We start from the raw sequence: 57671 nt of genomic DNA on the forward strand, positions 1-57671 counted from the left end.
TGCGGGCCATGAGCGCCGGGCGCGCAAGTATCTCATCCCCTTCTTTGGCAAGAAGGGCCTCTCAGAGATCACTGGCGGTCTCGTGAACGAGTACCGCATGCATCGGATTGCGGACGCCAAGGAGCGGTGGGGAAAGCCACCTGCCCGTACGACGATGCACCAGGAGATCGTTTGCCTACGGCAAATCCTCAAGACCGCCCTACGCCCTCAATGGCTCTCGGCACTCCCTGATCTTTCAGAGCCTTACCGGAAGAACGGCAAAATCTCACATCGCGCCTGGTTCTCTCGTGAAGAGTGTCGGCAACTTTATCAGGCGACCGGGCGGAGGGCCCGAAAGCCTAAGAACAGATACAAGTGGTGGGGCGAGCAGCTGCACGACCTCATTCTCTTCATGAGCAATACCGGCATGCGGCCGGAAGAGATCCTTCGGCTTGAGTATCGCGACGCCACGGTGGCCTTCGATGAAGGTACACAGGAGACAATCCTAGAAATCGAAGTGCGCGGAAAGCGCGGCTACGGCCCCTGCAAGAGCACGCAGAATGCCGTGCCCGTGTGTGAGCGCTTGAAGAAGCGCAACAAACCGCAGCCCGCCGATAGGATCTTCCCCAAAATCGCACCATGCGATGTTCAACAAGGTCCTGGTCGAACTTGGATTGAAGTTCGACCGGGAGGGACGCCCCCGCACGTTATACAGCCTACGGCACACCTACATCTGCTTCTGCTCGATGGAAGGCGCAGACATCTACATGCTGGCGAAGAACTGCCGGACCAGCGTTGAAATGATCGAGAAGTTCTATGCCGCCCACCTCAAGGACGTGCTGGACGCTAGCGCCATCAATGTTCGGAGGAAGAAACCCAAAAGAGACGTCGAGGAAATCCGCAAAGGTGAGCTTGCACCTTGCGCTAAAGGCTAAACCGGAATAGCGCCCCACCCGAGCAGCTTCGCGCTGTATTCCAGCGCCTGCTCTTTGGACATCCGCCGATTATTCTTGAGAAGACTTACACGGCTGACAATCTTCGCGAGATATTCCGGCGTGAAGAAAGCCCCGAAATCAACTGCGATTGCCTCATTCCATGTAACATTTGCAGCCGAGAAGGCCTCGAGGATCTGGTCCTGATGCTTGTGCGCGTCCAAGCCCATGCTTTTGCCGACGTCGTTCAGCACACGCTGCAGAGAGAGGATCGTATTCCACTGCCGGACGAGCAATCTCGGTTGCTCCGCCTTCATACGCGCTTGAATTCCGGAGATATCCAGCCCTTCAATCCTTGAGAAACCCTCAGTGCATCGGCACACGTCCAAAAGTGCCAGTACTCCCATGTTGAGATTTGCCTCGAGGTTTCCGAGCATCTGGCTCGCAAGCACGCACATGCCCAAAGCGTCTTTCCAGTCGATAAGTCGGCCATCGCCATTCGAATCTTCGAGGCAGGTGAGATAGAATGCCTGGTAATCGCAGGCCAACTCATTGATGTAACCGCGCTTCTGATTGACTGGAGAACTTGGATCAAGTTCGCGGCTGCTGCGGAGTGCGACTGGTGCTGCCTTGTTATAGATCTCGTCGCGCTTTTGCATTTCGCCGACGCGGTCGAGCAGCACCTCCATCGTGTCGACGCAACGCGCGTGAAATTCCGGCTTACAGTCGAAAAATACGTGCGAGAACTCATGGAAGAACATCATCATTTTCTGAAGTTCATTTATCCTGCTCACAAACTTCAGAGCCGGCTCATTCAATAAGTCAGCACCCTTGGTCTCTTCGCACGCAAGCATTGCAAAGGCAGCTGAGACGTAAGGATGGCCAACAAGCCTATTGGCGAAGTAGGCTGCGAACGCCCTCCGGCAAACGCTGCTTGCGAATTGGTTGGCGTTTGATGCGTCGGTAGCGCTCGCTAGCTGATGGGCGAGATGGCGGCTGCCGAACCCGTACAGTAGGTCGGAACACGTTCGAGCAAGAACATTGTCCCAGACAATGAACCATCCCGAGGCGGCCTTGATAGCCTGGTGGCTTGCAGTTGATGAACTTATCTGGCGAAAACCAACCTTCTCATTGAGATAGACTTCCGTGGATGCGAAAAGGCGATCCACGAACCATACCGGCTCTGTGGCCGACGAGGTCTTATGGATCAGTCTTGATAATTCAAGATACTCGTCGATCTCCATCATCGACCTTAACCTTTGGACGGCGATTTCCTGCGAAATTTTGTCTTGTCCAGAAGAATGGCGACCTCCTCGGCCTTGTAGCCGTGGATCGCGATTTTTCCCGTCGGCTCGACGATCACGCGCGGTGTTCGGATCGTGAAGTATTTCAGCAGGAACGGTGCCGTTGCAGCGACGATCGGTATGGCAATCTGGACAGCGCCGACGACGCCAGCGTCAAAATTACTGACTTCTATCTTCTGCGCAGCCACGCCGAATTCTTGTTCGACGGCCCTTAGGAGTTCTTCGTCGTCTTTCGAGACCTCTACGATAATCTTTTGAACATCCGTGCTCATGTTCGCTCCGCACGCCGTTTAGAGCATCGCAATTCACTAGTGAAATATGCAAGACACTACATGTTCAACCAAGGATCGAAAAGAAAAATCGACCTAACCGTTCGCAGTGCGGTCGGCTGCTGGCAATCGCGAGTGAAAGAAGGCCTCACAAGGGGATGGCTCAAATCCGCTATGATGAACTGAACTACCACGGTAACCTTCTCAAATCGTGTGCGGAATCGGCTGTATTCTCTTTGCGGAAGAGGGTTTGCGCCGTATAGATGAATTGATGCGGGCGTGGCGGAACTGGTAGACGCATCGGACTTAAGCCATTGAGTGCCCAAGGGGAAACCCCAGGAGCAGAACTGCTCAAAGTCGGGGAAACCTTCACTGGCAATCCCGAGCCAAGCCCCCTCCCGGGGGAAGGTGTAGAGACTAGACGGGCAGCCAACTCCCCGGCTGAGTCCGTCGGCAAAAACTAAAATCAGAGACGAGCGCGATATCGCCCACGAGGGTCCCGGAAAGACATTCTCCCAGCGGAAGGCCGAAGCTCTTCCAGGTAGAGGCCAGCGGTCTCGAAGCGGTGACCGGACACCGAGCGCCTCGCACGATAATGGTTCGCGGGGACAACCGGATAGAACTTCGCCCTCGCACGACCGGCCGCCTTCGGTCAGCCAGCGACTACCCCGGGGGGACCGCCTCCATTCAAAACCGCCCCCCCAAAGAACGCGACCGAAATCAGGAACCCGACCGAGAGCGATAGCCAAGCTCAAGTTTTGCCAGGGGGCAACTTTGGTAATGACACAACCTCCCATTGAGTTCATACTTGCTCACTAGCTCGTACAGCTATTTTTGACGAAGTTCATATTTCTCCAAGATCGGCTTCCGCCATGATGCAGGAAAACGAACTCCTCGTTCGGTCATTGGAAAACTTGGGCGCGGACGGTGATGCTCTGCTCGACATGCTTTCGTCTGAGGACGAGCAAAAGCTACGCGATGCGCTCGCCGGCTTCCTTGTGGACACGGCCAATAGCGGCGGAGCTGTAGAGACGGCAACGGCCGACCTACCCGCCGGCCAAAACTTCAAGAGCATCCTTTACAGAACGCCTGGTGCGCAGACCAATCGAATACTTACATTCAAATTCAAGGATGCAGCACTCGACACGATATTTCCGATCCTAGGCATCGTCCTGACAATCTACACCACAGGCAAGTTTGCCCTGCCTGCAATCCCCCAAATCGCCGGGGTTTTGAAGACTTTGTCTTCAAAACTTGTCGTCCTGAAGAGGCCAGACGATGCCAACGCGATTGACGCCTTGAACTCAATCTGTCGCGTGCGCGCAAAACACATTCGGAGCGGCGCAAACGAACACCCGACGACTGCGGAGCTTGAGCGAGACAGTGGACTTCCCATGGACGCCCTCATTGCAGCGCTAAAGTCCTTGCGTTCCCGGGGGCTCATCGAGGCAACAGCTTGGGGTGCGCAGACCGATGACATGAGCGATATGGGTAACCGCTGGAGCGTCGCGCTATGACCGTACCGATGTTCTCCAAAACCCAGGGCGCTCAATTTGGCTCGTTCCATTACCCGCTGGGCATGATCGAATTCACAATGTCGGACCAGGCCCAGCAGGCAGTCAAACAGATCAGCGCGGGAAAACTCCTCACCGCCGAGAACGGAGATAACGAGGCCCTCACCCAGGTCGCCTACGAAGTCGCGAGCCTATTTCACGAGATGCGGCATCTTGTCGACATGTTTGGCACCATGGCCGGTTGCACCCTGTTTTCTTACTACATCGAACAATTGAAGACGTTTGCCGAGATCTCCGATGCCATGCGCCAGGCCGGAATGCACTGGAAGTTTCCTTTGGGAAAATGGCGATCTGAAAAGGACTGCCCACAGGTCCTGCGGGACTTCCTTAGGGAGACTAGCGGGCTCCACCAGGCCGTTGACGTTTTCATCAGCCCGTTTAAGCCCGTCGAAGTCGAGGATCATCACGAGGATATTCTGATTGAACTGGGCTATGAAGGTGGAGGGCTGGTGGACGCCTTTCCGCTCAGGATTGGCAGGTTCTCCGCTGAAAAAAAAACGGCGCGCTCAATTCTTTTTCCGATAGGGCTTGAAGCGTTGACGGAAGCCAGCGCCCATGCCATCAGCAGAAATATTGTAGGGCATTACTTTCCCGAATCCGTTGCACAACGGCTGGAAGGCCGCGTGTTTGCACTCTGGACAACAGGCGATCCAGCCAAGGACCAGCAACTCGCCGCTGAGGCTGCCACGCCATATATGGCAATCGACCTCCTCATTACTCGATTTCTTCAACAATACCAGATTTATGAGTTTCCGCGAGATCTCGTGTTGGCTCTTGTCGACCGCGTTCTTTCCGAGAGCGCGATCAAGCTGACGCGCGTTGGCCCGGGTGTAACCGGAATAGAAGTCGACCGGCTTGGCACGAAACTCGTGAACGTCCTCAAGTCGGAGAACTTTGAAACACTCAGGACCGGCGTTCTCTCTGAGCGGCCAGAAATCGACATTGTCTACCAAGGCCTGGTTACCGCCTTCGAGAACGAAGGCAAGTGGGAAACGGTTGCGGATGACAGGTCCCTGCTGAGTTCAGTGAAAATCTGGGAATCCTATGTGGCGCATAAACTGATACTTCCCCTGCTGCGCCAGCGTGTTGCAACCAAGGGCAGAGCGTTCCGGCGTCAGCACGACTTCTTTTCGCTGCTCCAGCGTATTGGAGTCGCGCCAGCGCGAGTAGTTCATGGAAAGCTGATTTTGAGCGACATGCCAGAGAGAGTACAGCAGGCCTGGATACACCAGATGATGTTGGGACAAATCCTTCATCAGTTTATTTCCGATAAGCCTATCTACTGTCCGCGCGCATTCTCCACATTGCCCGGCATTGCGAGTTTGAATCTGGCCCTGGAGGGAAACTGCGAGCGATTCATTCGGAGAGGATGCGGAACGTTCAGGATGGGGCAGGAGAAGGTGACCACTCCGAACTGTCTATTTGAGCAGCTGCTCGGCGTCACTGCCCTTCGGCGTCACTGACCGCGCCAACTCTCTAGAGGTTGCCATTTTAAGCGCGATATTGTCGCCGCGCTGACCCCAAAAATGTTTGGGCGATGTCGTCCAACCGTTCCCCGGCGTCGCGTCTCGCGAGCGCCTGCCTTTGCTGCTCGGACGACAGTTTCGGCTTTCGCCCGAACTTCACTCCGCGTAGCCGGGCTCTCTCGCGTCCAGCGGTCGTGTCCCCAGTGATGGTGTAGCTCGGTAGAGCGAAGCCGTCCGCACGCGCGCCCTCAGATAGCGCCGTAGCGGGCGGACGGCTTTGCGGTGGTCACCGGCAGTTCGCCGGTAGGGTCGGGTTGCTGACACCAACATGATTCGAGGAACCACCGATGACCGACGAGATGATGAACCTTCGCGCGCTCGTGAAGAAGGCCCCTGACGCCGATCTGCTTCGCGAGATGATTGGCTTTGCCGCCCAGCGATTGATGGAGCTGGAGGTCGCCGGGCTGACCGGAGCGGCCTACGGCGAGAAGAATGCCGAGCGCCTTGCCCAGCGTAACGGCTACCGTGACCGGACCTGGGAGACGCGCGCCGGCGCGGTCGAGCTGCGCATTCCCAAGCTTCGCAAAGGAAGCTACTTCCCGGGCTTCCTGGAGCCGCGTCGGATGGCCGAAAAGGCGCTCACCGCGGTGGTGCAGGAAGCCTATGTGCAGGGCGTCTCGACCCGATCCGTCGATGATCTGGTCCAGGCCATGGGCATGACTGGCATCTCCAAGAGCCAGGTGAGCCGACTGTGTGCCGAGATCGACGACAAGGTGAGGGCCTTCCTCGCCCGCCCGATCGAGGGTGACTGGCTGTATCTGTGGATCGACGCCACCTACGTGAAGGTGCGCCAGAAGGGCCGGATCGTCTCGGTCGCGGTGATCATCGCGGTCGGCGTCAATAGCGACGGCCGGCGTGAAGTTCTCGGCATGGACATCGGTCCCTCGGAGGCCGAGACGTTCTGGACCGCGTTCTTGCGCAAGCTCGCTCGGCGCGGGCTTCGTGGCGTCAAGCTCGTGATCTCCGATGCGCATGAGGGCATCAAGGCCGCCGTCAGCGAGGTGCTCAACACCGCCTGGCAGCGCTGCCGCGTCCACCTCATGCGCAACGTCCTGGCCCATGCCGGCAAGAGCGGAAGACGCGTCGTCTCCGCCTTCATCGCCACCGCCTTTGCCCAGGACGATGCCGAAGCGGCCAGGGCTCAGTGGCGCAAGGTCGCCGACCAGCTCCGTCCCAAACTGCCAAAGCTCGCCGCCTTCATGGATGAGGCCGAGCCAGGCGTGCTCGCCTATATGAGCTTCCCGCCTCAGCACCGTGCCAAGCTGCATTCGACCAACCCGATCGAGCGCCTCAACGGCGAGATCAAGCGGCGGACCGAGGTGGTTGGCATCTTCCCAAATGAAGACGCCATCGTTCGCCTGGTCGGCGCGATCCTGCTCGAGCAGAACGACGAGTGGGCGGTTCAGCGGGCCCGCCACATGACGCTGGAAACCATCGCGCCGTTGAGCGATGATCCCATCGTCGGCTTGCCCGCCGTGGCAGGCTGATGCCTTCCGACCCGCCGTAAAACGGCGGTGACCTGCCGTCAACTACACCACGCCATGGGACACGATCCGTCCAGCGGTAGTCCGCCTAGGAATGTCTTCTCGGGTCTTCCGAGCGATGTAGCCGACCAGAGCAGCTAACACCTCGCCAAGTTCATGCGTTGTATCTGCCCACGGCTCAGCTAACGATTTGTACGAAGCCCCCCCGTGAGATGATATCTGCGAGAACGCTCAGCATTTGAAACGGACCGACACGCGTAAGACGATCAAGCGCAGACACAATCACCAAGTCGCCGGGTCGTAGCCGGCGAAGAAGCTGGGCTAGAGCGAGGCGACCATCCTTTAAGCCGCTTTCCTTTTCGCAAAACACCCGTTCACACCCAGCGGCATCGAGTTGGGCGAGCTGAATGTCCAAACCCTGTCCGCTAGTGCTCACACGAGCGTACCCGTAGACGCGCATAGGATTCAATTGTCCGCTTGCAACACTCCTGATTTTTGCAAGCCCCCTTCCCTCCCGGACGCGACAAATCCGACGATCGGTGTTTGTTGAATCTTTTCTGGAGCTTGCTCGTTTCATGAAACTATCCGGCGCATTTCTGGTTTTTCCCGAAGCGTGCGCTTTTCCAGCTCATGCGTAAATCAGGATTTTCGCTATCACTACTGCGGATCGCACGCCTCGCGATCACGAGAATTTCTGTGCGTCGGCGACGCAATGATTGCTGAGCATCCTTTATCGCCTTCGGAGTATTTCGATGATCAAGACCGGGTCCTTTGTTGCCCTGATGTCGGCTTGTCATCGCACTCCCAGGTATTGCGGTTGCGGGTACGGCCGGGCCCTACAAGGGCAGCTATGACGGCGGGCTCACAGGTAAGTCGTGTCGGAAGGTCGCCGGGTTCACACAGAAGCAGTACAACGCTAGGCAGACGACACCTGATCAGCGTCGGGCCTGGGAAGCCTGCACGGCAAAGCAGAACTGAAATCCGAACGGGCGCTATCGCAACGGGTGGACACTTCGCGATGATCAAAATCCAGCTTCCTTGTCTTCTTGTTTCGATCGCTTCGACAACAGCTTCGGCGGGCCAGAAGGTCGAAAAGGGAGCCAATACCCGCCGCCCATCCTTCCGTCGTTTTGCCTTTGGAAATCGCGAACCTGCGTGGCGTTGACTGGCGCGCCCGTGTTTATGCACTGACAAGCAGCATTGCCTTTCCCGAGGGAGAGGTTCTCGACAGTGAAGACCTCCTGCATGGCTCGTCGTGTCAGGCTGCGAACGATCTCCTGCAGGCGATGCGCCTGCGTGCTGCCGAACGGTTGCTAGCAATCCGCATTATACCGCGGCACATCATCAACAGCATCAAGCGCCTGGAGAGGCCGAGCGAGCTCCTTGCTTTGCTCTCCAAGCACAAAGCACTCAACACACATGGCCGTCCCGATATTGAGCTGTACCGGATGGCGGAGCGTACCCTCCGCACAGCGCCGGATCTAAACGACCCTTCCCACAAGACAGCAACAGACGTGAAGAAGCTTATTTTCGCAGGTGTCGCTTCGGGCCAAGTGTAGCAAGGACGCGTTAGCCTTTGGCACGTACCGAACGATGCATCGGCACATCCATATCTTCGCCCAACCCTACATAACCCGGAGTTTTTCGATGAAACGGAGAGTCGGCTTTACGAGCATGCTCAAGTTAAGTCTTTCCGCCGCTTTTGTCCTTGCCGCCCAGGCGGCACCGGCACAGATGGTCCTCGATTCAGATCCTGCGCCGGGCACCCTCAGGTATCGTCAGATCGTTTACGTAAGGTGCGGTCCCGGTAAGGCCCGCATCGTCACCGGGGCAACAACATGATAGGCAAAGGTCCGGCACGCCAACGCGGACCATGCGTACCATTCAAACGGTAGGACGTTGAGAGTTTCAACGAGCCGCACCTGCGAACCATTGGGACGCCTCGACAGTCGTAGCTGGCGTTGTGCGTTCCGCCCCACCTATCAATTTCTCAGGAGCTTGAACGTGAGAAAGCGAGCTCTCGCAGTTGCAATTGCGATAGCTGCCACCGCTTCACCGCCGGCATCCGCCCAGAACGTCACATTCTGCCAGGGAGTCGCCGGCGGAGGCCCCGGCTATGCCATGCGCGCGCCGTCCGCCGCGACCACGGAAGTGTGAAGTGTACCGGAAGTACGATGAGTGCATGAAGGCACAGAAGTTCGCCTCACCGGCTTCGGCTCCGGCCGCCAAGAAGTCTCGCCGCAACGAGCAAAGCATTCCCTACGAAGACCGCCGCCTCAAGCGCTCAACCCAACGGTGAACAATGAAGAACCTCAAAACACTGGCTCCGCTTTGCGTATTGGCGATCCTCACGGCATGCGGTGGCCCGAGCGAACAAGAGGTGGTTGCGGCGGTCGGTAACCGCGACATCACTGACGTATCCTGTGCTCAGGCGACCGGAGCGCCCGGCTACACGTGCAGTTTCCGGCTGGGTCGTGACGTGCTCACGCGGCGGGTCGTGAAACGAGAATCGGCGGCTGGCAGCTTGCCTGTTAGGTAGGTGCCTAAGGGCAACTCGCCAGGCATCGCCCGTATGTTATGCTTGGCGGCATGTCATTCGGATTTGATCTCCCCACCGATCCCCTCAAGCCGGCGGCCATGCTGGAAAGCCTGCTGGTTGCGCGCGCGACTGGAGATATGAGCGCAAGTACCCAGGACTATGAGCAGCTACGACGGGATTTTGTCTCCGATCCCGATCTCAAGCCGCTCTTGCCTTCGTTCGTGCAGACCTGCCGCACGCTGGATGTGTTCTGGCGGTTCATCAAGGAGCGGGCAGGAACATATGCTGAGCGACGCAGGATCATCGGAGAGGCTTTCACGCCGCTCGTCGAGCATCTTGAGGGTCGCAACCGGGCGCCGGGCGACCTCTTGGTCTCGGACGCACTCCAGACTTTTGATGCGGAAGGCGTGCACTCGGTATGGAGCGAGGCGCTTAGTCGTCGAGCCCAGGACCCGGAGGGCGCAATCACAGTCGCCCGCACGTTGTTGGAGACCGTATGCAAGCGCATTCTAGATGACCTGGGCGCAACGTATTCCGAGAAAGACGATCTGCCTAAGCTCTACACGCTGGCAGCAAAGGGTCTGAAACTCGCCCCCGACCAGCACACGCTGGAGTATCAAGGCCATCCTTGGCGGCGCCATGAATCTGGTGAACGGGATCGGCACTTTGCGCAACCGCCTCAGCGACTCCCATGGCCGCGGGGGCAAACCCGTGAAGCCTTCATCGAGGCATGCAAGCCTGGCGGCCAATACAGCCGGCGCAATCGCCACCTTCCTCGTTGAAACCCACCTCGACAGGAAGCCTAAGGCCTAGCGCGCTTCACGCGAGCTTTGCCGAGTCTTCTTCTGCGTTCCTTACGATCTCTCCTTAGCGTCCATCCGCCATGCTTATCGGCTGACCTGACGCGGATTTGCGTCCACCGCAAGGGTCAAGCCCTCGCGCAGGCGCGCACCTCTCGGTGTGCAGCGCCCGTCTCTCCGCGTCCTTCCGGTCGCTGGCAAGGCCGGTGGCCGCAAACAAGGAGAGACGACATGAGCAAGGAACGCTTCGACATTCATCAGCATCTGATCGACCGTATCGTCGCGGCGATCGAGGCCGGCGCAGGCCAGTGGCAAATGCCTTGGCATCGCGGCAGCGGCGGGCGGGCTCCCGTCAGCATCGCTTCCGGCAACACCTAGCGCAATCATAGGTCACATACGTACTCACTGGTCGTCTTAAGCTTTCCGCCAACAATTCGCTGCGCGGCCAACCTCGCGGTCATTTGTGACGTCTTCCTGTTGATGCTTATGATATTGACTGAAGCGTAGATCTCACCGGTGTTCGTGGCCACTTTCCCTACCGAACTGCCACAACCCACGACCGCGATTCCCCTGGGATCGCTCGTCGCGATGTTGCCGAGTCTCGGGATATGCTCGTGCCCGTGAAGAACCGCTGCAAATTCTCTATCCCGTACGAATCCCTTGAATGTTTCTGCATCCCTCAATTCGACAGTCTTAGCCATCCACTTGCCAAACATTCGTTCTGAGAGGGGTAGCGGATACCAATCTGGTCGAGGAACCGGTATTGGATGATGGTGCAGCAAGGCGATCATCAAGAACTCTTCCGCTGACTTTTTCTGATCGATCTTGCTCCCGATGAATTGAAATTGACGCTCCCCGATTTTGCCCGTTGCCAAATCGAAATTTGATTGCGCCTCCATGTTGGAGTTGAAGCAAGCAAGTCCGATACGGGCATCATCTATCCAACGGATCGGTTCGTTGGGAAAACGTAATGCGCTACTCAAGTCGGGGAGGAGAAAGCCGTCTCCTCTGATGTCATGGTTTCCCAGAACGATGACCGGCTCCTCAATCCCTAAATTATGCAGAAAATCTATGAACCTTTCCGCCTCATCAAAATAACGCGGATTGGGATCATCAAGTATGTCGCCCGTAATGATCGGCACGACCGTGCCACCTTCAGGAAGCTCGGCGAGAACGTTACGGATAAGTTGTTGAAGACGACCCAGCCTCGTGCTCGCTTCTTCACTACCAATGTGAAGGTCACTGAGGTGTAAAAGCGTGACGATGGATGACTCGTTGGCTCTCACTTCGTTAAAGGCCTCTCGATATCGCTTCTGCAACTCCTTGAGAGTCATCCCCTCAGAGGTATTGAGATGCGAGAGCATCCAGCCGGCACGCGAGCGAATTGCGGAAAGGTCATTCGACCCGAATGGCAGGAAAGCCGCTTCATCGGAGCTCGTCCAAAAAAGCATCCCCGGCCAGCTCGTCGTCTCCGCGAGGGCGTAGCGAAATGCCGGAAAGACATCGATGAGTACGTCCGAGCGCTGCAGGATGTTGTATTGGGGCTGCAACACGATGCCCGCATCTGGCCACTTCTCTTCTCGCACCAGCGACGCCAGGAATTCGCGGGAACACACGTAGTCATTTACACGTTGGTCGGTGCGCGAAGGTACAATGAGGGCAGCCCAAGGCCCAGTCTCCAAGTGCTTTCGTAGCTCTTCCAGAAATTCAGGCTGGATTGGCGAGCCAAAAGGACGGTGATGCAGGCGTTCCAATGCCGACTTGGCCACTTTCTGCAGACGCCGCTCAGTACTTGCAGACGCCACAAAATCGCTTCCCAACTTTGAGAGGAAAGCTTCCAGAAGTTCATACTCTTCGCCAGGATTCTCCCATCTCGGCATAGGCCGCTTGCTGTCCAGAAGATACGCCAGCCAATTGAGTGACTTCAGGTCGAACCTGATACCCATGTGCCTCTCCCAGTATTGCGCGTCCCTCCCAGTGTGATCGTTGGATCAACCTACCGTTGAAGTTGCAATCAGTCCATAGCTCAGCCAGTGACCTTCAACCAGTGCTGCTGGTCAAATTGGGTGTGTGCTCTTGTCCTACTTCACGCCCGTCCCTCTTTAGCGTCCCCAGCCATGCTCATCGTCTGCCCTCACGCGGATACCCGTCCGCCCGAAGGGGCTAGCCCTCGCGCAAGCGTGCGGCGCCCCTCTCTCCGCGTCTCTGATGGCCTATGCGGCCAATGGCAACGGTGGAGGTATCTTCCGAGCTAGCCGTCGAATTATAAACGCCAGAACCTCAATAGCGAACAGTGTCACAAGGAACACGGTCGCTGCTAGCCAATATGTCGGGTCAAGCATAATCACCAGCATGATGAGGCTGATCCTTGGAAGAGCCAACCAGCAGATGACCCACAGTGCGATGCTTCTAAGGAAGAACCCGATGTCGCGTCCGTAGCGGACAAATAGCTCTCGTGTCCTCCGCCACGCCATCATTGGCAGGCGATACTGCAAAATGCATCGACCGAGCCGTCGGCTGAGACCCCTAGTCGCGATGATTGTCAGTACAAATATGCCCGCTAAACCGGCAGGACTGTTCAGCGCGCGCAAGACCTCAAGCATCGCGGCTCCGCGGAGATGGGGCTTAGCAAGCTCAACGTGGACCAACATCGGGTCCTCTAGCATCCTTTGCGGCTCAAACAGCGAAAACGCATCACGCGGGAATCCGACTCGCAATCTGAGAGTTTCCGTCTTCCCCTTGCGCTTAATCGAGATCGTAGCCGGAAATGTTTCCGCTATGCAGCCGCGCGGGGCAGTAATGGTCAACATGCTATATTTGCTTGGGATAAGACCAGGAGCCTGAAACTGAATCATTGGGAGTTTGGAGACAAATTCCTGATATTCAGTTGGATGGTTGCGTACCCACTGTGAATATGGCTTTCCTGGTGCGCAGCTTGCCGCTACGACGACCCCTCCATCTGGCTCTTCGTTGGTCGTGGTCGAGCAAAAGAAGAATGATTCCGGATTTTGGTAGTCAGAGAACCACTTCCTGACTTCCTCTGGGAATTTCTTGCCAAACAGAAAGCGCTCGACCGCCATCCTGGATTTGTGGGGTATCCGCATTGACCACGAGACAAAAGGTAGAGCAAAGCATTCATTTAGTACAATGCGGCCCTCGTAGTCGAAGTGCTCCACGTGTCGTGTGAGCCCATTAAAGCCTAACCAATCGGCGTAGTAGAACGATCGGATCGTTGCCTCCGTTTCGGGAGTGCTGAATACCCCTCCTTCCTTCGTCGGCGCCGGGGACAAGAGAATTGGTGCGGCCAGGCCGACAGCGCTGCTGGACACAAGCAAACCGCATAACCAAGCACCAAAAGCCTGGAAAGCGGATATCCGTGACCATCGTGCGACGGCATATGGAAGCAATGAACAGATTGCCGCTCCCCCTAGGAGGAGACCAACTGGAACCACGAACAGGAAGTCGCCGGAGAGAACAATAGACGGCCTCCACGCCGTGGTCGACAAGACCAGCGTCAGCAATGCAAATGGGGTAGCTAGGATTGCGGCCATCACTGCCGCTCGCCTTGGCATCGCCAGCACTAGCCCAAACAATGCGCCCACCAGCACCGCCAACGCTATATGCCGATGTAAGAGAGCGGTCGAAACAAGCAGCAGCCAGCCTGCGGTCAGGAGGATGAGTGATCCGTATTTCCTGAGCAGTGCACCCATGTGCGCTCAAAGATTTGAGGTTGTATCCTCATCCAATATAGCTCGCTGCGCGACGGCTTGCAGGTGGCCGATTGTCGCTCTCCGCTGACATTGCCGTCTCTCCTTAGCACTCACCGGCCATGCTTATCCGCTGCCCTGACGCGGATACCCGTCCGCCGCAAGGGGCAAGCCCTCGCGCAGGCGCGCCCTTCGGGTGCGGCGCCCGTCTCTCCGCGTCTCTCCGGTCGCCCGGCACGGCCGGTGGCCCCAAACAAGGAGAGACGACATGCGCAAGGAACGCTTCGACATTCATCAGCATCTGACCGATCGCATCGTCGCGGCGATCGAGGCCGGTGCAGGCCAGTGGCAAATGCCCTGGCATCGGGGCAGCGGCGGGCGGGCTCCCGTCAATGTCGCATCCGGCAACGCCTATCGCGGGGTCAATGTTCTTGCCTTCTGGGTTGAAGTCCAGGTTCTTGGCTATGGCTCGCACCTCTGGGGCACCTACCGCCAGTGGGCCGAGAAAGGCACCACCGTCCGCAAGGGCCAGAAGGCTTCCTACGTCGTTTTCTACAAGCAGGTCGAGGTTGCGTCTGATGACGACGCTGAGAACGACTCCAAGACTCGGGCGTTTGCTGGGGCGACGCCTGTGTTCAACGCAGACCAGTCGATGGCTTGCCGGAGATCGCTCCTACCGCTTCCGTCGAGCAGACGCACGACGTTGAAAGCTTCATTGCACGTACAGGGGCGAAGATCGTCCATGGCGGTCATCGGGCCTGCTCCATTGCAAAGTTGGACGAGATCCATATGCCGGCGCGTGAACTGTTCACCGGATCAACAACATCGAGTGCGACCGAAGCCTACTACTCCACCCTACTCCACGAGTTGACGCACTGGACTGGACTGGACCGGAGCATCGCTGTGACCGTCAGCTATCCGGTCGCTTTGGGACCGATGCTTATGCGATGGAGGAGCTGGTCGCCGAGCTTGGCGCGGCGTTCCTCTGCGCAGAACCTTGGAATCGCGGTAGAGCCGCGACCCGACCATGCGCAGTACTTGGCGCACTGGCTGAACGTCCTGAAGGCCGACAAGCGGGCCATCTTCTTCGCAGCCTCGAAGGCTGGTGAAGCCGTGACCTTCCTACGCTCCACCGCCTAGCGGCGGTCCGGCATGCCCTCTTGCTGGCCTGACTGAACCATGAGATTCACGAGCGCAAGCAACGGAAACTGGGGGCGGCAATGAAGGGAAAGATCGTTTCGCACCGCGAGGTCGCGGCCCGTTGGTCGTATGCGGAGATTACCGGACGCTTCGCCTCCGTATATGACGGCAACCATCGGGAGCCCGAGAGCGTTGCCCTTATTGCCAAGATCAAGAACGGCGCGGCCTTTGACGACTTGGATCAAGCTGATCGGGATCAGCTCGCGCGCTGGTTCGACACCGGTTACAGGCAGGATTACCCGGGGCGTTCAATGCCTGGTACACGAGCTTTCGTGGCGAGAGCTGGACAAAGTCGCAATTGGCCGCAGTCTACACTCTTCCAATCATCGACCCGCTCGGCCAGAGACGCTCGCTCACATTCGGCAATTACCTTGCCCACCCGAGGCTAGGGAGCAAACGCGCTTAAGGGACGGAATGGCGTGCGGCAGGCGCTATGGGGATTTGAGCGTCGCAGGCGAGCTGGCTGATTTGGATCGAGCCGATGCAACGAGTGGTGCGACGGTGAGGCGGCTGACGAATGCACGGCGGATGGGATCGGACTGCGACGGCTGGCGGATATCCGGGCGTGCTCTGTCGTGGCTGGTCGAGAGCCAGCGAGTGCGACGGGCAGATTTGCCGGACTGTGACACGGGGTTAGTGGGGGCATCACGTCAGGCTGCGGCTAGTTACGGGCTTGCGGTTTCCGGCTCGATCTTGATGAGTTACTCGGGCTCTGTTCCACCAGGGCTGATCCTGCCAAGCGGTGGATCTGTTGGTTGGAACACCAGTTCCGTACAGTTGGCAGGGTCCGTCGCCGGAGCAACGGGAGACTTTATGCGGTTCATCACCTCCGGCACTGAAGCCATGCGCATCGTCAGCACCGGCATGATCGGCATCGGCACCACGAGCCCTTCTGCCGCACTGGATGTCACTTCTACCGTCAGCACGGTCGATCCCATCCGCTTCGGCGCGGCCAACGGCCGCTACATCGTCATGAACAGCGCAGCCGCCTCCATCGACTACTATGGCTCTGGCGGTCTCGGCGCCAACTAGGTTTTCTACATCAAGCGCGGCACCTCGGCGCAGAACCTCGTCCTCAACCCGACCGTCACCAGTTCAACCGGCAAGGTCGGCATCGGCGTCACGGGTGATGCCGTGGCCACGCCTTCCGCAACCCTCCATGTCAGCGGTACCGTGCTTACCACCAGCTGGACCGCGATTAACTTCAATGGCAACGTTGTCCCCACCGCCCCGCTGGAAGTCTTCGGTACGGTGAGCGCCACCGCGTTCTACCCTGAAGGCGAAACCCTCAAAGCTGTAGAACGCATCTGCCAAAAGCTTGAGAACGACGGAAAGCCTCACAAATTCCTAATATGGCGCCGTCATCACGACAAGCCTACCCCGCACGGAAGTCGATATTCCATCCAGTCAACGTCGCGGACCAGTTGCGCTTAAATGTCGACCCGAGACGAGCGCGTAAGCATAGGCGCCCGGCAACGAAACCTTGCCCCTACATTCCGTCGGCTCGCGCTCCTTGGCTGGCGCGGACGGGCAGAAAGGGGCGCTGCCTGCTGCTACCGCGGCTGGTGCCCAGGACGTCCGTTCCGGCAGATGTGGCTCGGTAGCTGGCCCCGCCCTTGGTCGGGTTCACAGTCTAGCGTTGGCATCGGAATAGGACGAGCCTTACGATAGTTAAGCCGGCTTCGAGGTCGCTTTGTTTGGTCCGGTGATTGAGAGACGTCGTCTGTGACCTCCGGGCGTTGGTTCGGCTGATTTGCGAGAGCCTCGGCTCTCGCCGTAACGAGGCATAGAAAACAGGCCGCCATCTTTGTGGATGTTCGGAGGCTAATTTTCCAAACACGCCGGTGCGTAATCATTGCAAGCCGCATCAACCAGCTTCTTTACGTTCTCGGCCACAAATGGGCTAGCGCCCATCCATTTTACGGCATTGTTGGTCGACCCCCAACTCGTAACGCCAATAATCGTATTGGGGGTGGGCGCACTTCCGAATTGAGTTCCTGTCAAAGCCGGCTGAACGCCAAAGTTCATTATCCAAGGCCCACCACTCGAACCGCCACACATCAGCGATCCGATAATCGTGTTGTCCACGTTTGCTGAATCGACCGCCCCTTGCGAGTCATTCCGCTGCATGTAACCCGCATTGTCGAGGCAGGCCGGATAGCCAAGCTGTGTCAGATGCGTGATGCGCTGAGGCGTAAAACCTCCACCATTCCAAGCGAAAGCAAACCAGCCGGTCCGTTTGCCAGGATAGGAGTTCTTCTGAGGAACCAGGACGAGGACGGCAACGTCATCCTTGCAAACGACTCCTGCCACTTTGCATGAATCTGATCCATCCAGGTAGGACTTAAGAGCATATGCTTTCTTCACGGTCCACTTTCCGAACGGGGAAATTCCGTCTCGGTAACCCGGATGGAATTCCCAATCGGAATAGTATTGATTGCTTCCAAATTTTGCGACGCAATGCGCTGCTGTGATGACAAGTCCCGGCTTTATCAATGAGGCTGAGCAAATGTAGGACTCTCCTGACTCATTGAAGAAAAGCTTCCCGGCCGCGCTGTAAGGGTATTGGTCGTTCGTCGCATTCGGCTTGAGATCGGCTCGAGCCGTGGAGAACGGAAGGCCAGACGTTCCGAAATCGACCTGCGCCGGAGCTTCGGGCAAGTTCTCCCGGGCCTTGGAAACCGGAGAACGAAGCCCCGGTGTCGATGGTTTGCCGGTACCGATGGCCCCGGCTTGCAACCCGGGTATCCGTTGTTCCTGGGGGGCGCTTCCTTGCAGAGCCTTGCTGGCATCGGCATCGGTATAGCCCTGCGCAATCGGCAGCGGCTTCGGTCGCGCGGTTGCGTAAGATATTTTTCCTCCCGGTTGTTCAGTCGACGTGCTGACGGGACCTACCGGACCGGTCTGCGCATGGGCGGCCGCCGTCAACGTCCACAAAAGCAGCGAAGTCATGCCTACACGAAACATCATTTGCTCCTCCAGATAAATTCCGCACGTCACAACTAGCGTTAACGCGATCAAATGGTGCGCCACCTTGAATCAAGGCCAGATCGAAGGCGGAGCGTATCAGTTCTTCCGAAACAGCCTTGGCACGTAATCGATCAAATCGCCCCAGGCGATCGGGTCGGGTCTCCCGTCGAGCACCAACTTGTCGCTCGATGGCTCGCACTCAGTCTCCTGAAGCTGCTCTTGGCTGTCTGACCACAGGACTCGAAGGAACAGCGCGCCAGCTTTGTTTTTAACGTTGATTTTTCTGATCGTGGGAAGGATCACCGTGTCCTTGCATATGTCGGATGGGGCGGTCCATTGCCCAAACTCCAACGGACGCGATCGCAATTGCAGAACATCATCATACAGGCTGAGCGCCTTCGGAATGTTGAGGCGGCCCGACCAGGCTGAAAGATCTTCCAAACGTCCGTCGTAGTCCACGGAGGCTTGCAGACGACGCTTGATATCCTTGGGTGTTCTGAGACCGAACGATCGCAGCAGGGACGCAGTCAAACTCACCAGCGGAGCGGCAAAGGATGTTCCCGTCACGCCCGACACCGTTTGATCGTACGGCACGTCACAGCCCGGCGCGAAGAGATCGACATACTTGCCACCCTTGTTCGTGAAGCCGGCGGGTGACAGGGTGGCATCTATTGCGGCTACTGTAACAAACTGCGTTCCAGACTCCTCGTTGCGGCCACCATAGTTTGCCGGATACCAATCCGTAAAATTAAGTTCAGCGCTCTCGTTGCCTGCCGCGCTCACAACGAGCGACTGAGCATTTCTCTTTATGGCGTTCAAGATGCCCGGCAATTGGTCCTTAGAGGCGACGCTTAAATTCACGATATCACCGTGCGTGACGAACCATTCAACCGCCTTCACCAGCCCACCCGACGTTATGCCGTAACCTCCGCCGCTGCCCGCTGGCGGCTCCATGACATTCACGACGTTCAGCTTGAACAGGGACGACAGTTGCGGATAGGCCTTCTGAAGCTTGGGGAAACCCGCGGCGATACGAGCGACCTCGGTGCCGTGTAAGCGCACCTCGTTTGGTGTGTGATCGGAATAGGGGCGAATGTTGTCCAGGCGAAACACCCCAATTCCGTATGGGCTGTTCGCGTTTGTAAAATCATTGCGACGGAGCAAGCCAGACGGAAAAGACGCATCAAGTCCCGTATCGACTATCGTAAGGGTGGCCGGATAGGACTGCTCCGCAAACGAAAGCGTGCGCTTGATGACCCCGGCGACTGCTTGATCATCGTAGGGCCATGGAACGGCAGCATCGGGAGAGGCCGCCGGACATGTCTGACCGTCTGCATCGACGGGATTTATGAGCGAAATGGCTGGCGGCACCTCGATCTCTATCAACGGGCTGTCCGGATCTGCAAATCCAGCGAGTTCCTTTATCTTTTCAATGTGCTCCAATGCGGTGAGGGAGCTGCCCCGTTTGACAGGGAACGTGGTGATTTCGGTCACAAAGGGAATGCGGATGGTCGAGCCGGGCTTAAGATTGGCTAGATCGAGACCCTTGTTGAGATTCTCTACAAGCTCTCGATAAGTTAAGCCGCATCGCGGCGTAACTGAATCATCAGGACTACACTTCTGTATTTGGTTGGCTTTGCGGCCAATTTTTCTCAAAAGAACGGAGTCCAAGGTATCGCCAACGAATACGCTGACAGCAACACCATCTCCGGAATCGTCCCTCCGCCATTTCGCGCAGGCGGGAATGACCGCGGATCGTCGCACTTGGGCAGGCTCGCGGACCAGCTTCGTGTTGTAGCTACCGAAGAACAACGAGCTGAACGTGTTCGTGACGTGCCCACACACTTGCTTGATGAAACGTTCCGGCAGCTCACCAATATTGATGTACCCGACCTTTGGCTCAGAATTTCGCGCAATGTATTCGATCGTAGCGTTCGAAAGTCCTGGCGTCCCCCGCAACGAAATGTACTCATCGGCATGAGCTGCGCTCTGAAATCCGAGAATAATGACGAGCGGCTTGAGACAATTCATGATCGATATCTCACTTACACGCAGCGCCAAAATTAATGCCGCAGACCTTTTGATCCGGATTGTCCTTCATCCAATCCTTAATAAACGCAACCGCAGCCGACGACGTGACACTGGATAGAAGTGACTCGCCCTGCTTGTACAGGGTGCGCGAGTTAACAGCTGCCAAAACGCGCGATCCGTCGATGCGTTGGATGTAGGCGCCGCCTCCGCTGTCGCCGGGACAAACGATCACCTGATCTCGCGTTACTACCGTATTGGGTTCTCCAGGCTCGGTACCGGGGAGCTTCGCGATACGAGCTTGTCCGATGCGAAACTTTCCATCATTTCCTCCCGATGGCGGGCCACCTGTCGGCGGAGGTGGAATCGTGCAACCAAACCCCGTAAGAAGGAGCTTCGCTTCCTGCACGAGCTTGGACGGGTCCTGATTTAGCCGTTCATATTTGATGCCGTCAGCAGCCTCTGTCAGGCGGCATAATGCGTAGTCCGCGCTTAGATCACCCGCGCCTCCATGATAGCCCTCGGCGTGCTTGCAAGGTCCCGACAGCGCCTTCTCGCGAAATTCGATAGCCGCGAGTTGCCCGTCGCCGACGCAGTGGGCAGCAAGCAGCAAGGCCGTTGGACCAATCAAGGTCGCAGTACATCTCGCGCCTGCTTGAGCCGAATAAAACGAAGCCGGCCACTCCGTCGATTTGGCCTCTTTCCCGCCGATCAACTCAGGACCAATGCCGGCCTGATTCAATTTTTCGACGGAACCCATCTGTATGGGCCCCTTGTTGATGACGAACGCATCATACTCCGCGGCATCTACAACCGAGGAAAACATGAAAGCGGTGATCGCCGCAATTACGCATCGAAATGCGGCATCCGTGAAACTGCCGACACCCAATCTGTGTCCTCCTAAGCAATCAAAGGCCACCCAACGTTCGAATCTTTCACAAGATCAGGTGAGCCCCGGTCAATCCCGTCATTCAAATCTTATGCTCGAAAAATCAGGGCGCGACACTCAGCCGTTTACGAGAGCATCAATCGCCTTCCGTATTTTATCCCGGTTCTCCTGCGATACTGCAGTCGCAACCGAACCGGCAAAACTGACCAATTGCGTAACGTGCTGCCAGAACTCATCAGCCTTAGTCGGATTAGCGATAATTGCCCCGAAATCGGCCGTGATTTCCTTGAAACTATTCAGTCCGGCCGACGTGTCTCCGGCATCTGCCACGACGTCGTAGTCGCTCGCAGTCTTCAATGCCGCGCCAATTTGCTCCTGCACTTCCTTCCAAACTGCGTGATGGCAGCGCAGAAAGATCGCGCTCGGTCCGCCTGTTTCGGAGCGGTCAAAGACCTTTTTATCGGGATCGGCGCAAGCGTCGACCTTCCCGATGTCGATTTTCACTGCGGAGATCACTGTCAGCTGTTCTGCAAACGACCCGGCAAGCGCCATTCTTCTTGCAAATGTATAATCGGAGACAGCTTTGGCGAGCTCAATGCCAGCGTTGCGTATCGCCGATTGATTCTTCGGTTCGGACAAGAATTCTTTAATCGCTTGCTCACGCTTGCCCTCGTCGATAATCGTCGCCGCCTCGATCGCAACAGGCGTAATAATTCCGAGCAGCGTATCGATCAACACACCGATCGGGCCCAAAAAGCTTAGACTCGGAAGGCCTGAAGCCGCGGCAGGCTGAACCAAGTCAGTCGCGGCGGCCTGGGCAACTATTTCGACCCCGTAGTATGCTCTGTCGAATTCCTTTAAATCGCCTTGGCAACGCTCAAGCGTTCGGCCTCTGATTTTGTCTATGGCACCCGGTTGTAGCGTCGCGTTGCTGGCCTTGACTTGGTATGAAGCGAAGAGTGCTTGTAAAGCCGAGAGGATATCGCCAGGAGCAGTACTCTTACTAACGGACTGTATCTCGGTTGCGACCGAATTGAGATAGTTAGCCCGAGCAACTGACTGTAGATGATCTACAACGATTTTCGCAGATTGATCACGCCGAGAGAATTTGTCCAGGATGAGAACCGAATTCGCGCGGATCCCGCAGAGAATCTCCGAAAGTTCGAGCCCCTTTCCCAAATCAACCGTCTTGTTTGTCGCGCTGGTCGCGTATGCGGCAAGAACCTGCTGCGTGACAGATTTGCGGATCAGAGCTAACCGCCCCGCTCCCCTTTCAAGCAGCAGCAAGTCGGATGCGGAAGTGGTCACCGATGAGAGCGATGCGACAAAGGAGGTGTATCCCTTCTGGTCCTTAGGATCCGGCGCCTGAGCCAGTGCACCCGAGAAGCTCGCATAGATCGCACCCAGAACGATCGCGAGCAAACGCGCGTGCAAGATCCAAGAATGGTGGCGGGTCATTCTGCTAGTCCCCTTCACTCAATCCTTGATTGCATTGTTCCTCACATTTTTAAATTGAGTCAAGCGCTTCTTATGGATTCCGCTACTCACCGTCCGATTCGTACGCAGGCGCAACAATACATTGATAGCAGGTTGCTTGAGGCGCGACGGAATGCTGAAGTTGTAAGTCGCGATGTGCAGCAGCTCGTCTCGGCAGTAGCGATCTCGAAGCGCCGGTTTGCCGGACGGGGGCATATCCTATCCGGGCAACTTAGCTGACCTCGCTCTTTAAGTTGCCCTCTCCACTTTGGTGCATCAGGGGGCAAGAGAAGTAGCCAACCCGATTGCTTCATTTTCGGGCGCAGATCGCCGCTGAACTGCCCCCCGTTTCGACCGGACACCGCCATTAGCCGGAGGAGCTAGGCCTTGTCCTAGGCATACGCCTATGTCCGACACGTTTTCGAAGGTGTAAGTCATCACCGGCGTTGCCGGGCGGCGACGGTTTACGACGGAGCAGAAGCTCTTGGTCGTCAACGAGACGCTGCAACCGGACATGTCGATCAGCTATGTTGCTCGTCGCCATGGGCTCTCTCGTAGTTTGCTGTGGCGCGATATATTGCAGAAATACATCTTCCATATCGGCGGAAAAAGTTAGGATCATCTGCTTTCATTTTCCCATAGCGGCCGCCATCGACATGCCTCCGCCATCGACAAGAGCCTGGGCGGTACTCCATCCTGAGTGCATTTTTTCAATCGCATCGCCATAGCCGCCGCGAAACGAATCGGCGATTGATTGAATTCCTTTAGCTATATCCTTCGCGCCGACTGCATAGGCGTTTTGCAGAGCAGCTTCGAGCGGCGCGAGAACAAACCGGAAGAATTCCTTTTCGAGCACTTTGTAACGATGCCCGCGGATCATCACTGAGGCGCTTTTGGCTTGAAACTCAATATCCTTCGAAACTTCACCGAATTCGCTTGGTTTATCGACTGGCTGCTGGCCATGGCGTAGAACGTGACCGTCATACGTAGCTTCTCACATTTTTCCTGAAGCTCGGTTGCCTTGGCTTGCTCGAAGTCGCCTTTGGCAAATTCGCCAGTACGCGAGCTCCAAACCGCGTGAACATATTCACGCACGAACTGGAATTTGTTGATCAGATCCCTGTAGTCTGACGTTAGCTTCTTTGGATCACGCAGCGCCCCCAGAGTGACTGAGACCAAAGATAGCCAAGTAGCTCCTGAGGAGGCTGGGCCAAGATCAGATCTCGGATTTGGGCAGCCAGTTGCTCCATCTCGATCCGGAGGTCCGTAGCAGCTTGTGCCAACTGTGCCTGCCGGTCTTCATCAGTTGCCGCTAGCGCACTCCCTACGGCTATCTGCGCGTTGTCATCAGGTCGCGAATTTTCATTGGCCATTGAAAATCCTGTTGCTCTATCTCAGCGCGTCGTTGAGGGTGCGAGGCCAATTCAACCTAAGACTGTCCGCAATCGGGGCAATCCACTCAATGTGAAACAAAATTAGCCCACATCCGGTGCTGGCAAACGTTCGCCGGAACCACCATAGGAACAGAGCGATGCATGACATTTTATGTTGCGGTGATTAGGGTACCTATTCGCCGCACTATATGCGTGGAATATTATTGCTTTTGCGGCGAATAGGCGCCATATTCTCCGCAAAGGGTGCGGAGAATGACCCATATCCATGAACTGAACAAGTGGCCCCATTTCAGATGGGATGCGGCGAAGATTGCCCAGAAGCTGGCGGCTGTCCGCAACCGGCAGGGGCGTCTTACCGGCCGCATGGAAGAACTCGGCTTCAGACTAAAGACGGAAGCCAACCTCGAAGCGCTTACCGAGGAAGTGACGAAGTCGAGCGAGATCGAGGGTGAAGTTCTCAGCCGCGACCAGGTGCGTTCATCACTGGCACGCCGCCTGGGTCTCGATATCGGTGCACTCACGCCGGCTGAGCGCAACGTCGAAGGCATTGTTGAAATGATGCTCGACGCAACGGGAAAGTACAACACCCCCATCACCTCCGAACGTCTATTTGACTGGCATGCTGCTCTGTTTCCCACCGGTCGCAGCGGCATGACCAAAATCACTGTCGGCGCGTGGCGTACCGAAGAATCCGGACCTATGCAGGTCGTGTCCGGCGCGATCGGACGTGAGCGCGTTCATTACGAAGCGCCAAAAGCGGCGCTGGTGCCCAATGAGATGAAGGCCTTCATCCACTGGTTCAATGGCACCCAAGATATCGATCCGGTGCTGAAGGCGGCTATCGCCCATCTGTGGTTTGTAACTGTCCATCCTTTTGAGGATGGCAACGGTCGCATTGCGCGCGCGATAGCCGATATGGCGCTAGCGCGTTCCGAAAGCAGCCCACAACGATTCTACAGCATGTCGGCTCAAATCAGGCAGGAGCGCAACGCCTACTACGATATCTTGGAAGCCACGCAGAAGGGTGATCTTGAGATCACGGAGTGGCTCACTTGGTTTCTCGATTGTCTTGACCGCGCTTTTGACCGCGCCGATACGATCCTGGCATCCGTGCTCAAAAAAGCGCGCTTCTGGAACAAGCACGCGGATCAAAAGTTGAATGAGCGTCAGAAGGCAATGATCGAACGTCTGTTCGAGGGTTTTGAAGGCAAGCTTAACTCATCGAAGTGGGCCAAACTGACCAAGACCTCGCAAGACACCGCTCTGCGCGACATCGAAGATCTGGTTGCAAAGGGGATACTCGCGAAGGACGCGGCCGGTGGTCGCAGCACGAGCTATTCGCTAATTTAGGCCGTAGCAGAACTAGGGGGCACTGAGCTGACGTGAGTTATGACTTGACCCAGCTCGGCTGGAAGGCCTTCCAAGACCTTACAATTCCCAATCTTTGCGGAGATTTCTGCCGGTGCTCTCACCTAAACTCGCCATATGCCGAGCAACTCCACATATCAGCTTCCACTGATCGACGCATAGAACGTGCACTGGTGCAGCTCTCCTACTTCATCGAGCGCAATGGTGATTTCTGGCTCCCCTTGTACGAGAAATTTGAAGCTGAGCTGCAGGAATTGAAGGCCGGGGAGGATACCAAGACACGTGCTCGGCGTCGGCTGTTGGCCTACAGCGAGGCAGGCGCCTTGAAGGCAATCCGCTGAAGATACTTGGGCTTCAATTCAAGCGATGGGTTCTTCCCGTACTTCAGCTTGCAGGTCTCCCAAATCATGCAAACGCAACGGTGCTGTCGCGTCTAACCTGCTCGAATATTTCGCGAACTTCCGTGGTGGGCGCGAAACCGCGTCAGCGACTATCTAGGCCACTCTCGTCGACACCGCCCTGGCGTCGATGAGCTGTTCCTACATCCATTCTCGGTCGAAGAGCGTGAGCGCTATTGGGGTAAGAGCGAGTTGTTCTGAGCATTGTTCGGGCTGACCGTGGTATCCCTCCGGCGGCGACCGCCTTGCATAGTTTGAGGGGTGGCCTGAGGATTTGACCTTAAGTCTAGCTTTAGGGTCACGTGGCGAATGCAGGTCAATGTGTTGGGCGCCGAGCGTCGGCGGCGATGGAGTTACGACGAGAAGGTCCGCCTCGTCGAGGAGACCTTGCAGGCCGGCGAGACGGTCTGCGGCGTCGCGCGCCGGCATGGGGTGGTTCATAGCTTGCTGTTCACATGGCGTCGGCAGGCGCGCCGGGGCCGCCTGGGCGGTGATGCGGTGCCAGCTCTGGTTCCTGTCGAGATCACACCTGCGCCGGCACCGGCATCGATCAGCACGTCGCAACTGGCGTCTTCGCCTCCTGCGCAACGCGCAAGGGCTGGAATCATCGAGATCGAGCTTAGCGGCGGCTGTCGTGTTCGCGTTGACCGCGACGTCGACGGTGAGGCGTTGCAGCGGGTTCTTGAGCTCCTGCGGCGGCGATGATCCCGATCCCAAGCGGCGTCAGGGTTTGGATCGCCACTGGCCACACCGATATGCGTCGCGGCATGCGAAGCCTGGCTCTTACGGTTCAGGAGAGCCTGAAGCGCGATCCTCATGGTGGAGATCTCTACATCTTCCGGGGTCGCAGCGGCGATCTGGTCAAGATTCTGTGGCATGACGGGTTGGGCATGTCGCTCTACGCGAAGCGCCTGGATCGCGGCAAGTTCATCTGGCCCTCGGCGTCGGACGGCGCGATATCGATCTCGGCGGCGCAAATGGCTTACATGCTCGAGGGCATCATCGGGATAAAGATGCAATGTGGGCATGACCGCGAGGTTTCCGAGACGCACCCGCGCCGAAAACGTGCTCGGCATCGCCGACCTTGCTTAACGCGAACAATAGATGTTCGTCCTTCGGGAACAACTTCTGATCGAATTCAATGCGCGCAGCGTGGTCTAGCCCGGATATCGAGTGGCCCGCAGGTTTAAGCGCGAAATCTGCGAAGACTACGATCATGACGAGCAGCGCTGCCCGACGTCATACCGCTGGCATTAAGCCGCTCCGAGAGGGGCGCGTCTTCCGCTGAGGGGATCGTGCGAAGCCGCCCGCCAGAAGCTACATAGCTCGGATCATGATACGGACGAAGGATATTCAACCCCTTCTTCATGTCTTCGTCCTTTGGGAAGTAAGTCTTGACGTGACGGACCAAGGACTCGTGGTCCCCAGAACATCGTTTGGCGATGAGCGCCAAGATGATTTCCAAGTCGGCGAAGCGCCTGAGTATAGCGCTTAAGCGCCTTCAGGTTTGGCTTTTTCTGATCCGCATATTGGCAATCGCCTTATCGATACTGTCCCGATGTTCTGCAGAGAGATGGGGATGGTAGTTGCGGCCGCCACTAGAGACACGACCCGGATCGGGTGGGCGCGCCTCGGCCAAGTGCTGCTCAAAGCCCTCTTGTCCGGCATGCCCCCTGGGGCTCTTCCAACACCGCGTGCTGCACCTGGGACCAAGCTGTTACATTGGATGGATCGAAATTGGACGGGTCCACACTAGCCTCACGTCCAAGAAATCAATTGAGCTGATCCTATTATGGATAGGCTTTCCAGAAGCTGACGAGGCCGTCGCACGTGAAGCAATGCATCGCCAATCCGCAAGACGAAACTGCCCCGCGGCTCTCAATCACCTTTCCAGTTAGGAGGGCATCGACCCACACCGACCGCTTTTCGTTTTATGAATCGCGTCGGGTTCGTCAGCTTTCGGACAGTTAGTCCGTGTACAGTGACGTCGAAGTTAGCAGCGCGTGGCAGGGACAGCGCTTGCCCCGTGTATGCGTGGGGCTTTCGGGCGCCGAGTCACGTTTCTGCTAACTTCAACCAGTGCGGGCGTGGCAGCGACAGCGTCTGATTCACCGTCCTGACCAGCGCCGAGTCGCGCCCGCGCTGCTTCCGGTGTGACACTGGGATCCTATGTAAGCCATCGGATCTTCCAGAACTAATAGCCAGTCTCCGCTGAGAGGGGCTCAAGCCGTAAATTCGAAAATTGTCAAAGGACCTTGTAGTCGGCCCGCTCCAAAAGTTCGACCGCTAGGCTTGGATCGAACACAGTTCATACTGTTATCACTTTCGGTTCCGGTTGAGATCTTCAACCAGAGCCAGACCTCCGCGAAAGCGCAGTGACGAGGACAAGGCACGGGCCCGAGCTCGTGGCGAGCGTCGACTCGGTCGTGCGCTGGTGCGACGGCACACATCGTCGTTGACAGCAGCCTTTTGGCTGGCCGGGTCAGTTAGAGAAGCGACCGGCGACGATTCCAAAGCAGACGAAAATACAACTTGCGCCGATTGCGTTGGATGCGTGATGCTCGCCCTTAGCCCTGAGCGCAAGGACTAAAGGCGTCGAAACCCACACGAGGAGCTTAGCAACTTTTAGGAAAGTCCAACGGTAGGGCACGAGCTCATCAACCTGAGTGACCGGCCAGCCTCTCTCTAAGCATTCTCCCCTCGCTGCATTACTTCCAAAGAGCTGCTGTCGAGCATGGCCCTCCAACGCCCGAATGGGCGCGGTGAGCTCTGCTTCACGTTGGGCGCGCGTTCAGAGCGCCACAATCCATATTTTTGCCGTGGTTGCACTGCCGGACGCGATGCGGATGTCCGGCATCGATAGCGAAAGGATCCACTCGCGGGCCTCAGCCAAGTATGTTCCAACCTCCCAAACGCTCACATCATCCTTTGTGTTACGACAGTCGCTATATCATGTCGGTTCGGGTTCCTGTAGCGGTCGGCGAGACTTTCGAACAACTCACCCATCTGATCTGAGCGAACAGTAAATTCCCCGTAATTGGGATCAAAGAGGGTCGTCATTCCATTCGATGTCGACGTTGCGATTGTGTGGGCGCCGCCTGCGGCGAAACGCAAGCTGACCAAGTAGATCGACCCATCGTCGGCGACCTCATTCACGATCTGGTCAATGCGCGAAGATGTACCAAACCTATATCGCGTCTCTCGGGCGAACGGCTCCAGGCCGGCTTCGCGTAACATCGTACTTTTGGCCTGAAGGTTGTGAGAACCTTCCCCTCTATCGCTTTGCAACAGAGTCTTGAGCTCTTCATATCGCTGCTGACGCATTGCCGCCGAGCTGTGATTTTGAGTCCCCGGGCGCAGCGCCCTCATCCGGGATGATGGGCTGCTCGGGAGATCGAGGAGCCACTCCGCTGCCAATCCAACGCAGATTCCGTTGACATTGGCCTCGGACAATTCAGCAGTCCTGTATTCGAACAGAGGACGAATAGGCCTCGCTGGAGAGGATGGATTTGAGCTGGAGGACAGAGAGGATGTGCTGGGCTCCGAGGTGCTTGGACTATAAATGATAGCGTCTGAAGTCCGTGGCTTGCTGCAGCAGAGCCCCATTTTGTCAGACAATTCCCCAGATGGCGGGCTCTCCCGTTGAGCGAGATCTGTCAATGCTTGAGCGAATTCGTAGCTGCCCGCCGACCGGCTCGGCTCGTCAGCTTGATTAGGGCGTGTGGATCGGCCACTAACTCGATTATACATGCCGGTTCGCCTGCTTCCTCAGCGTACGTTTCCTCAGAGCGAGCGCGGGCTGCTTTACGCTCTGCTTGCGAATGATCTTGCGGCAAGCTGACGACAAGCTGACAACCGGATAAATTAGCGAAGCTACCGTCCCGCGCCTAATTGGTGTCTCGACCGACTCTGCTCACGAGCCCCGCTCTAGATGCGGGATTGTAGCCGACGAGCGGATGACTGTCGCACAGCGACAGCAGGCCGACTTTCTGCAATTCCGGATGCAGTCAGGGTGATGGGGCGAGAGCGCCTTCGTCAAACTGAATTCGACCGTCGCGTTGGCCCGATCTCACCATCACCGCGTTATGCCGCCCGCCGGCACAAACTTCTCGCTCCAAAGAGTTGCGCAATTCGCGTCGTTGGATCGGTCAGTTACAGCCTTGTGACCGGTCGTCGGCCTGGTGAAATGTTGCTGCCGAACCACATTCAACACGGTTCCGCAATTTTTACCCGGATCAGTGCATTGTTAGCTGCTCCTACGTGACAGCAGCCAATTTCAGGTTCAGCCGCCCGCACACGGCAACAGGCGATTGATCCTGACCTATACCCGCTTATGACGCCTCAGTTCGGCGGCGCCGATCTGTGCTTCTGCAGCCGCTCGGCGTCACCTTCCGCTCGGATATTACCAACTCACCCTATCATGCTGTCGCGCTCATCCGCGCGAAGAACATTGCCGCGTCTGAGGGCCCTAGTCCAACAACGCCTACAAAGCTTGCCGGCGGCATCGGAATCTCCCGATGAGTGGGTCTCCACAGGTGAAGGCAATATCGGCTGTTATTCACGTACTGCGAATGTGGCGGATGCAGTTGCATGACGCACTCCTCTTCATCCCAGAACAGGTCTTTGACAAAGCACATCTCTTCCCAGTTCGGACAGCGTCGCTGCGTCGAGACCGCAACATGCTCCCATTCGGGACGAACGAATCCAGTTATCTTTAGTTCGCATCCGCAAGGCCCCTGAACAAGAAACACGCCGCAAGGGCCTGATCCCGGAGCGGTACCGAACCGGCCGTGTTGTACGCGGCCGGCCTCCAGCTTCTCTATTATCTGCGCGCGCACGCCCGCTCCTTTGCCTCCCGGACGGGCTTGAGCTCGACGCAAATGGCGTTGTCTCGCGACTCGTCAACCAGCTCGATCCTCGGCCCGGCGCTCCTAGACCACTCGTCAGTGCACCATCTGAAAAAGCCGCAGATGTCGTCCATCACACTCGTCCTCCTGTTAGATTCTTCTAACGCTCGCATTGTCGGCGACGAGCGCTCTCAGGGCCACCGATCGCCTGAGTATGAGCGGTAGCACGATCGGCGCGACAGCGAATCAGTCCGCCGATCGCACCTTTCCGCTCACGATGCAACTCTGTTATCAAGCCTCTCTCATGCGAAGCATCTTACCCATCGATGCCAGCCAGTATCAGTCGCACATCGCCGAACAGAGCGCCCATCAGCAACACGAATGTCGCCCATCGCTCTCTCGCGCTTCATGCAAGCGTTAGCGGCCATTCAAGTTTGATGGCGACCTGCCTGAGCTTCTTAGCCGTCACCCCTCTTCAATGAATTGGTCGTAATCATGGCACGCCCTGTCGCAAAACCAGTGCTGGCACCAGTTTATGTTTTCGCGGCGATATTAATGCTTGGTGAGATCGTAGTACTTGACCATTCGCAGCCGTCTGGGCTCTGAATAGCACCAATGCGCCATCTATGTGAACACGATCGAATTGTACGGGGTCAAGTCGAACGAGCTTGCACCAGAGCAGCGGGTGCCTGGCATGAACTGTCTCCGAGTTGATAACATCCAGCGGACTGCCTGCCATCTCGATGTCTTCTCGTAAGCTAACGGTCAGAATCAATGATTAGTCGCTCTCATTAAGTGCCCCCGTCGGCCGATCTTCCTGCTTCACTACGATGCAAGTCCTAACTCATTGTTCACCGTATGACGCGTGCGAACGCGCTCACGCGTCCGCTAATAATAGGGGTGTTGTCTTTCAGACATGAACGTCGCGAATCCGACCTCGGGCAGCGACTGTATGTTGCCAACGCCCGACAGAGGCGCCTTCGCTTGCATCAAAGCGGTCCCGACACTTCTCTCGTCGTGGCACGTAGATTGCTGCGGTGACGGAAAGCGGCCTTAACTGTACCGACGATACACGAGCATGCCATCGTGCGGATGCTCGCCGCGCAACAGACAACGATTCTGATACTCTCCTTTATGAAACAGGACTGCGAACTTATGAGTGGTACGAGGCATGCAAAGCCCGGCATTTTTCCGTGGACCAGCGCAACGTCTGATGAAATGACGCATTGGCGCACACCAAAGCATCCAACGACCAAGTATTGCGGCGCCAATTGTCGCTCCGGGCAGGCGCAAAGGAGGTGGAATCTTTGGCCGTTGGCCGCACTCCTCATAAATGCCCTGCTTTGGGTGGGTATTTATTGGATCATCGCAGCGCTCCTCTGAAAAAATGTCTCGGATGAAGCCCCGAGGGGCTTTCCGACGCTTGTCGCATGCCGCGGCCGCACCGTATGCGCAGAATCAATCGGACGTGGAGAGCTCTTCACAGAGACTTAGTTCCCGTGCACATTTCGCGCGACCATCTGGAAATCCACACCAGCGCCGACGCAAAGGAGATATTGAGACATGACGCAGATATCTCGAATTGGCGAAACTGATATGCCATTGCAGCCGCGAGAAAGTTCCAAACATCGACCTGCAACAGCTCAACACGTCCGCACGTGGATGGCATTCGGGGCTTCCGGGTTGAGCCCGACGCATTGACCGCCAATTGAGGTCTAGGGTTCCGCATTCTCGTGACATGAGAATTAGCTCTCGAGAAGCTGCCAAAACGAGGAGACCTGAAGGAGCGTTCGGCAGGTGGCCTGCTCCACCTTTGCGTAGGTGTGGCAATCTGGAGCGCTGCACGGCACCGTCTGGATGCTCCCCTACGGAGCCCTCAACGTGCTTTCCAGACACTGACTTTTTTGATGAGCGGCATTTGCGTGGCCATGGGGCGGGCAGCGATCAACAGGCCGGGGCCGTCTGCTGATCCCCAGCGACGCTTTACAGCTCTTCGTCGGGCCACGTATCGTCCTCGTTTTTATGCATCTGCCACACTTGGGCACGCCGGGCCAGCTTGTCGTATTCCACGGCAATTTTAAGCAGCCTGTCTTTGGCTTTTCCGTCAGGGAGCGCTCCCGCTTTCTTTCGCGTTGCTTCCGCGCGGCCGCGCCAATGGTCGGGCTGGTAGAGTCTACTTTTCGGATTCATGCCCAGATCATGCAATTCGTAGATCAAAGAAGTGCGACACCATCTCTCCGTATAATCACGTAACAGCGACGCTCGCGGCCTCGGTTGCCGAAGCAGACGGTCGCCATGCACAGCTGCTATTCTGGAGCACCACCGTGCGCGTTGGAGCCGCGGCTCGTACGAAGAATACACAGCCCCAAGATCCTCAGACGATCGGACGGTCGAAGGGACTTGAATCGCACGTAGCGTCACATTGTACGATCCTGGACAAGTCCGACAACCCAGACGTCCCGGACACGTCATGAGAACTGCGAATGCTTCAAACATCAATCAGGACGATAAGATCCGCCGTGTGCATCTTTGTCCGCGCTGCGTCGGAGCTGTTCCTGTCGCGGCTGGACGAAATCGCGCGTTTCGAGATCCTCACGGCAGGCGCTCCTAGGACCGTCGCCTCACCGGAACGGACGCGAGACGGAGGCTCCATCCCAGATTGACGACCGAACGTGTTCACATAACGGGAAACACCGGCGCGATCACGTCAAACATAGTCCTGGCGCGCGCCATCATGGTTCGCTCTGAACAATCGAATGCATCATCAACAGTCGCTTGAACGCACCTGCGCTTCCGGCTGCTGTCTCAGCGCGACAGCTGGTGCGGGCTCTTCAACCCGGCGCCGGCGACGGCGTCATTAGTCGGCTGGCGAGTAGGCTGAGCCAGAGAACCTAGGCACATGTCACGCTCAAACAATGCCTCGCAACATCCGGGCATGCACCGAAATCAACGGAAGCTCCAGAATGATCACTTGCTGGACCAGCCCAGCCGCCAGTGCTTCTACTCTTCGTGGTGCTCTACCACTAGGCAGATGTCGTTTTGTCGGTCCGGACAGATGACCAGCACTGTACGGACCGGAAAAAGCGGAAGAACGAGCATGCCGGCACCGTGCTTTAGCAGTCGCGGCCGGTTTCCCGTTTGACAGCATGTTGCGCTTCGCGCGGTAACAACAATAACGCACCTACACGGACTTGAAGGGATATCATGACTCGAACTCAGTTGACTTCGCGCCTCAAACTCTCCCATTGCGCCATCGCTCTCGTCGCAATGACAGCTGTAATCCCGCGGCCGGTCGACGGGCGCGATCAAACGCCGAGCGCAGAAGAGAAACAGGCTTGCATGGAGGACGTGTTCCGCCTTTGTAGCAGCCACATACCAGATCGCACCGCTATCACTGCCTGCCTCAGATCAAAGCAAGCGAGCCTCAGTCAGCAATGCCGCTACGTGATCTCCGTTCGAGACACTGGCGACAAAGGCAGCAACTCGAAGTGAAGATGTGGTGTCCAGAAATGAACAGCTTGACCCTTACGTAGCGTCAGGTTGTAGCCTCGCCAACTGTGCCCACACTGCACCGACTGCCGCCTCAGCATCAATTAGGCTATGCGGCGTGGGGCAGGCCACCGCATTAAGGCAATCGGTGTCCGGTCTCTATAACGACGTCTCGCTGAACGGAAGAGCTCGAGGTTTGGACAAGGAACGTGTAAAGTTCGATGGAAGTGCTTAGATCGATCATCGGAAAGATTGCCACGGGTGCCACTCTGACGCGTGAGGAAAGCGCGTCAGCCTTCGACGGCATGATGTCGGGTGACGCAACTCCCTCGCAAATCGGTGCCTTGTTGCTGGGGATGCGGGTCCGGGGCGAGACGGTCGAAGAAGTCACCGGCGCCGCCTCGGCGATGCGGAATAGAATGCCGCGGGTCGAGACGCCATGCGATCCGGTCGGTCTCAGTGGCACGAGCGAGACCCTCATGCATTCGGTCAACGTATCGACTTGTGCTTCCTTCATCGTCGCCGGGGCCGGCAGTCCTGTGGCCAAGCATGCCAGCCGCGCTGCGTCTTCGGGTTCAAGCGCCGCAGACGTACTGGCGTACCTCGGTGTGAAGGTCGATCTCAAGCCTGAGGCGATCGCACGTTGCGTGCAGGAAGCCGACATCGGCTTCGCGTTTTCGTCCGCGCATTATCCGGCGATGCAGCGCATCGGGCAGATCCGGAGCGCAATTGGAACCCATACGATCTTTAATTTAATCGAGGCTCTGTGCAACCCGGCGGGGCTCAAGCGGCAGATCGTTGGGGTATTCTCTGCCGAATGGGTTCAGCCTCTGGCGTACGTCTTGAAGAACCTTGGAGCCGAGTCGGTATGGGTTGTTCATGGCTCGGACGGGCTCGAGGAAATGACCCTCACCGGCCCAACGTTTGTTGCTGCGCTTGAGGCGGGCATAGTCCGCACCTTCGAAGTGAGTCCGGAAGAAGCCGGGCTCTCCCGCTGCCGCAGCGACGCGCTGGAGAGCAGGGATGCGGAGCCTCATGCCGCCGCGCTGCAGAATGTGCTTGATGGAGTGCCAGGTCGATTGCGCGACGCCGCGCTTTTGAACGCCGCGGCGGCGTTGGTCGTCGCCGGGCGAGCCTCGACACTGCAGGAAGGCGTTGCACTTGGACAAGAATCACTTGATCGCGGCGCCGCAGCCAGCCGACTGAAGCGCCTGATCGCGGTTTCGAACGCCTGACAGCCGGAGCTGGCCGATGTTCCAGTATTGCAACCAAGTCTGCTACTCACGAGCGCGAAAATATTGCAGCCTCGAATGCGCATCACTTCTGCGGGATTTCAACGAGCGTGCGCCGCCTGTTCGCGCTGAGCACGCGGCCCGAGAGCGAACTTTTTATCGACGAGAGCCTGTTGCAGCCCGGGTCGCGCAGGTGAGGACCCGCGAGGAAGCGCGCTTCGCCCCAAAGGAGACAATAGATGATGTCCTGGCAGAGGACTGAAACACTCGGATCTATCGCAGTAATAGAACACATCATTCGGAAGTTTCGGGAGTTGATCGATACGGATAGCTCGATCCCGCCGGAGCTGCGGGGTGTGCTTCACGCGACGCTCGATGAGCATCTTCTCGATGCAAAAAAACGTGTTATCCAAAAAGTCCACTAGATGCACCGATGCCGTCTAGATGCGGAGGAAGTCTGGCAGGCCGCAACCGCAATCGGCATCATCCCGTCCGCACGGCGCCCAGCGAGGCCCCGGCCCCGCCTGGTCGGATCGCGATCACGACCGCATGTTCACTGGAGCGTCGCCGGGGTGCTCAGCGCGGCTTCCTGTTTGATGAGAGCCTCGTGAAAACACGCGGGAGCGGCAATTAAGTTCTGCGGCTGCGCATGCCGATCCGGCGAACGCGCCGAGATATTGCACGTGCGTCCGATCATGATCGTAGCTGATCCAGAGGACAGCGAAGTCATACGGGTCTCAATCTGAGCCCACTCGTCACGCAATTTCGACCGGGTACCCCATTACAGGCCCAATGGGTATCAAAGTCGTCTCTGGCTGTGGAGGCCTAAAAGTAGGGTTCAACTCCAGAGGCTGATCATGAGCCAGCAATCGTCTCCTGGGATTCGGTATATGTCGTCTATCCAACCGGCAGAGTTCCGCCATGCCATGCGAAGCTTGGCGAGCGGTGTCGCCGTCGTGACGACCGAGACGGCGCGACGTGGAGTGACGGTAAGTTCTGTGACGTCCATCTGCATGGAGCCGCCTTACCTGGTCGTTGGCATCAATGCCCGCTCCGAGGCACATGATGAGATCATTGCCAACGGCAGCTTTGGGGTCAGTGTTCTCCGCAGTGACCAGGAGGACCTTGCCCTTCGTTTTGGCGGTCGGGACGGGGCGAAAGGCGTTCACCGCTTCGATACCGCGCCCTGGTATCAGGGCGTCCTCGATGTACCGCTGGTGCCCACCGCATTTTGCGCGCTCGAATGCGTTTTGCATGACCACAAGGTGCTTGGTACACACACCATCGTTATCGGACGAATTATCGCGACCATAGAAAGCGATGGAAGTCCATTGATCAACTTCCGGGGCGCGCTTCGTACCTTAGTCCTTGACTGACTGCGGTTTTTGCGCAGATGCCGTCGGGACAGCCGAACGGCGGATGGTTACAATTGCTGGCGCAAGGTTCAATCGACGAGATGTAAAGCTGCTCATAATGTCCTGCACATTCGAGGGATCATTCCTCGCCTCCGAGGGCCACAGGCTGCTCCCCATCAGACCGACCTCAGGCGGATGTCGGATTTGGCATTGCAGGGGCAGCGTTGGACAGAAGTGACTGGGCTATTCTATGACGACGCAGCGGAGGTCAGGCCGGCAATCTGCTGCAAAGGAGCGAGCACTTGGTCGCAAAAGGGCGAGCATTTCCGAAAATCGGCTCATGGGAGCGACCCTGATCTCGAAGTGAGACGAACCTTCTTGAAATCGCAGCGCTGAATGCGTGCGACGCCAGACCGGCCGGCGGCCCGATTTGAGAGCTTGGGCACGCTCCTAAAAGGGCTTGAATCGGACGTAACGTTAAGTCGTACGGTCTTGAGGTCGGCACCTGCTCGGGCTGCCGCCGGGATTGTGAAGGATTGCGAATGTCTCAGCTGGTCAGATACCCGTCCCGACGGTCGGTCATGATTCTCATCCGCGGTGGCGGGTCGGCCGGAAGGGCTCTGCGGTGCCTCCCGGTTGCGGCGCTATGGCTCGCACGTAGCTTTGAATGGCTCGCCATTCCGAAAGCGAGACTATGTGGCTGTTCTGGGCCGGGGCACCAGAGAGCCCATCAGATCAGAATCGACCGACGTAGAACTCCTTCCGCGCCCCCTACGGCGGGACGCTGCTTCCCGAATCTGAACCGCGCCAAAATCAGTTCGCCGAACCGGCTTTCCCCTCCGTTCAAACTTCTTTCCTGTGGTGGCAAGTCATTTCCATCGCGCAAAGGTGCGACAAACGGCGGCCCTGCAGAGGCTTCAAAGCGCCTGAGCCGCAACTGCCGCTAGTCGTGACCAGCTCGGCATCGGAAGGTATCGCTTGGCATTATGGAGCAGCAAGTTGAAAGAGCCCGACCGTGTCAAGAAGGTCCTATTGATTGATCATATTGAAGGCCAATGCCGTTGCATCATCGGCTTCAAGGATGGAGATCCCAGAGAGGCCTATATGTGCGGCGAGCCTGTATATCAAAGACGCGGCAAGAAACTCTCTTCGTGGTGTGCCTATCACTACGGACAGATGCACACGACCGCAGCCCAGCAGAACAGAGAGAGTGATCAATCGGCCGCGATCCCTCAAGCAATATCCATTGTTCGCACCCCATGAGAACCATCAAAAACCGGGTTCTCCCAAGCCCGTGCGATCATAGCCTGCACAAGGCAAAGCATGTGATCGGGGCCTCGCCAAGCAATTCTGGGCTGAAAGCAACTCGCGGCAAGTGTACTATGCGGGCCTGAAGCGCATGAATAAAGAGTTTGATCTCTGCAGCCTGATCGACCGGACCGTTGCACATGTTCCGACAACACTGCGATCCATTTCGAAGGGCAGCCTCAGCTTCGTCAGCCTCAACCGACAGACTGAGCGGATCGCTCGCGCCTTCAATCAACTCGACGTCCAGAACGGAGACCGGATCGCGATCCTCAGCTCCAGCAGGGGGAATTATCTGGAGCTGCAATGGTCGATGAGAAAGCACCGACCTATCCTCTCTCGGAGCAGGACGGCGCCAAATCAAGCTTCGCTTAGTGCTCACCACGGTGTTACTAGTTCACCATTGTTGGCATCACGATCCCTGTCTGATCGCGCCCAAATGCCCGGAGGTCGCGGATGCCGCGGATCGTGATCCTGAATGCGGGTACAGCTCAAATGTCGGGCGCCGATCTGACACGAGCTCAACTTTCGCTGGCCGCCAATTCGGCATACCGTTCAGCGTGGTTTGCTCATGAGGGTGACCTGATAGTCTCCCCAGTAATCATCCCGCCGGATCTGCTATCCTTCATTGGCGCGACGCTCGATTTCGACGCATCGAGTCTTTGTCTACTTGTACCTGAAGGTGGCCGCCAATCTCCGGTCCTTGATGATTGCACACTTCTGTCCAAGACTGTTGTTGAGCGACTCAACAGACGTATTCGTCAGAAATCAACCTGGCGATTATATCCCTGCTACTCTACCGAAGGCGTCGCACGCCTGGCGGCCATGCTGGGCATACCGCAGACCGGCGACGACTTCGCTCTGCAGCGAGGGCCTGATCTGTTGAACCGCAAGAGCCACTTCCGTCAATTAGCGACAAGCGTCGCACTTCCGCTGCCCAATGGATCCGTCACGGCAGACCCAAACGAACTATTCAGAGCTGTGACTTCCCTCAGGGCCGAGACCGGCAGCGTCATTGTAAAGCTGGACAATGGAGCCGGTGGAGTCGGAAATGTCATCCTGACCGGCAATGAAAGCGATCCACTACCTGGGGCAAGAGATACCCGGCAAATTCCATGGCCGTCGTTTGATCCTGACGCGCTTTGGTCTGAGATGACAACCGCATCTTGTAAGACGCTGGTCGTGGAGTCGTACCACCTGGCCAAGTCTTTGTTCTATCTCGAGTATGAAATTGAGGATGATGGTTCAATCGTTTTCATGAACAGTGGAAACATTCGTCTGCGCAAAAGCGCCGATCGATCCGAAAGGGCTCTGATCTGGACAGGACTTGAGATTCCGAGCGACCTGGGGAACGAGCAATGGTTGACTGCTCAGGCGCACGCCTACCGATTCGTGGCGCTTGCGAGAAACCTGGGATATCGCGGAATGATCAACATTGACGCCATTTTCGCCGATGACGGACGGTTGCTGTTTAACGAAGCGAACGGCCGCTGGGGTGGCGGCTCGGTATTACACAGCATTGCCGTCCGGCTGCTGGGCTTCGACTATTCCGGCTGCAACGTTATTTTATCCGTAAGAAACGTTCGATCACGATCCCTCCAAACGGCGCATGATCGTTTCGTCCAGGACGGATTTCTGTTCGACCGCACACGCAAGGAGGGCGTGATCCCGCTTGCCTCCGACGAAGAGGCTGGCACGGTGGAGTGTCTTGTGATTGCGCGCGATAGGCCCGCGGCCCGCGATCTGGAGCAACGCCTACTGCGAATGGTTTGATTGAGATTCCAGCGACTATATCTTCAACCGGCCAATTCATCCGAGCTTGTCCCTGCTTTCGAACGCACGGCAAGGATGTGCCGACTTGATTTGGAGACCTTCATCGCACGCCGCCACTGGCATTGACGATCTCCCGCAACTGCTGGTCGAAAGCCGCTGCATCTGCCGACGGAAACCGACAAGTTCTCTTGCGGGCCCCGCTGCCCGATTCTGGAGCCCCGCGAGGTTAGGTAAAGTCCATCCGTTCTCGCTTTCCAAATAAATACTTAGGGCTCGGCTGATGCAGGAGATCCAGCAAAAGGCCGAGCGGGATCAAGGAGCTTCAGAAGCGCCTTCTGATAACTCTTCCAAAGCCTCAGGGCGCGCACATGCCGTCCCAACTCGGCCGAGCATTCGGCTGTTTGCTAGGTCTCGTAGCTGTTGAGAACCTGATGACCACACAGGGCGTCCTGCGCAGAGCGCGAGTACACGATCGCACGCGCCGAGACATCTTCCGGTTCGACGCGGCGACCATGATTTGCCGCAACTACTCTGAGCAACCTGTACTTGGATTACGCGTGGTGGACTTTACAGGCATCAAGGCTCGCCGTGACTTCCGACCCCCATTTCGGCAGCCTTTGCGAAGGACAGTCTGAGCACAAGATGCCAAGCTACGACCCTCTCCTGAGAGCTCCCCCCTGACCAAATCAATTCGCAAGCATCTTAGCCGCCCACCTCATGCACCAGCGGTCGAGCTTTCGATGATCCGGCGGTTTGCGCCGCTGCGTTTTGAACAGAAGTAGACCAGCGATCGGCGCTCGCCCGACAGCACAGGCTTCACCTCGTGCCGGAGCTTACATGTGGTGACAAGCACGGCGCCAAATGGTGGTCGGAATACCTGGTGTTCGTACCCGCTTGGATATACCACGAACTCACCCCCCTCGAAGTCCCTCGCCAGCTGCACAATCACTGCGTACTCGAAATCTGGATCGCTCGCAGCATCCAGATGAATGCCAACAAACGAACCAAGAGGCATCCGATGCATTTGGCATCGGCGAATCACGTGATCCGACGTGGCTCCCAAGATCTTTCTTAGCGCGAAGCTGCGGTCTTTCCTTTCAAGTAGATCCATGATCTGCCGTGGAGCTGCACCGCTCACGTCGCTAGGAGCGCGGCCGGGCGGGTCGACCCTCACGCGTTTGACGAAAACATTGTGCGAGTCGCCGGCATCTCCCTCCCTCACTTCTTCTTCGGGAATCTCAGCCTGCAGCTGATCGATCTTGGCCAAGTCATCTGGGGTGAACAGTATCTGAGGGCCAATCACGACCGTCCCCTTCACCAACAGCTCTATGCGGTATTTTGTCAAAGCTTCTTCTGAAAGCAGATGGGATTTATGATTCATTGCGCGCGCCATTCGAGTTCACTCCAGGGTTTTATGTTCGATGCAGGACTCCGGGTCAGGGTGCATCGAGCGGAATGCTTGCTCCCAATGCTCGCCATCGAACTCGCTTATTGTTACGCGTTCGATGGTCCTGTTATCCAGGCATCGGATATTTACGCTGAATCCGGCGGGGTTCGACCGCGGCCTATAGAATGGCTTTACGCCACAAACCCGGCAAAACGTGTGCCGAGCGATGTTCTTGTTGAACTGATACTCCGTCAGGAATTCTTCGCCGCACTCTATGCCGAGCTTATTGCCAGGCACGAGCAAGTGCAGAAACCCCGACATTTGGCAGATTGAGCAATTGCATCGAACTGCAGAGATCTCTCGCGGTGCTTGGACGTAGAACTTGACAGAACCACAATGACAACGGCCACGGTGTTCGATCTCCGGGTGATCATCTCCTTCAAGTGAGACAATTCGGAGCAGATCGCGGCACCACTGTAAGCTGAGCCGATAGGCTCGATCGAATTCATCCAAAAAGTGAGCACTACGGTCGGCCGGGACAAGTTCGCCAATCAGCCGGCTTGTCATTTCTCCGTGATACTTCTCCGCGGGATCTTCTCCGCCGACATGGCTGCGGAAGTACTCAAGATCGTCAGGCCGCGCCTTAAAGGTTTTGACCAGAGTGATCCATAGAGACTGGATCATGTCCGCTGCATGTAGCTCAAAAGCGACCATGTAGGCGCAACGTACTAAGGGATCTTTCGATGACAATCCGGCATAGAGAGAATGCAGATACCGCTTGGTCGTGGCGCCGTAGTTGGGCCGTATTGCTCTGCCGAGGAGTTGCGACGCATCCTTTCTAAGCAGGTTCGAGTGGAAGTTCTCAGTCACCAGAATATCGGGTAGCGCCGCCTTGCCGCCCTGGAGAATTTGGCCATGACCGCCCGTCTCATCCCAACAGATGAAATTTGCGACCACGCTGGTCAGTTCAATATCCCTCGCAAGATCTCGATTGTGCTTCATTGCGTCAAAAATGAGATCCCGTTGCGACCCCGCCTGCAGGTACGGGAACGCCTGTGACATCGCCAGATATTCGGGCAGCAGGCTAGCGACCTGGTCCTCGGACATCTCCGCAGCGAACGGGTGCGGGCCGAACAGGGCTCGCGCTTGCTCAGTCAAGTACTGGCAGCAAATCTGCGGAGGCTGATCGAGTGTAAATCGAGATGCTCGAGATGTCATTTGACCCTAGGCGATGAGGAGAGAACGATCCTTGGCAGAGCAACTTCGTATCCGGGCCAACTATTGCCGAACGCGAGTTCGTTGGTTGCGGTGGGCTTGTGGTCACGTTCACCATCCAAGCAACTTTCTTGGTGGCCACCTTCGCCGTAGCAGACAGGGGCATGCTCAGTCCTGCTCACGCGCATCGAAGGGAACGCGTAGATCAACTGACCGGCGATCCAGACCGGTTCCTGTCTACGAAAAGTCCGATGCCGCGAATTCTTGCCGGTATGAGCATTCGCTTGCAGAGTCATGGCGAGATGTTGCGCCGCGCAGGCTCTTGCGTTTGCTGCTCCTGCCAGTTGATCGAACCGATATGAGCTTCGTACAGCATTGCAACACTATCCGCCTCTACCTGCCCTTGGGGCCTTCGTCCGCAAGCTGCCCGAAATGCCGCCTGCTGGCCGGCACGAGCTTCTCAAACAAGATGCCGCTATGTTTCGCGTTCGCCGGCACCACTCCGCCCACTTACAGCAATCACCGTGCCAACTCGTGCACTCACTCCACGGCATCTGAATACATCGACAAAATCACGACCGGCTCCTCATTATAAGTGTATCGAACCCAACAGCGCTTGTACGGCCGTCAGACACCAGACGGCGAAAAGCCAGCCACCACTCAGAATGGGCATAGGGATGTTGAATCGCGGAGATTGGTCCATATCTCGGTCGCTGACGTATTCCGTCTTCGCTGGTGACAAGTAGGCGCGAAGCAGTCGCCTCAACGCGGCCGAACAGGACCATATAGCGGGATGTGGACGCACGCCGCGCCCTTTGGAGATGCGCCTGCCAATCGCGGCGACGTCCGGGGATCGGTCGAAGCCATAACGTGGTCTTGGGAACATGCGGTCCCAGGTGATCGCGAGCAATGGAAGAACGCCATGGGCCAGAATGGGCTGAGATGCCTAGCTACATCTTGCGCGCTCACTGGACGGGGTTTCGCATGGTGTTGGCACATCCTTCACCGCTTCAATCGGGACTCTCCAGATCAAGCCTCACGGGCAAGTGCAGCAAGATCGGCTTCGAGCTTCGGTTGATGCTTGAAAATAGCCTCTATCAACGCCTGCGCCGGCTGCTCGCCGGCCTCGACCAGCGCCGCCTTCTCAGCCCGCGCAGAGGGAGCGAACACTCGCTTGACGACGGTCGGCGATCCCTTGAGGCCGCATTTGGCGACGTCTTCGACACCGGCATCGTTTGCGCTCCATTTCACGATTTGAGCACGGGCCGCACGCAAGGCATCGGCCATCGCCCCGCGCCGAATCTGGTTCGTTGCCTCAAGCATGGTGATGAGACAGGGCAGCCTCGTGTGCAGCACCTGGACACCACCTTCGGAGCGTCGTTCCGCTTCAATTGTCTGGGCGACGAGATCTATGGATCTGACTTTCGCAACGTAGGTTAGCTGCAGTACGCCCAGCCGCTTTGCGATGCCGGGACCAACCTGCGCCGTATCGCCGTCGATGGTCTGCTTTCCCGTGAAGATGAGGTTTGTCGAACCATATTCCTTACCAATTTTTCGGATTGCTGTTGCAAGTGCATACGTTGTGGCCAGGGTGTCGGAGCCCGCAAAGCAGCGATCGGTTAGTAGGACTGCGCGATCGGCGCCATAAGTCAGCGCCTTTCGCAAAGAGTCTTCCGCCGATGGCGGCCCCATTGTAAGCACGGTAATTTCGCCGCCGAACCGATCGCGCAGCTCCAGCGCGGCCTCGAGCGCGAAGAGATCATATGGGTTGATGATGGTCGGCACTCCCTGCCGCATGATGGTATTGGTCACCGGGTGCACGCGGATCTGCGCCGAGTCCGGAACCTGTTTGATGCAGACGACATTGTGCACGGTGTTGCTCCAAAAGTTGCGACAGCTGCGCAGAGCACAGCAAGTGTTGTACCATCGCCTGCCTCTTGGAATCCGCTTGCCATCACAGGGCCTTAGACCGGTGATGCGCCCCTCAAACCCGCTTTCCGACGAACGAATGCCAACATAGTCGGGACTGCGACAGCGCTGTTAGGCAGGGCCCCCCACGGGCGGGCGGCGAACTGGTTGACGCTCAATGAGCATTGCCGCTCACTAGTCCGAGCTTGATCGAGGGAGATGCACGATCGCTTCTTAGAGCTGAGCAACCGAAGGCTCGCGATTCCCTGGCGCGCAGGTGACGCTCAGGATGTCATGGCTCTCGCATCGAACCAGGTGAGCCCGCCCTTCGACAGCAGTCCTGCAAGCGGGCGTTGATTTCGCTCGCGGCCCAGTCGTCCCCGAGGGCGGACCCATTCCCTTCAGATCGCGATGAGATCGCCTATCGCGAGATTGCCCTCATATACCTGCTTGGTGGTAGCGGTTCCGACCGATGTCGTCATTCAGAACCGCTTTATCTCGATTCCATATTTCCTCAGCGCGTAGCCAATCTGGCGCGGGGTTAGTCCGAGCAGGCGGGCTGCTTTTGCCTGCACCCAGCCAGACCTTTCCATGGCCGCAACGACCCGTTCGCGATCGGCCATCTTCGCGCCGCTAACGAGAACTGTGCCGGGAGGTCCCAGTGAGGCCGGTTCGCCGCAGACAGACTGGACCGGCTGGGTCGCTTCGGCTGCCGGAATGATGGAGTTTGCGGGCACCCGTGGCGTGGGTGCTGGTTGCTCTGGCCTCTCATCCGACGCGCTTTTCCAGAGCATCGCGGAAAGGCACTGGCCGTGGCAGCATGCAAAGTCATTTCTCACGATCGATGATCCGGCGCACAGCGTCGCTGTTCGCTCGATGCAGTTTTCGAGTTCGCGGACATTACCCGGAAAGCCGCAGTTCATCAGTACATCGATCGCACTCGCCTCCAACGTTAGAGTACGTCCGTTCTCGTTATTGAAATTTTTGAGGAACTCCCTGGCAAGCAGCGGAATATCACTGCGTCTTTCGCGCAGCGGTGGCAACAGTAGGGGGACTACACTGATCCGATAGTAAAGATCCGCGCGGAACTCGCTCCTTGCGACAGCCTCTTCAAGGTTCTTGTTGGTCGCAGCTATCACTCGAACATCGACCTTTATAGTCTGGTTGCTACCGACGCGCTCGAACTCCTGCTCTTGCAGAACGCGCAGCAACTTCGCCTGAAAGGGAGCTGAGATCTCGCCGATCTCGTCAAGAAACAGCGTTCCTTTGTCAGCAAGCTCGAAGCGCCCCTTGCGCGAGCTGAATGCACCGGTAAAGGCGCCTTTCTCATGGCCGAATAATTCGGATTCCAGGACGGTCTCAGGAAGGGCCGCGCAGTTCAGCCTAACGAATGGGCGCCTGGCGCGGGACGATGATTCGTGAATGGCCTTGGCGACGAGTTCCTTTCCGGTACCGGATTCGCCACGCAGCAGAACCGTGCTGTTCGATCTGGCTACAACCGCAATCTTCTCGAGCAGCCCACGCAGCGCCGGACTGTCGCCAATGATCCCATGGGCGTGTAGCTTCTTGCGCTCCCGAGGGGGTTGCCTCAGCTCTAGTACTTGCTTTTGTAGCCGGTCTTTCTCCGTCATCAGTCGTTCGCGATCGGAAGCGAACAAGCGATGTAACTTCACTGTTTGTCCCACCAGATTGGCGATCATGGCGAGCAGTCGCGCATCGTACTCGAGCCGGAGACTCGACCTATCGTCCCGGATACGGTCAACCGTCAGTGTACCTACGACCTTCGGATCAATACGAATCGGAACCCCGATGAACGACACTGGCATATCATCAGAGGCACCGAGCACTTCCCGGTCGGCAGCGCTGAATACCGGATCGGCGGCCATGTTCTCGACGACAAGGGGCCTGTCGGTCGCGATGATCTGGTCGATTGCCTTCCGCGGCAGCTGCATCCGGTAACGTTCGTCGCTGCCTTCGCTCCAGCCGGCGCCCACTGTCATGTCCGGCATGCCGTCGTCCTCGAACAGTGAGACGATGCCGTGCCGCATCTGCACAAACGATTGCAGAAGACCAACAACGTTAGCCAACGTGACTTCGAGCCGACTAGGAGCGGTGAGTATTTTCGATATTTCGAAGATGCCGGTCAGCGCGCTCTCACGCAACGGCTCCCCCGAGAGCTTACCCTCCGGATCAGGTTGCGAGGCAGGTCTTTCACGTGAGGAAGGGATATCGAGCATGAGGCGGCCTCCGTTCTCTTGATCATCCTCCCTGGTACCTTGCCCCGGTTGGCGAGCTTCGTTTTGCATGTCACTCTCGATCTAACCCCAAATGTTGACGAGATGACATAGGACCGTAACACCTTTAATGGCACGACGGTAAACTTACGGTGTGCTTTCATTTTCGTTTTGCGGAATGTGCGCGCGTCGTCAGCGGAGAACATAAGCACCGCTGGTGCAGCTCAAGTCTGCTATGTCGCCAGGGCCGGCCGGTTCACAGATGTTGCCCACCATTGATCGGCACCTCGGCCCCCGTGACATAGCTCGCCGCATCCGAGCACAGGAAGAAGATGACCTTGGCCACTTCATCCGGCGTTCCGAGCCTCCGCAGCGGGATACTTGGCACGAGACGCGCTTCTGTGTCGGGCGATAACATGTCGGTCCTGATTTCACCGGGCGCGATCGCATTCACGCGAATGCCATGGGGCGCGTAATCGTGGGCCATTTCGCGTGTGAGGCTCGCGAGCGCAGCTTTCGATGTCGCATAGGCGCTGCCGGCAAACGGGTGCACCCGTGAGCCCGCAATCGAAGTCACATTCACGATCGATCCTGACGCGGCTCTTAGCTTGTCAAACAAACCCTGCGCCAGCAGGATTGGAGCCACCAGATTGAGATGGAACACCCTCATCCAGGTCTCGGTTGACGTCGTCAACGATGTCATTCTATCGCCAGCGGGCGTTTTCGGTGAGACACCGGCATTGTTCACTAGCGCGTGCAAAGGTGCACCGGCCAAGCGTTTCTTGACCTCCGTGATCGCGCGCGGCAGCATTCGATGATTGCTGAGGTCGATCTGGACATGATCTTCCTTCCCTGCCTCCCAGGGGCATCGCTCGCCGTCGAACGGTTGACGCGCGCAAGAAATGATGCGCCAGCCCGCCTCCGAGAACAGCTTGGCAGTGGCATGACCAATTCCGCGCGATGCTCCGGTGAGCAACATCACTTTCTGTTCTCTGCCATGAACACGGGCTTTATCGGTCTGAAAAGGGCAAGCTAAATTTGTTTCGGGCACCTGGCCTTCGATCAGATCGTTCTTTTGTAGATCGAGATCCACGCCCGCCTCCTCTCCTGCTGCGTGCGGCATGCGTAGCAGGATTTGGGCCACTGCGATGCATGTAAATCCGCTCCCGTTTTGCGTCCTAATGTCGCGCACGCGGAATGCTCGGTTCGTTCAAGACATAGTGCGTGTGCTTTGCGACAGCGATGGTGCATCAGCTACGTAAACTCGCGAGCACACTCGCCGTCGTAAAGACAAGGCTGCGAGCAGCGCTCTCTTTCCCGATCGCACAACCGGAAGAGCCAAAAGATATCCAGCGCGTATCGTCGAGGCAAGCATCGATCAGGATAGCGGCCCCCGCCAGTAGCCGCCTCAACTCAAAAACTGACGTTACCAGCTTCGTACGTGAGATTTGTAGGCAACTGATCCCGACTGCATCGCGGCCTGCTCGGCCGTGTCCAGCACTGGCACATCACCGGGCGGATGATTCCGGACCGCGACCTGGCGTACTGAAGGTTTCTTCAAAATAGTGGATTTCAAAAGCGCCGTTCACACCAGCGAGTACCGACCGCCAAGACGGAGCTCACCGGATGAACTGAGAGCCTTTCGATATGTTCATCCGCGATCGACCACCGATTAAAGCGCGATGGGGTTAGGTTGAATCGATTTGGGATTCCCAGATCAGTGTGTTTCCGATTCACCATGCTGGCTGGATCGCAGGCCAGCATGGATGGGCAAGCCTTACTCTCTGGATCTTCGCAAGCGTGTCGTGGCTGCGATCGAGGGCGGGATGTCCCGCAATCAGGCGGCCAAGCAGTTTGGAGTAGCGATCAGCACGGCCATCGGTTGGATGCAGCGGGTCGAACAGACCGGCAGCGTTGCGCCTGGCCAAATGGGCGGTCACAAGCCGAAGGCGGTTTCGGGAGACCACGCCGTCTGGCTGTCGCAGCGGATCAAGGACGGCGATTTCACCATACGTGGCCTCGTTGCTGAGCTTGCCGGTCGTGGCGTGAAGGTCGACTACCACTCGGTGTGGGACTTTGTGCATGCCGAGAAGCTCAGCTTCAAAAAAAAGCGTGGCGGCTGGCGAGCGCGATCGCCCCGAGGTGGCGCGGCGGCGAGCCCAGTGGACAAAGTATCAAGATCGCGTCGAGGCTGAGCGGCTGGTCTTCATCGACGAGACTTGGAACCAGGACCGATATGACGCCATTGCGGGGATGGGCGCCGCGCGGCCACAGACTTCACGCGAAGGTTCCCCACGGCCGGTGGAAGACCATGACCTTCCTGGCGGCCCTGCGCCATGACCGGATCGATGCGCCATGGTTCATCGAGGGGCCGATCGACGGCGTGAGCTTTCGCACCTATGTCGAGAAAGTGCTTCTGCCCGTCCTTCGACCCGGCGATATCGTCATCCTGGATAACCTCGGCAGCCACAGGAGCAAGGCAGTTCGCCAACTCATCCGTTCGGTCGGTGCCAAGCTCTTCTTCCTGCCAAAATACTCGCCCGACCTGAACCCGATCGAACAGGTCTTTGCCAAGCTCAAGCACCTGCTCCGCAAAGCTGCCCCGCGAACCGTCGACGCAGTCCGCGCCGCAATCGGCCACGCACTCGATGTCTTCACCTCCGAGGAATGTGCCAAACACCTCAATTCAGGGTATCGCACTTGATGCCATCACGCTTTAGCTTCAACTTGCGCTCCCGAAGCGAGGACGTGTTACACCTATTTACCGTGGCGGCAGCCACGCTAAAGTCATTGTTGTCGACGTCGAGCTTCAGCGGAAGAAATTCGGCCCCCGCGTCGCTCAGTTCTCCGGTGGAAGTTCGCGACAGAGCATCACTTCGGCCAGACAATTCCCGCCCCGAAAAACTCTGCGAATGCTGCTGAATGCAAAAAGCGGCAATCAGATCGATCACGCGGGCAACGGCTCTCATGAAGCCACGAGCGCTTGCGAGGATTCTTCAATCAGGATCAATCGACTCGGATCGTTCAAATCGAATTCTATAACGCGTGGGGCAAAGAGACGCGCATAGCGCGTAAAGGCGCTCGTCGGGGGAAAACGAATCACAGTGTCGCAGCGCGCAAGGAGGTACATATCGATGAGGGCGGAAAAGCCGCCCTCGGCTCCTAGCGCGGCGTTGTGCAATGGGCCGGCCTGAGGGGCCTGGAACTGTTTTGGAATCGTGAAAACATCAGGAAATGTCGTCGAAACCTTCTCAAGGACGAGCGCGCTGTCCGTGCACAGGAAAGCCCTCACGGGTTTTGCGTGGGGTAAACCCCGGGCCTTATCAATGGCATTACAGACCTGTCGGAAGGCGCGCTCCGGGTCAGCCCAGTAGGGGGCATGCCCCATGATATCCTCGCCGTTGCCATGCCGGACATGAATGCCGATTACGCTGTACGGCTCAAAGTGCTCGCGGTAGATAGCATCAATTCGAGCCTGAATTTCAGGCCGTGGCTTGATGCTTCGAAAGATTACTCGTTCGGCCTCCTGATCGCAGCGCCACATCAGGCAGGCGTCACACACAACCGTCTCAGCATCACTATCTTTCCGACTCTGGAACAGTTGATCGAGCTCGTCGCGTTCCCGGAAAATCTGCTCGTCCGGGCGATAGACGCAATCGATGGATGGCTTGTTCCACCATGCCGGGAAGAATGGTCCGGGAAATGAACGCCGATTGATCTCGTCGTCGCAAATCACCCGCACGCCAGCAATGTCTTGAACCGGTTCGAAGAAGACTGGAAAGGCGTTGGTGAATGGCTCATCGAGATAACAAGATCCCCGCCAATCAATGGCTAGCGTCCGACCTGTCTGCTTTGCGAAACGCCAGGCGGCCGCCAGTGACCACAGGCAGTCGCCGAACCCCGTACGGCGCCGGGAAACTACGAACCGATCATTCCTCGAACCGCTAAGCATCTGCATTGCCTCTTCCCGGGCTCCTGGTTGGACAAGAGACGTCGTTGCAGACATCTCAGGTATTATCTTGTTTGGCGTCATGGTCTGAAATCGCGGTGCCGGCGAGCTGCGTCGGTAGAACTTCATAGCAGCGCTTTCCGTGATGGGCCGCGTTCTCTCAACACTTTTTGTCTTTCTTCAGCGGTGTTGCGTCGGCGCTCCGATTTTAGTCGGATGGCCGATGAACCTTGTGCGTCGGATGGCCTGGCCTCTTCACATGCAGGCATAAGCATGGCCATGCTCTGAGCTTCGGCTATGTTTCGCTTTGCAGTTTATTGCGGCCGCAAGCCCCGCGCGGCGGATGCAGGCGAACGCCCCGCAGCTCCCACACGAGCCGCAGTTCCTTCACGAGATCTTCACGCTTGCCCTGGCCTAGTATGGTTGCGTCGAGAAGCGAGCCGAGCGACGCCTCGCCCTCGATCCGCATCAAGATCTCGAAAAGCTCATATGAGATACGCATACTGCCGCGGCCTGAATGTCCCGTGCGGATCTCGCAGACTGTTTCCTGACGATCTGGCCCCGTGTGGGAGCGAACACGATGAAGGGATGCATACGGCGGCAATGAAACGCCCAGTGCACTCCACTCCTGCAGTGATGCTGCCCGCTTCCTGACGAGGAAAGGCCCAACAACAAGTCCGTCCAGGTCAGTCGTCAAGAACGTGGTGATCGCATCTGAAACGGACTCCACGATCGGCTCGGCATTGTTGTTAAATGACGTATTGAGAAGAACCGGGATGCCGGTTCGCCTCTTGAAAGCATTAATTACATCCCAATAGGTGGGGTTTGTCCTGCGCGATACTGTCTGCAGCCGAGCGGTCCCATCAACGTGCGTGGTCGCACCGAGCACGTTACGCTTGGCTTCACGCACACGAACCACGAAGTTCATGAAGGGGAGCTGCTGCGTGCCGTCCGGGAGCTCAAAGAACTCGATCGCATCCTCCTCCAGTACAGATGGCGCAAACGGGCGATAGCCCTCGCGCTTCTTGACCATCGCGTTGATGCGGTCCTTGTTTTCCGCAGGCCGCGGGTCCGCAAGAATGCTGCGGTTACCAAGCGCACGTGGGCCGAATTCAGAGCGGCCCTGAACCCAGCCGATTACAGCGCCATTTGCCATCCATTCTGCCGCACTGGATGCTATGTCATCACTTCGTTGAATGTCGAGGTGGCCTGACCATGCGTTGAGCTCATGCTCTACGGCTTGCTCGGTTCCGAGATCGGGCCCCCAATAAACGTCCGGCAGTCGCTCGCGCGGCGCTGGCCTGCCAAGCTCGTTTGACATCATCAATGCAGCGCCGAGTGCGCAACCGGCGTCGTGCGCTGCGGGTTGGACAAAGATGTCGTCAAATAGCCCGGAATAAAGCAGCTTGCCGTTCAGCGTGCAGTTATGGGCTACACCCCCAGCCAGGCACAAGCGAGTCATGCCCGTCGCTTCGCGATAGTGGCGCAGGATGTGAAACACGATCCGCTCCAGCGCTTCCTGCAGCGAAGCGCTGACATCTCGATGCTGTTGGGTGAATGGTATTCCTTTTCGCCGAACCTCAATGTTGCGGACTAGGGCCGGACCGATTCGATCCAGGTGAACGCGATAGCCACCGTTGTCCAACAACTCGTAGAACCGCGCGAAGAGCTCGCGATAGGGAGCGGGATCACCGTACGGGGCAAGGCCCATCACTTTGGACTCGTCGAATAACCCGTAGCCGAGATACCGGATCGTCTCGAGATAGAACAGTCCCAGGGAGTTATGTTCCGGGAAGGTTGCAAGTTTCGCAATTTCGGTGCCAGACCCCACCGACAATAGGCCCGAGAGAAAATCGCCACCGCCGTCGATCGTAAAAACGAGACTTTGCTCGAACCCGGACATAGCAAACGCGCTCACGGCATGCGCCTCGTGGTGATTCACGAAGCAAAGCCGGGACGGATCGATCTCGGCGCCGAACTCCCGTGCCAGCAGCTGCCGCAGCAACAATTTGGCGTCCAGCGGAACGGGCTGAGAAACAGAAAGACGCTCGAGCATAGTATTGCAGTAGGCTTCAGTCGCGTAGAACGCGACACGGTCGATCTCGCCGAGCTCAACTCCTGCGATGGAAAGGCAGTATCGGATCGAATTGCTCGGGAGCTTGTTGGAGTGCTTGACGCGATTGAGGCGTTCCTCTTCAACAGCAGCGATCACGCGCCCATCGCGCACAAGGACCGCTGCTCCATCGTGAAGAAATGTATTCGGCAGCTCCGGCGAGCTTTCATAGATTCGGTCAAGACCGCCACTAATTCCCAGGCACAACATGTCATTCTCCATTCGATGATGGCGGGACGGTCAACTGCCGTTCCATCTATCTGTACAGTCACGCTCCGTCGGCTGCACGGACCAGACAGCACAACCAGGATCTTCAAGTCCGTCTCGGCGGCTAGCGAGAGGCGCTCAGAAAATAACGGCGCTGGCGTCCGCACCAATCGACTGAACAGGCGACCGCAGACCTGGCTCGATCGCGGCGCTCTTAAGGCCGTTCAGCAACTGCTGTGACAGACCAGGTCCTCCCGAGCTACCGCAGAAAGCATCGTGACCCTGCATCGATTTGACTTTCTCCGTTATCGCTCAACTCACGTCAACGCAGCAGGCGGCGCCGAAACAGTACCGTCGACACGAAGAAGGACAATACCGCGTACAAGCAAAGCGCACCGACATGCAGCACAGCGTCGTCGGCGCCGCGCTCAAGCATCACTGGGCGAATGAGGTCGACCGAATGTGCGAGCGGCAACAATCCGGCGAAGTGCTGAAATGAGCCGGGCAGTTGGCTCATCGGAAAGACCGCGCCACACAGAAACACCATAGGGCTAAGGATGAGTGACTGGTAAAACACGAAGTAATCATAAGTTGGCGCAAGAGATATGACGACCATTGCCATGCTGGCGAAGACAAGGCCGGTAAGGGCGACTGTTGGTATCGCACAGAAAATCGACGTCCAGGATGCATAACCCAACGTGGCAGCGACAATCCCAATTGCTGTCCCGGCCAGAACGGACTTACTGGCCGCCCACATCAATTCACCTAGAACGATGTCGCCAAGCGTGAGCTGTGTGAACAGAATTGCTTCCCAGGTGCGCTTGGCATCCATGCGAGCAAAGGCTGCATACAGGGTTTCAAAGGTCGCGGATGTCATGGCGCTGAGCGCGACCATACCCGCTGCCAGAAAAGCGATGTACGAAGTCCCCTCGACCCGTCCCACGATGAGGCCGAGGCCAAAGCCAAGGCCGAGCAGATTGGTTATGGGATCTGCGAGGTTGCCGAGAAGCGATGCAAGCGCGACTTTCCTCCATGCCAGGAAATTTCGACGCCATACCGCGATCCAGTTGTACGCGTTAGCGGGCATTACCGCCGCATAGCTTTCACCCATCGCTCACTTCTCCATCTCGCGCCCGGTGAGCCGCAAAAACACGTCTTCGAGATTCGGCGGGCGCTGCAGAATACGAAGGCCCGCTCGCCCTCGCAGTTTCACGCGTACCTGCTCCGGATATGACGCATAACAAAAGAGAGTCTCTCCACTCACTTCGATGTGCCGCGCATACGGCCTGACCAGTTCGCAGAGCTGATGTAGATCCCCCCCATAGATTTCAATGACGTCGCAGCCAATATGCTCATCGATCAGAGCGTCTGGCTTGCCTTCGGCGATCTTGCGTCCACCCTCGAGGACACACAGCCGATCGCACAGGCGTTCGGCCTCTTCCATGAAGTGAGTGGTCAAGAGAATCGTCTTGCCCCGCCCAAGCAGAACTCGCAGACGTTCCCAAATCAGGTGACGGGCGTGCGGATCCAAACCAGTCGTCGGCTCGTCCATCACGAGCAGATGCGGGTCATTGATTAGCGCCCGCGCCAGCGTCAGCCGCCGTTTCATGCCGCCGGACAACTCAGAGACGCGCGTGTGCGCCTTGCTTTCGAGGCGCGCAAACTCGAGCAGCGACGGCGCGATCGCCTCGATCTTGCGAGCGCTCATGCCGAAATAGCGGCCAAACACAAGCAGATTCTCTCGCACAGTGAACTCGTGTTCAAGGTTATCGAACTGCGGCACGACGCCGATGCGCACACGCGCCACACGAGCGCGGGAAGGCACAGGCTCATTGAGGACCGTAATCTTGCCTGCGTCCGGCGAAATCGTGCCGAGCAACATACGCGCAATCGTACTCTTGCCAGCTCCATTTGGCCCAAGCAGGCCGAAGCATTCTCCGCGCGCAACCGAGAACGATAGTTCATTGACGATGACCTTGTCGCCAAATGACTTTTTCACGTCGGCAAGGTCGATCGCTATCGTGGACATGTTCATCTTAGGCTGAAAGAAGTCGTTCAGCAGACGAGGGCTTCTTAACGACCGTCTTGGCCCAGAGCTGGCCGTCGCACCACACATGCTCAACACGCCCCCATTGGCAGGCCGCGGCAGCATCCGGGAAGAATCCCCTTCCGTGGAGGTTGGCGCTCGTGTTGCAGAGTAGCGGAATCCCAGTGAGTTGCTCAAATTCGACGAGAAGCGCGGCGACCTTGTGCGGAGAGTAGCGGGAGATTGTCTGCAGCCGCGCCGAGCCGTCAAGGTGCACCACAGCGGGAACCTTGTCGCGCCATTCCGCCCGGGTCTGGTGATCGAATAGCATATAAGGATCTGGCGTACCTGGGCTGAAAATTTCTGACGCCCGATCCTCCAGACAGATCGGCGCCACCGGCCGGAAGTGCTCACGATGCTTGATGTCGTTGAGATGATCCTTCATTGCCGCCGAGGTCGGCGCTGCGAGAATGCTTCTGCCGCCCAACGCCCGTGGCCCAAGCTCGGCGCGCCCGGAAAGGAAGATGACCGGCTTGTTGTCGGCGAGAATCACCGCAAGTTCACGCAGACTGCATGGCGCCGCCTCCCACTCCGGCGGAAGCTCGCTGTCCTGCAGGGACGGACCACTGTAGACTGACCATTCCAATGGCCCGAAGCCATTCTGCACCGCCATCGCGCCGCAAGCAGCGCCAATTGCCGAACCGCTGTCATTCGGAAACGGCGGCACCCAAACATCATCGAACAATCCCGCCGCACGAAGCGCGCTGTTCCACTTGATATTCAGACCGCAACCTCCGGCGATACATAGATTTCGCGCTCCCGGAAGGGACGAGTGTCGCAGCAAAACCATCGCCATTTCCTTGACAAGAAGACGTTCCACGAACGCATGAAACGACGCGAGGACGTCCTCCGCTCGCTTGGCCGTCAGGCGCAATGCGCTTGCCTCGAAGAAGTCGTGTACAGCTGCAAGCGACGATTCTGCATTGTTGATGTCAGCGCGGTAGCGACGAGCCTGCTCCGTGTCAGCGGCGAAGCGCTTTTCGTAGAGCTCCTGAAACACTGCCACAATGCTTTCGTCGACAGAACCAAGCGCGATGTAAGCCATCAGCTTGCCGGCGATGCCTAAATCCCAACTGGAGCGGTTCGGCTGCCTGTAAGGGCCGAAGTGAAGGCCCGCGGCAGCATAGGCATGGCCGATCATCGGGAACAGGGATGCGATGAACCGTGCCCCCCGGGGTTCCACATAATAAAGACGCGGAAAGATGCAGCCATCCCATACCAGGCAGAACGCGGGTTTTCCCGCGCTGGCAAAGGGACTGGTGCTATATGCTGACGCGACGTGGCCCGTAACATGCGGGTAGCTCTTATATGGAAACACCTTGCCTCCGAGGATCAGGCCAAAGCCGTCGACGGAATCAAGAAGGCCCTCAGCATGGCGCTCGACATACGGCGCCCCTTTCAGCGCGATCGGTACAGCGCCACTTAGGACCTGGAACTGCGACTCAATCTCCCCATCCCAGCCGTCGATGACGAACTGATCGATATCCCGCGGATCCAGGCCATGCTCCGCCAAGGCGAGCACGACTGCATCGACATTCTCGACGGATTGATAGCGTGGACTGTTGCCGCGCTTCTCTTGCTCGGTGCAAAAGACAAGCCGCCCGTCCTCGACGACAGCAATTGCACCGTCATGTGTTAACTTGATGCCGCAGATGCGCATACGATCCCCTGCTCTAGTGGCCGACGTTTGATTGTTCTGACGAATGACCCGGCTTCCGGAACCGGACGATCAAGCAGTCTTCGTTGACCGACTCGGTGTGGCAATGCAGACGCTCGACCTCCGATAGGCTCTCGTTGAAGAGAGCGATCACCGTTTCGGCACCAGCAGCATGGCCCCATCGTTGACATGTGGCATCACGTGCGGACCCCAAAATCAGAGCTCCATTTGGCGCAAGCATACTCACTAGGTTGCGGATAGCCGCATGCATCTCGACAATGTCCTTGAGGTAGTAAAGAACTTCGGCCACGACAATCAAATCGAACCGCTCGGTGGTCGAGAACCGCTGGATGTCGGAGGTCACCCACGTGATATGCGACCACTTCCTGGTCCGTCGTCGCGCTCGCTCGATGGCCTGCGGCATGACATCGACCACAGTGAGCCGTTCGCATAGCGGCGCCAGCATGCCGGTGAATGCACCGGCTGCACATCCCACTTCGAGGGCACACGCAACGTCTCCATTGCAGCGCGACATCCGGAGCATTTGCGCGTATCGCTCCTGCTCGAAGGAACTGCTGTCGAGGCGCCATGGATCGTCGGCAGACAACTCTCGCTCTAATAGCTGATGGTTTGCGTCCGGGATCATGAGCCTATCACCTACTTGCAGGCGGTCGAACGATCGCAACCGCAAACACTCTTCGTTGCCGTTTGGCTCGATTCAGGGCTCGAAAGCCCTGCCTTATGAATTATTCCAGACATTCCCCATTTACTTGCAGCACTTCGTCCAGCGTTCGGGTGCGGGATGACAGACTGCTTTTCCCCTTCGGCCGGCACATTGACGACCTTGCGCGATAGCCAATCGCTGTTGCTCAAGGTACAAAGCGCATAGGCCTTCAAAGGAAGTAAGAGAAAGATATTGATCGGTGTGTGGAGCGCGAAGCCGAGAAACCGCAGTTCGCGAGCACGAAGGGCTGCCACACTGCAGCGGACCATTGTCATTGCTGCAAGCGTCAATCCTGTCCACCAGGGTACAGAGCCGGCGATTAGGAGCTGTGCGAGCGCAGCCAGTGATGACAG

Annotated in this window: 48 protein-coding genes and 1 pseudogene (2 of these 49 cut by a window edge); 22 read left to right on the forward strand and 27 right to left on the reverse strand. The window is 57.4% G+C overall.

The features are described from left to right. Positions 1-778: the 3' portion of a site-specific integrase gene (locus XI06_RS24965; RefSeq protein WP_271606715.1), read on the forward strand. The gene continues 35 nt to the left of window position 1, outside the view; the window shows 778 of its 813 coding nt (coding positions 36-813); its start codon lies beyond the left edge, outside the window; the stop codon is at positions 776-778. Beyond that, entirely contained in the window at positions 747-914 is a 168-nt protein-coding gene (locus XI06_RS24970; RefSeq protein ID WP_271606716.1) for a hypothetical protein, read from the forward strand. The genes XI06_RS24965 and XI06_RS24970 overlap by 32 nt, the downstream gene beginning before the upstream one ends. Here the strand turns inward: XI06_RS24970 and XI06_RS24975 are convergent. Both XI06_RS24975 and XI06_RS24980 read right to left on the reverse strand, forming a co-directional pair. Continuing rightward, the gene (locus tag XI06_RS24975) at positions 911-2158 is read right to left on the reverse strand and encodes a hypothetical protein (RefSeq protein WP_271606717.1); all 1248 of its coding nucleotides are present in this window, start codon (positions 2156-2158) and stop codon (positions 911-913) included. The genes XI06_RS24970 and XI06_RS24975 overlap by 4 nt on opposite strands. A gap of 5 nt (positions 2159-2163) precedes the next feature. Continuing rightward, entirely contained in the window at positions 2164-2487 is a 324-nt protein-coding gene (locus XI06_RS24980; RefSeq protein WP_271606718.1) for a hypothetical protein, read from the reverse strand. Positions 2488-3356: 869 nt separating this feature from the next. Between XI06_RS24980 and XI06_RS24985 the strand changes: the two genes are divergently transcribed. The 3 genes from XI06_RS24985 (at position 3357) to XI06_RS24995 (ending at position 7071) form a co-directional block, all read left to right on the forward strand. Then, positions 3357-4001, forward strand: a complete 645-nt coding sequence (locus XI06_RS24985; RefSeq protein ID WP_271606719.1) for a hypothetical protein — start codon at positions 3357-3359, stop codon at positions 3999-4001. Then, positions 3998-5521, forward strand: a complete 1524-nt coding sequence (locus tag XI06_RS24990; protein ID WP_271606720.1) for a hypothetical protein — start codon at positions 3998-4000, stop codon at positions 5519-5521. Before XI06_RS24985 ends, XI06_RS24990 begins: the two co-directional genes overlap by 4 nt. Before the next feature lie 350 nt (positions 5522-5871). Beyond that, positions 5872-7071, forward strand: a complete 1200-nt coding sequence (locus XI06_RS24995; RefSeq protein WP_271606721.1) for an IS256 family transposase — start codon at positions 5872-5874, stop codon at positions 7069-7071. Between the two features lie 175 nt (positions 7072-7246). Here the strand turns inward: XI06_RS24995 and XI06_RS25000 are convergent, their stop codons facing one another. Next, positions 7247-7645, reverse strand: a complete 399-nt coding sequence (locus XI06_RS25000) for a recombinase family protein (RefSeq protein ID WP_333909365.1) — start codon at positions 7643-7645, stop codon at positions 7247-7249. A 559-nt stretch (positions 7646-8204) separates the two neighbouring features. On the opposite strand from XI06_RS25000, the gene XI06_RS25005 reads away from it, so the two are divergent. The 3 genes from XI06_RS25005 to XI06_RS25015 all read left to right on the forward strand — a co-directional run bounded on the left by XI06_RS25005 (position 8205) and on the right by XI06_RS25015 (position 10785). After that, positions 8205-8627 (forward strand): hypothetical protein, encoded by a 423-nt coding sequence (locus XI06_RS25005; protein WP_271606722.1) that lies wholly within the window; start codon positions 8205-8207, stop codon positions 8625-8627. Between the two features lie 1619 nt (positions 8628-10246). Beyond that, positions 10247-10420, forward strand: a complete 174-nt coding sequence (locus XI06_RS25010) for an abortive infection family protein (RefSeq protein WP_271606723.1) — start codon at positions 10247-10249, stop codon at positions 10418-10420. Positions 10421-10638: 218 nt separating this feature from the next. Next, positions 10639-10785 carry an ArdC family protein gene (locus tag XI06_RS25015; RefSeq protein ID WP_271606724.1) on the forward strand — a complete coding sequence of 49 codons (147 nt, stop codon included), beginning with the start codon at positions 10639-10641 and terminating at the stop codon, positions 10783-10785. A gap of 5 nt (positions 10786-10790) precedes the next feature. On the opposite strand, the gene XI06_RS25020 is transcribed toward XI06_RS25015, so the two are convergent. After that, a complete protein-coding gene (locus XI06_RS25020) occupies positions 10791-12353 on the reverse strand; it encodes a metallophosphoesterase family protein (protein ID WP_271606725.1) in 1563 nt (520 codons plus the stop codon). A gap of 267 nt (positions 12354-12620) precedes the next feature. After that, positions 12621-14117, reverse strand: coding sequence for a hypothetical protein (locus tag XI06_RS25025; protein WP_271606726.1), 1497 nt, complete (start codon positions 14115-14117; stop codon positions 12621-12623). Positions 14118-14382: 265 nt separating this feature from the next. On the opposite strand from XI06_RS25025, the gene XI06_RS25030 reads away from it, so the two are divergent. The 3 genes from XI06_RS25030 (at position 14383) to XI06_RS25040 (ending at position 16346) form a co-directional block, all read left to right on the forward strand. Next, complete coding sequence (locus XI06_RS25030) at positions 14383-14985, forward strand: ArdC family protein (protein ID WP_271606727.1); 603 nt, start codon at positions 14383-14385, stop codon at positions 14983-14985. A gap of 4 nt (positions 14986-14989) precedes the next feature. Further along, a complete protein-coding gene (locus XI06_RS25035) occupies positions 14990-15223 on the forward strand; it encodes a zincin-like metallopeptidase domain-containing protein (RefSeq protein WP_271606823.1) in 234 nt (77 codons plus the stop codon). Between the two features lie 904 nt (positions 15224-16127). Further along, the gene (locus XI06_RS25040) at positions 16128-16346 is read left to right on the forward strand and encodes a hypothetical protein (protein WP_271606728.1); all 219 of its coding nucleotides are present in this window, start codon (positions 16128-16130) and stop codon (positions 16344-16346) included. 792 nt (positions 16347-17138) lie between these two features. Here XI06_RS25040 and XI06_RS25045 read toward each other — a convergent pair. The 4 genes from XI06_RS25045 to XI06_RS25060 form a co-directional block, all read right to left on the reverse strand. Continuing rightward, a complete protein-coding gene (locus tag XI06_RS25045; RefSeq protein WP_271606729.1) occupies positions 17139-18284 on the reverse strand; it encodes a trypsin-like serine peptidase in 1146 nt (381 codons plus the stop codon). 96 nt (positions 18285-18380) lie between these two features. Beyond that, on the reverse strand, positions 18381-20315 hold the full coding sequence (locus XI06_RS25050; protein WP_271606730.1) for a S8/S53 family peptidase: 1935 nt from the start codon (positions 20313-20315) through the stop codon (positions 18381-18383). A gap of 10 nt (positions 20316-20325) precedes the next feature. After that, positions 20326-21201 (reverse strand): trypsin-like serine protease, encoded by an 876-nt coding sequence (locus XI06_RS25055; protein WP_271606731.1) that lies wholly within the window; start codon positions 21199-21201, stop codon positions 20326-20328. Positions 21202-21318: 117 nt separating this feature from the next. Then, complete coding sequence (locus XI06_RS25060; RefSeq protein ID WP_271606732.1) at positions 21319-22659, reverse strand: hypothetical protein; 1341 nt, start codon at positions 22657-22659, stop codon at positions 21319-21321. A gap of 454 nt (positions 22660-23113) precedes the next feature. On the opposite strand from XI06_RS25060, the gene XI06_RS43965 reads away from it, so the two are divergent. Then, a complete protein-coding gene (locus tag XI06_RS43965; RefSeq protein WP_442868390.1) occupies positions 23114-23293 on the forward strand; it encodes a transposase in 180 nt (59 codons plus the stop codon). 12 nt (positions 23294-23305) lie between these two features. Here XI06_RS43965 and XI06_RS25065 read toward each other — a convergent pair whose 3' ends face one another. Both XI06_RS25065 and XI06_RS25070 read right to left on the reverse strand, forming a co-directional pair. After that, positions 23306-23557, reverse strand: coding sequence for a hypothetical protein (locus tag XI06_RS25065; protein ID WP_271606733.1), 252 nt, complete (start codon positions 23555-23557; stop codon positions 23306-23308). Then, a complete protein-coding gene (locus XI06_RS25070) occupies positions 23557-23856 on the reverse strand; it encodes a hypothetical protein (RefSeq protein ID WP_271606734.1) in 300 nt (99 codons plus the stop codon). Before XI06_RS25070 ends, XI06_RS25065 begins: the two co-directional genes overlap by 1 nt. 467 nt (positions 23857-24323) lie before the next feature. Here XI06_RS25070 and XI06_RS25075 point away from each other — a divergent pair, with 467 nt between their 5' ends. From XI06_RS25075 to tnpB, 4 genes are all read left to right on the forward strand, one after another. Next, positions 24324-25421 (forward strand): Fic family protein, encoded by a 1098-nt coding sequence (locus XI06_RS25075; protein ID WP_271606735.1) that lies wholly within the window; start codon positions 24324-24326, stop codon positions 25419-25421. 44 nt (positions 25422-25465) lie between these two features. Further along, the gene (locus XI06_RS25080; RefSeq protein ID WP_271606736.1) at positions 25466-25780 is read left to right on the forward strand and encodes a hypothetical protein; all 315 of its coding nucleotides are present in this window, start codon (positions 25466-25468) and stop codon (positions 25778-25780) included. A 366-nt stretch (positions 25781-26146) separates the two neighbouring features. After that, positions 26147-26542 carry an IS66-like element accessory protein TnpA gene (gene tnpA, locus XI06_RS43970; RefSeq protein WP_442868388.1) on the forward strand — a complete coding sequence of 132 codons (396 nt, stop codon included), beginning with the start codon at positions 26147-26149 and terminating at the stop codon, positions 26540-26542. Further along, positions 26539-27027 carry an IS66 family insertion sequence element accessory protein TnpB gene (gene tnpB / locus XI06_RS25090; RefSeq protein ID WP_271606737.1) on the forward strand — a complete coding sequence of 163 codons (489 nt, stop codon included), beginning with the start codon at positions 26539-26541 and terminating at the stop codon, positions 27025-27027. The genes tnpA and tnpB overlap by 4 nt, the downstream gene beginning before the upstream one ends. A gap of 1726 nt (positions 27028-28753) precedes the next feature. Here the strand turns inward: tnpB and XI06_RS25095 are convergent. The 3 genes from XI06_RS25095 to XI06_RS25100 form a co-directional block, all read right to left on the reverse strand. Continuing rightward, complete coding sequence (locus tag XI06_RS25095; RefSeq protein WP_333909366.1) at positions 28754-29587, reverse strand: YopT-type cysteine protease domain-containing protein; 834 nt, start codon at positions 29585-29587, stop codon at positions 28754-28756. A gap of 668 nt (positions 29588-30255) precedes the next feature. Beyond that, positions 30256-30675, reverse strand: a complete 420-nt coding sequence (locus tag XI06_RS43975; protein WP_442869472.1) for a DUF7694 domain-containing protein — start codon at positions 30673-30675, stop codon at positions 30256-30258. A 1992-nt stretch (positions 30676-32667) separates the two neighbouring features. Continuing rightward, the gene (locus tag XI06_RS25100) at positions 32668-32901 is read right to left on the reverse strand and encodes a hypothetical protein (RefSeq protein ID WP_271606738.1); all 234 of its coding nucleotides are present in this window, start codon (positions 32899-32901) and stop codon (positions 32668-32670) included. A 1493-nt stretch (positions 32902-34394) separates the two neighbouring features. Here XI06_RS25100 and trpD point away from each other — a divergent pair. The 5 genes from trpD to XI06_RS25125 all read left to right on the forward strand — a co-directional run bounded on the left by trpD (position 34395) and on the right by XI06_RS25125 (position 39838). Continuing rightward, the gene (trpD, locus tag XI06_RS25105; protein ID WP_271606739.1) at positions 34395-35408 is read left to right on the forward strand and encodes an anthranilate phosphoribosyltransferase; all 1014 of its coding nucleotides are present in this window, start codon (positions 34395-34397) and stop codon (positions 35406-35408) included. 236 nt (positions 35409-35644) lie between these two features. Continuing rightward, on the forward strand, positions 35645-35830 hold the full coding sequence (locus tag XI06_RS25110) for a hypothetical protein (protein WP_271606740.1): 186 nt from the start codon (positions 35645-35647) through the stop codon (positions 35828-35830). A gap of 432 nt (positions 35831-36262) precedes the next feature. After that, positions 36263-36781: a flavin reductase family protein gene (locus XI06_RS25115; protein ID WP_271606741.1), complete on the forward strand. Its 519-nt coding sequence runs from the start codon at positions 36263-36265 to the stop codon at positions 36779-36781. A gap of 978 nt (positions 36782-37759) precedes the next feature. Then, entirely contained in the window at positions 37760-38023 is a 264-nt protein-coding gene (locus XI06_RS25120; protein ID WP_271606742.1) for a hypothetical protein, read from the forward strand. Positions 38024-38521: 498 nt separating this feature from the next. Next, positions 38522-39838, forward strand: coding sequence for a peptide ligase PGM1-related protein (locus tag XI06_RS25125; protein WP_271606743.1), 1317 nt, complete (start codon positions 38522-38524; stop codon positions 39836-39838). 715 nt (positions 39839-40553) lie between these two features. Here XI06_RS25125 and XI06_RS25130 read toward each other — a convergent pair. From XI06_RS25130 to XI06_RS25150, 5 genes are all read right to left on the reverse strand, one after another. Beyond that, the gene (locus XI06_RS25130) at positions 40554-41231 is read right to left on the reverse strand and encodes a 2OG-Fe(II) oxygenase (protein ID WP_271606744.1); all 678 of its coding nucleotides are present in this window, start codon (positions 41229-41231) and stop codon (positions 40554-40556) included. 6 nt (positions 41232-41237) lie between these two features. After that, positions 41238-42332 (reverse strand): GFA family protein, encoded by a 1095-nt coding sequence (locus tag XI06_RS25135; RefSeq protein ID WP_271606745.1) that lies wholly within the window; start codon positions 42330-42332, stop codon positions 41238-41240. A gap of 1137 nt (positions 42333-43469) precedes the next feature. Continuing rightward, a complete protein-coding gene (locus XI06_RS25140; protein ID WP_271606746.1) occupies positions 43470-44312 on the reverse strand; it encodes an electron transfer flavoprotein subunit beta/FixA family protein in 843 nt (280 codons plus the stop codon). Positions 44313-44830: 518 nt separating this feature from the next. Continuing rightward, on the reverse strand, positions 44831-46585 hold the full coding sequence (nifA, locus tag XI06_RS25145) for a nif-specific transcriptional activator NifA (protein WP_271606747.1): 1755 nt from the start codon (positions 46583-46585) through the stop codon (positions 44831-44833). Between the two features lie 253 nt (positions 46586-46838). Beyond that, positions 46839-47675: an SDR family NAD(P)-dependent oxidoreductase gene (locus XI06_RS25150; RefSeq protein WP_271606748.1), complete on the reverse strand. Its 837-nt coding sequence runs from the start codon at positions 47673-47675 to the stop codon at positions 46839-46841. Between the two features lie 673 nt (positions 47676-48348). Here XI06_RS25150 and XI06_RS25155 point away from each other — a divergent pair. Beyond that, a pseudogene (locus tag XI06_RS25155) lies at positions 48349-49286 on the forward strand (IS630 family transposase). Here the strand turns inward: XI06_RS25155 and XI06_RS25160 are convergent. The 8 genes from XI06_RS25160 to nodC form a co-directional block, all read right to left on the reverse strand. Further along, positions 49264-49533, reverse strand: a complete 270-nt coding sequence (locus XI06_RS25160; RefSeq protein WP_271606749.1) for a hypothetical protein — start codon at positions 49531-49533, stop codon at positions 49264-49266. The pseudogene XI06_RS25155 and the gene XI06_RS25160 overlap by 23 nt on opposite strands. Positions 49534-49547: 14 nt before the next feature. Further along, positions 49548-50660: a nodulation protein NodZ gene (locus XI06_RS25165; RefSeq protein WP_271606750.1), complete on the reverse strand. Its 1113-nt coding sequence runs from the start codon at positions 50658-50660 to the stop codon at positions 49548-49550. 166 nt (positions 50661-50826) lie between these two features. Next, positions 50827-52854, reverse strand: coding sequence for a carbamoyltransferase family protein (locus XI06_RS25170; protein ID WP_271606751.1), 2028 nt, complete (start codon positions 52852-52854; stop codon positions 50827-50829). A 319-nt stretch (positions 52855-53173) separates the two neighbouring features. After that, complete coding sequence (locus XI06_RS25175) at positions 53174-53962, reverse strand: ABC transporter permease (RefSeq protein ID WP_271606752.1); 789 nt, start codon at positions 53960-53962, stop codon at positions 53174-53176. A gap of 3 nt (positions 53963-53965) precedes the next feature. Further along, positions 53966-54886, reverse strand: a complete 921-nt coding sequence (nodI, locus tag XI06_RS25180) for a nodulation factor ABC transporter ATP-binding protein NodI (protein WP_271606753.1) — start codon at positions 54884-54886, stop codon at positions 53966-53968. A gap of 1 nt (position 54887) precedes the next feature. Then, positions 54888-56597 carry a nodulation protein NodU gene (gene nodU, locus XI06_RS25185; protein WP_271606754.1) on the reverse strand — a complete coding sequence of 570 codons (1710 nt, stop codon included), beginning with the start codon at positions 56595-56597 and terminating at the stop codon, positions 54888-54890. A 13-nt stretch (positions 56598-56610) separates the two neighbouring features. After that, positions 56611-57240, reverse strand: a complete 630-nt coding sequence (gene nodS / locus XI06_RS25190) for a nodulation methyltransferase NodS (RefSeq protein WP_271606755.1) — start codon at positions 57238-57240, stop codon at positions 56611-56613. A gap of 11 nt (positions 57241-57251) precedes the next feature. Beyond that, positions 57252-57671, reverse strand: partial view of a chitooligosaccharide synthase NodC gene (nodC, locus tag XI06_RS25195; RefSeq protein WP_271606756.1) — the end only. Its footprint extends 957 nt past the window's final position; 420 of the gene's 1377 nt are visible here — the last part of the coding sequence; its start codon lies beyond the right edge, outside the window; it ends in the stop codon at positions 57252-57254.

Source organism: Bradyrhizobium sp. CCBAU 11434 (assembly GCF_028128895.1).
GTDB classification, from domain to species: domain Bacteria; phylum Pseudomonadota; class Alphaproteobacteria; order Rhizobiales; family Xanthobacteraceae; genus Bradyrhizobium; species Bradyrhizobium zhengyangense.

What these genes read in the sequence shown, in the direction of transcription:
- XI06_RS24970 (WP_271606716.1), top strand. Translation starts at nt 747, where the DNA reads ATGCTGGCGAAGAACTGCCGGACCAGCGTTGAAATGATCGAGAAGTTC.
- XI06_RS24975 (WP_271606717.1), bottom strand. Translation starts at nt 2,158, where the DNA reads ATGATGGAGATCGACGAGTATCTTGAATTATCAAGACTGATCCATAAG.
- XI06_RS24980 (WP_271606718.1), bottom strand. Translation starts at nt 2,487, where the DNA reads ATGAGCACGGATGTTCAAAAGATTATCGTAGAGGTCTCGAAAGACGAC.
- XI06_RS24985 (WP_271606719.1), top strand. Translation starts at nt 3,357, where the DNA reads ATGATGCAGGAAAACGAACTCCTCGTTCGGTCATTGGAAAACTTGGGC.
- XI06_RS24990 (WP_271606720.1), top strand. Translation starts at nt 3,998, where the DNA reads ATGACCGTACCGATGTTCTCCAAAACCCAGGGCGCTCAATTTGGCTCG.
- XI06_RS24995 (WP_271606721.1), top strand. Translation starts at nt 5,872, where the DNA reads ATGACCGACGAGATGATGAACCTTCGCGCGCTCGTGAAGAAGGCCCCT.
- XI06_RS25000 (WP_333909365.1), bottom strand. Translation starts at nt 7,645, where the DNA reads ATGAAACGAGCAAGCTCCAGAAAAGATTCAACAAACACCGATCGTCGG.
- XI06_RS25010 (WP_271606723.1), top strand. Translation starts at nt 10,247, where the DNA reads ATGAATCTGGTGAACGGGATCGGCACTTTGCGCAACCGCCTCAGCGAC.
- XI06_RS25015 (WP_271606724.1), top strand. Translation starts at nt 10,639, where the DNA reads ATGAGCAAGGAACGCTTCGACATTCATCAGCATCTGATCGACCGTATC.
- XI06_RS25020 (WP_271606725.1), bottom strand. Translation starts at nt 12,353, where the DNA reads ATGGGTATCAGGTTCGACCTGAAGTCACTCAATTGGCTGGCGTATCTT.
- XI06_RS25025 (WP_271606726.1), bottom strand. Translation starts at nt 14,117, where the DNA reads ATGGGTGCACTGCTCAGGAAATACGGATCACTCATCCTCCTGACCGCA.
- XI06_RS25030 (WP_271606727.1), top strand. Translation starts at nt 14,383, where the DNA reads ATGCGCAAGGAACGCTTCGACATTCATCAGCATCTGACCGATCGCATC.
- XI06_RS25040 (WP_271606728.1), top strand. Translation starts at nt 16,128, where the DNA reads ATGCGGTTCATCACCTCCGGCACTGAAGCCATGCGCATCGTCAGCACC.
- XI06_RS25045 (WP_271606729.1), bottom strand. Translation starts at nt 18,284, where the DNA reads ATGATGTTTCGTGTAGGCATGACTTCGCTGCTTTTGTGGACGTTGACG.
- XI06_RS25050 (WP_271606730.1), bottom strand. Translation starts at nt 20,315, where the DNA reads ATGAATTGTCTCAAGCCGCTCGTCATTATTCTCGGATTTCAGAGCGCA.
- XI06_RS25060 (WP_271606732.1), bottom strand. Translation starts at nt 22,659, where the DNA reads ATGACCCGCCACCATTCTTGGATCTTGCACGCGCGTTTGCTCGCGATC.
- XI06_RS25065 (WP_271606733.1), bottom strand. Translation starts at nt 23,557, where the DNA reads ATGATCCGCGGGCATCGTTACAAAGTGCTCGAAAAGGAATTCTTCCGG.
- XI06_RS25075 (WP_271606735.1), top strand. Translation starts at nt 24,324, where the DNA reads ATGACCCATATCCATGAACTGAACAAGTGGCCCCATTTCAGATGGGAT.
- tnpA (WP_442868388.1), top strand. Translation starts at nt 26,147, where the DNA reads ATGCAGGTCAATGTGTTGGGCGCCGAGCGTCGGCGGCGATGGAGTTAC.
- tnpB (WP_271606737.1), top strand. Translation starts at nt 26,539, where the DNA reads ATGATCCCGATCCCAAGCGGCGTCAGGGTTTGGATCGCCACTGGCCAC.
- XI06_RS25095 (WP_333909366.1), bottom strand. Translation starts at nt 29,587, where the DNA reads ATGTATAATCGAGTTAGTGGCCGATCCACACGCCCTAATCAAGCTGAC.
- trpD (WP_271606739.1), top strand. Translation starts at nt 34,395, where the DNA reads ATGGAAGTGCTTAGATCGATCATCGGAAAGATTGCCACGGGTGCCACT.
- XI06_RS25110 (WP_271606740.1), top strand. Translation starts at nt 35,645, where the DNA reads ATGATGTCCTGGCAGAGGACTGAAACACTCGGATCTATCGCAGTAATA.
- XI06_RS25115 (WP_271606741.1), top strand. Translation starts at nt 36,263, where the DNA reads ATGAGCCAGCAATCGTCTCCTGGGATTCGGTATATGTCGTCTATCCAA.
- XI06_RS25125 (WP_271606743.1), top strand. Translation starts at nt 38,522, where the DNA reads ATGCCGCGGATCGTGATCCTGAATGCGGGTACAGCTCAAATGTCGGGC.
- XI06_RS25130 (WP_271606744.1), bottom strand. Translation starts at nt 41,231, where the DNA reads ATGGCGCGCGCAATGAATCATAAATCCCATCTGCTTTCAGAAGAAGCT.
- XI06_RS25135 (WP_271606745.1), bottom strand. Translation starts at nt 42,332, where the DNA reads ATGTCCGAGGACCAGGTCGCTAGCCTGCTGCCCGAATATCTGGCGATG.
- nifA (WP_271606747.1), bottom strand. Translation starts at nt 46,585, where the DNA reads ATGCTCGATATCCCTTCCTCACGTGAAAGACCTGCCTCGCAACCTGAT.
- XI06_RS25165 (WP_271606750.1), bottom strand. Translation starts at nt 50,660, where the DNA reads ATGAAGTTCTACCGACGCAGCTCGCCGGCACCGCGATTTCAGACCATG.
- XI06_RS25170 (WP_271606751.1), bottom strand. Translation starts at nt 52,854, where the DNA reads ATGTTGTGCCTGGGAATTAGTGGCGGTCTTGACCGAATCTATGAAAGC.
- XI06_RS25175 (WP_271606752.1), bottom strand. Translation starts at nt 53,962, where the DNA reads ATGGGTGAAAGCTATGCGGCGGTAATGCCCGCTAACGCGTACAACTGG.
- nodI (WP_271606753.1), bottom strand. Translation starts at nt 54,886, where the DNA reads ATGAACATGTCCACGATAGCGATCGACCTTGCCGACGTGAAAAAGTCA.
- nodU (WP_271606754.1), bottom strand. Translation starts at nt 56,597, where the DNA reads ATGCGCATCTGCGGCATCAAGTTAACACATGACGGTGCAATTGCTGTC.
- nodS (WP_271606755.1), bottom strand. Translation starts at nt 57,240, where the DNA reads ATGATCCCGGACGCAAACCATCAGCTATTAGAGCGAGAGTTGTCTGCC.